This window comes from Empedobacter sp. UBA7611 (assembly GCF_002484365.1).
Lineage (GTDB): Bacteria > Bacteroidota > Bacteroidia > Flavobacteriales > Weeksellaceae > Empedobacter > Empedobacter falsenii_B.
Genome location: NZ_DLJR01000061.1, coordinates 1 through 46798, shown reverse-complemented (window position 1 = coordinate 46798; position 46798 = coordinate 1). Strand labels below are relative to the sequence as shown.

Here is a 46798-nt window from a genome sequence, read left to right as displayed (position 1 = left end):
CACACTTTAAGAGACAGTCCTATTTATTAAAAATACTACTGTTTATACAGCTTTAGATTATTATTTCGAACATATTATGGTTATTATTATTTTACTTTTAGACTTGGAGATAAATAAAAAATAGATTTAAAAATTTCCTTTAATTTATAAACTACTTCTTTTTCATACTTTTTGGGAACCATGATGCAATCATGTATTGTTATTACAGTAATCTTCTTAAATTTTTTCTTAATAGTAGGAACAACTTTGTATAACATTATATGTGCTTCTAAATGAAATAAAAAGTGTGCTAGCATTTTATTGCAATCTACTAGTGGTTGATAACCAAAATTTGAAATCCAAAATTGATTCTCCTTCATTTTATATACAAGATAATAGAAATTAGGAAAAAAGTTCTTGATGTGATTCTCAATTAATGGTTTTGATTTGTTTTTACAAAAAAAATAGCTTAAAATATCTTTCTTATTTAAATTAGAATCTCCAATAACTAATTCATAAAATCTATTTTCAATGATTGAAATAAGAATCTTAGAAGCTTCTGATATGAACTTTTCCTTTGATTCTCCTTCAAGAGATTCTAAAGCAATTTTAAATAACTTTCTATAATTAATTAAGTCATCATTTAAATTATTTATTTCATAATTTTCATCTAATTTTAAAAAACACATTATTAATAAGTACGGAATACAAGAGGAAATGTCAATTTCTGCAAAATCTTCATCGTTATGATTTCTCAACAAGATTCTGTGAATACTTCTCATATTAGTTATATTATGATGAAGCCGACCATCAGTGTTTTTGTTAAAACTCATCCATTTCTTTCCATTGTAAAAATCAAAGAGATTTACAAGTGAGATATATTCATTTATTATATTATTATTCGAAACTTTGGAGTCCAGATTATCTAGTTTAACAATAATTTTTTCAAGACTTTCATTAGTATATTTCTCTAAGTAATATAAATAAAAATCATTTGGTAATTTTTCTAGAAGATTTTCAAAAGTGAGAATATCATTATTATCTATGCATGAAATAATATTGGTAATCTTTGTTGTTGCTTCTAATATTAAATTAGATATAAGAAATTTTACTTCTCCTTTAGAAAAGGCAGCTTCTTTATCATAGCTCATATTTAAGAACAATTTATTTTTGAATATGGATTCATTTAAATCATTATGAATATTAAGAAATGTTAATACTTCTAACGGTTTGAATTTAGATGAAATATAATTTTTTTCTTCAATTGGATTAAATGAATAATAATAATCCTCTGTTTTATTAGTTGAATAGAATAGATTAATCAACTTGTCATTATTTCTATCTAATTTATTTATTAGATCGTCAATTATTTCGAAGTTAATCTCTAAATCAATATTCAATTGTTTATTGTATATGTCCCAAAAAACATCTATTATTGATTTATAATGATTTTCATTTAATAGGATATTATACATTTCAAAAATTAAATATCTGATTTCATCAAAATTTTCATATTCTTTCTGTTTAAGATATATACAATCATATTTTAACCTTTCTTCTAATTCTGAATTGTTAAAGTAATTCATTGAAAATGAATATATAGATGGATCTTCCAATCTATAAATTTTAAGCATATTTGCCATAATTTATTTTTTTTAATTTACACTTAATGTGTGTTTTATAATTTGTCACTTTTACAAAAAATAGTGATAAGCTTTTAAACTAATAAAGAGATGTAACACAAGCTTTATATATTTTTGTAATACCTTTAGTTTTACTTTTTAAGCATAGATCTGCTGTCCATAAATCGAAATGATTTGGATAATTTTTATTCTAAAAAAATGGATTAAAATGTTTTTAACACCTATGATGAGGTATTAGTTTAGCTTGTTATTGAGAAGTTTATTCTCAATTTCTGATCGCAAATAATATCTTTTATTACCTAATCCGTATTGTGCAATCAAGCCTTTGTTTGTCCAACGATGAAGTGTACTTAGGTCAATTTTTAATATTCTAGCTGTTTCTTCTCTTGTAAGAAATTCAATTTCCATTTTAAGAATTTCTTTTTGTTGGTTAATAGTTTTTTCGATTATTGTTTTAATCTGAATAATAAGATTATCTGCATCTACATTGTAGAGTGTCAATGTGTTTTTCATACATGTTGTATTTTGTTGATGCAAAGATTTTACAAAATAAATTGAGGAAATAGTAAATCTATTTCCTCATTATTTCCTTTTTGTTAATTGGCTAGTTATCAGTGTTTTTTAAGAAAGTACCAATTTTCTCTTTATTGCGTTTTTCTTTCAGTTCATTAGATTTAGTATTTTTAAGTTTTAATATATAATTATTAAACCATTCATTTTCTTCATCTGAAAGTTTAATATTTTTATTATTATCAACTGTTTTATAACTTGATCCTATTAAATCAGCAAATAAATCATTAATTTGAAAATCTTTTAAATTAAACTCTTTGATTTTTTCTAATGCTTTTGATATATCATTTTTACCTATATATTCCAAGAATGTACTTTCGTATTGGTGACCAGTAATTGCTATTAATAATGAAGTAGGAAAGTTAGGATGTCCATAAAAATTACTAGCAAATGATCTTCTACATATATATATGGCTTGATGCTGCTTTATATAAAGGTATTAGTTTTACATAATTTCTTTTATCATCGACATCATATTCTTTAGCAGAAACCATCCTGTTAATTTCGGCATTCTTAAGTAGCTTTTTTAGATTTACATTAAATATTGTAGAATTAGAGCTAGAATTAGAGCTAGAATTAGAGCTAAATAACGGAGGAAAACCATTATGTTTATCAATAATATTTTTAACAATAGGATGTACTGGTATAGCGACTCTTTTTTTAGTTTTTATTTGAGTAATTTCGATTATCTCATATTCAATACCACTATTATCTTTATAGTTTCGAATACAATTTTTATCGAACCTCATAAAATCGCTGATTCGTTGCCCAGTAAAAGCCCCTATTAGTAACCAATTTCTTGTATTTTCAAGTGTTTTATCATTTAACTCTAAATTATTTAACTTGTCTAATTCATCAAAATTAAGAAAAATGACATCACCTTCTTTATGCTTTTTGATTGTAAAATGAATCTGAGGATTTGTTTCATAGCCGTTATTTCTGGCATCGTAAATAATTGTTTTAAGATTTTTGATTACTCTCCTAATGGTTGATTTCATTAATTTTTTGTAATTGAAAAGAAATGCTTCAAAATTTTGAAAGAAATCTTTATTGCAATCAATAATATCTAGCTCTTTTTCGAAATCAAATTGATATTGTTCTATTACACTTTCTAGGTACCTATACTTTTGTTTTGTTGATTCTATAATGCTTGAGTCATTAGATCTTAATATGTTGTAATTTTTTATGTACGGTAATAATTTACTTTTATTTTCTTCTTCAATTCTTTTTTGAATCTCTCTTTCCTTTTTAATTAAATCACTTGAAGTTGGCAAACCATGAAAACGTAAAATTTCATCTTCAACTAAAGATGGTGTAATGTTGTCTGTATTCGACAAATTTTCAAAAACAATATTTTCAATTGTATTTAAAAGAGTGTTACAATGATTTATTGACTTTATAAAATCTGCATCATTTCTTAATGATATTCTGTCCTTCCTTGAGTAAAGCCTTTTTTCGTCTTTGTTCCAATATTCAATTGGGATGAAAATTTTAGATGCTTTTTGAAAATCGTTCTGTCTGGTTACAGAAACACGAATAATTAATTGTACACTGTCCTTACTGCCTTTAACCACAAATCTTACTTTAGCCATACTTATTATTTTTTTTGATTACGAATGTATGTGTAAGAAGTCGAGTCCGATATTAGTCCGACCATATTGCTATTTTATGTAACTCGAAACAATTTAATGCAATTCTAAAAATCTCTTGAAACATTGATTTTTATTGCATTGTAAAGATTTTTAACGGAATTATGGTATTTAAGCTATTGAATAATATTGCATACTTAGAATCCGCTAGGAACCTCAAGATTAATTGATTATCAATAAGTTAAAAGACGTTTATGCATATGTTTTGCATAACGTCTTTTTTTATGCTTCAATTTTATTTTCATAATTTATTATATTTGATGAATAGTAATATGAATCATATTTGGATTGATGTTTAGGAACAATAATTGGCTCATAGCTCTTTTTATGATCTCGTGGAACATCTATCGTAGATTCTCCATATTAGCTTTTAAACGTTTTGAAGTTGTACCATTACGTGCATTTGGATTATCACTTTTCTCATTTTTTGGAATAACCTAAATGTACTTGAAGTTAGCCTTGCAGCATGGCTTCTGATAAATCAGAATGCAATTCTTTTATTTTAAAGAAAAGTCTTGATGATTTTGATATAGGGGAGTATATCTAACAACAATTATTTAATAATTAAAATACAGAATATTCAAAACTCATATTGAATAAAGAAAGACATTTTTTAATCCTCCATTTTTATATAACCTTCGCCATAATTATCAAAAAATAATTTACGATAAGTAGAACCTATTGCAATGGCAACATCATCGATGTACAATGTGTTATAATCAAAAGAAGTGATATGATTTTTGTTGACAATATAGGATTTGCTCACTCTGTAAAAGCTTGTGTTTGGAAGCTTTGTATGCATTGTTTTTAGATTCATCGCGGTTATCAACTTTTGCTTGTCCGTATAAATGATGACATAATCTTTCAAAGCCTCGATATGCGTAATATCCTCAAAATATAACTTATGAAATCTTCGATCTGCCTTGATAAACATAAACTGCTCTGAATTAGATTCAATTGTTGATTTTATGGTGTTATCTGATAATAATTGATGCAATAATTCTGCTTTTGAAATCCCTTTTTTTAGCCGTTCTTGCGAAATAGGTTTCAATAAATAATCTATCGCATCCAGCTCGTAGCCATCAATCGCAAACTGAGGATAAGCTGTCGTAAAAATAAATAATGTATTCGCAGGCAATTGTTTTGCGAGTTCGAGACCATTTATGCTTGGCATTTCAATATCCAAAAAAACTAAATCGACGTGATTGTTTTTAGTGAAATCAAGTGCTTTGGTTGCGTTACCAAAACTCCCAATGATCTCAATAGATTCAAAACCATTTAGTTCCTCCGATAATTCCTCGCGAGCAAGAGGTTCATCATCAATTATAATACATTTCATAAAGGCAGATTTAAAGTGACAACAAATTCTTTTTCTTTCTTATTTAGCTTCAATTCGTAGTTATCACCATATAAAAGTTCTAATCTTCTTTTGATATTCGTAAGCCCGATTCCTTTATTTTTTGTATCAGAAATTTTAAAATCTGGACAGATAGAATTGCTACATTCAAAATGCAACATAAGATTTGTTATGCTAAAATTAATATTGATATAAGACGCATTATCATTAACATCGACACTATGTTTAACTGCATTTTCGATAAAAACGGTAAATAAGTTTGAAGGAATTAAACGTCGGTTAAGTGATTCCGAATTAATTGTATTGTTGATTTTTACTGTGAAATCGTCCCGTCTTTTTTGCTCTAATTCCAAATAATTGGTAAGAAATAAAATCTCTTGACACAAATTGTTTTTATTGTTTCGATTTTCATACAATTGAAAACGCAGAAATTCTGACAACTTCACAACTGTATTCACAGCTTCTTCGGGATTTTTTCTGATTAGAGCTTTTACACTATTCAAATTATTAAATAAAAAATGAGGATTAATTTGGTTTTTTAATTCCGCTAATTCCATTTTACGCGTTAGTTTTTCTAGTTCGATAATCTTCTCTTTATCAATAATCCAATTCTGCGCTAATCTTGTTGTTGTTGTAATCATGATAAAACTAATCGAAGTAAAAATTCCATAGATTGGCTGTAGCATAAAGAATTCACCTTTTGGAGTATTTAAATGTAGGATATATCGATTGGTTAAAAGTACAATACTTAGGGTTACAATAACTAAACAGATTAAAAGTGAGAAATAGGTCAGGTATTTTCTGTCCAAAAATTTAGGAACCAAATAATAGGTGTTGATGTAAAACATGATGACAAAAAAAGTGTACACGCTAACAAACCAATAAATACGGTCTTCTTTGGGAAATCTGATGTAAAATCCTGAGCAATACAAGAAAATGAAGAAAAATAGTAGAAATATGATTTGCCTAACCAATTTCAATTTCTTGTTCAATAAAAAAGCTATAATTTTCTCCTCCATTTCGATTTATTTAGAGATAGTAATTACTCAAAATATTTAGATTACTAAATTACTTCTTTATAAAAGACATTATATTTTTTTATACAAAATGATTCTGTTTTTATACAAAAACCCGCAATCCTTCGGTTTTGTATAAAATATGCATTGGTTCGTATAAATTTGAATTTGGGACTAATTTTTTGCTTTTATTTACGTCGAAAAATTAGTAATATGTCGCAAGCAAAAGTGTTAGAATTATATAATCTTATAGACGAAACTTCGTTATCTGAAGAACAACTTGAATGTAAAATTATTCAAATAGTTGATCTTATTCGATTTATAGAAATTTACAATGATTCAATTCTGATCAAAGATTTTTTGAAATACAATTGTAGTATTATTTCACATGAAAATAAATCAATCGGAATTGTATTTTGTGAGCAACTCGAAGAAATTGAATCACTTATAGCCACACAAAAACTTTTGATGATAAAGGATAAAGAATTTCTGAATGAATTATGGATTGTTTTTGTTAAAGATTATCAACAATCAATTAATATTGAAAGTATTAGCAATAATCGTAAACTCAAACTTTTTGACAAGATTTTTAATTTCAATTTTTATAAACAAACAATTTTACAAGCCAAATAATAGCCATGAAATTAATTAATACGTCAACAATACTATTTTGTATTCTAATAAACGTTTCAAATGTATATGCGCAAGACAATAAGGAAATAAAAGAACAAGATAGCATTTCCAAAAAAGCTTATATGTATTTGACGCAACAATTTTCTGTTCCAAGACCATTGAATGTAGAATACACTTATGCCACGCCAACAAAATTTACTTCGAAAACGGATGGGAACAAAACTGATGGTAATCGAATTAATCATTATTCACAACTGAATATCAGTACAAATATCAATATTTTGAAAAAAAAGAATTGGATTCTTAGTACGACTCTTGGTTATAAGAATACCAATATGGATATAGAATTTGCTGAACCAACGTTTCAAGAAACAAAAAATGTAGATATTAATGCACATTATCTCTATGAATCCTTGAATTTGGCTTATAGTACAAAACTTTTTAACAAGCCTACTTTTCTAAGTTCTAGTCTTATTTTTGATGGTAGCGACAAATATTTTGGTCGAGTAAAAGGACTTGTAACAGGAAATATTTTATTAAAATCTACAGATCGAACTAAAATATTAGTAGGATTAGGATTGAACATTGATGAAGGTACTAAAACACCTGTAATTCCAATGTTTACCTTACAACATAGATTTAATAATGACTTTTTTGCAGATATTATTTTACCAAAACAAATTCTTTTCAGAATGCATCCTTTCAAAAATTCTCGATTATCAATAGGAACTGAATTGGAAGCTAACACATTTTATTTATATCACTTGAATCCAACTAATTTATCTGAAAAATACGAATACAGACAAGTCGATTTAAATAATGGATTGAAGTACGAATATTTATTAAAACACAATTTTATTATCACCGCTAAAACAGGAGTAAAAACGCTAATTACAAATGGTTTATTTAATAAAAAAGACACGTTTGATGACAAGATTTTCTCTTCGACACAAGATCCTTCGTTTTATTTTAATCTAGGACTTTCTTATAATCCTTTTGTAAAAAAGCGAAAATAAATCAGTTATTGTCTCCCCAAAAAAAGCCTTACAATAAGTATCGAAAGGCTTTTTAAATCTATCAACTATTAACTACTTGGGTAGTTATTACCTTTTGCAATATTGTGAAATAAGACGATTTCCTTTAAGATAAATACAGGGATTTGTTCGTCAAGAATTCAAAAATTTTAAGATGGTTAAAGCGACTACTATAATTAAAATAGAAACAATAACGATGTCTTTATAATTGATTGTTTTCGAACCAAATCCAACTTTCTTTGATTTACTTATCTTTTTAGATTGCATCAGAAGGATTTTTTAGTTAATACAAATATAGATTATAAATTTAATTGAATAACTTATTTGTAATTAAATAATTGTAAAAATTACAATGTAATTATAAGGTAAATTATAACAAACAAAAAACCTCAAGCGATTCACTTGAGGTTTTTTGTTATTTTTCTGCTTCTATAGTATTATTTAAGCTATTCTTTTGATTTTTTTGACGCTCTTTTTCTTCGTCAGATAATTTATCTTCAAGATTTATTTTCACATCATTCAGCATTTCTTTGAATTTTTCAGGTTGCATCATATAATATTTGTAACTCTCAGAAAATTGATGAAACTTGATATCATAACTTTTCATAATATCTACCGCATCTTTTGCTAAATCGATACTTTGATCTTGGTTTTGAGTAGGGAACATTTGTAAACCTTGTTGACTAATGTATAAATCTGTAAGAATATCAATCATTTCAGATTGATTGATGAGATCTTTTGGTTTGTCGTAATTTTTTGGTGCACAACTAAAAATACTCAAAAAAATCAGTGATAGAAAGATCAAGTTTTTCATAATTTACCAAATATTTTTCTTAATCGTAACGAAATTACACCAAAAACGGCTTCTCCAATAATATCAGAACTAATTTTTGATTCGCCTAAAGTTCTGTCCGTAAAAATAATCGGAACTTCTTTTAGCTTAAACTTCTTAATCCACGTTTTATACTTCATTTCAATCTGAAAACCATAACCTTTGAATTGTATTTTATCCAAATCCAAAGATTTCAACACGTTTGCTCTATAACCAACAAACCCTGCTGTGGCATCATGAACAGGTAGTCGAGTGATGATGCTCACATATTTCGATGCAAAATAAGACAATAAAACTCTATTCATTGGCCAATTCACAACATTTACACCATTAGAATAGCGAGAACCAATTGCTAAGTCGGCACCATCTGCTAATGCTTGGTATAAGCGAGGTAAATCATTTGGATTATGTGAAAAATCTGCATCCATTTCGAAAATATATTCGTAATTATTTGCCAAAGCCCACTTAAATCCATGTACATAAGCGCGTCCTAAACCATCTTTTGTGGTACGAATTTCTAAATGCAAACGTCCATTAAATTCAGGAATCAAGCGTTTTACAATATCATTCGTTCCATCTGGAGAACTGTCGTCAACAATAAGCACATCAAATGCTCCGTCAGCAGCCAAAGCTGCACGAATAATGGCTTCTATGTTTTCTTTTTCGTTGTAGGTCGGGATAATAACTAATTTGTCCGACATAAATATTATTTTGTGGGCATAAAGATAGTTATAAGATTGTTAGTCTTTTGTATTTTTGAAAAAATTATGAAAACAAACGATTTAATCTCGATAGGAAAAAATACACTTGGCAATGATACTGTTCTTATTGCTTTGACGGTGTGTTTGTTATTGGTTTGTGCAGCAAAATACTTGTTTGCGAAAAATTTCAAAACGCTTGATAATAAAACCGAATACATGAGTTTTACGGATGATAATACGACATTATTTAGTTTTATTGTCAATGGTGTGACGGTTTTGTTGATAAGTTTGTTGTTGGTTTCGTATTTTGATATCACGTATAATCATATTCCAAATTTTAAGTTTTATTATCTTTCACGTGTCGGAATTACCTTTGGTGTAATCAGTTTGATTATGCTTTTTAGGTTGATGATTGAGGTGGTTTTCTATCGTGTTTTCTATGAATCTAGTTCTGTTTCATATTTTATGAAAAGTTCGAGTTTTGTCAATGCAAAAAATGTTTTACTCTTACTTATTATTTGTTTTTTGTTTTTTTACACACAAATTAACAAAGATTACTTGATGGTGATTGGCTTTATTTTGTTGTTTTTGAATAGAATATTCGAAATTTATCATATATACGCAAAACAAATAAGTGACAATAAATCAGTTTGGTATTATAATATTTTGTACCTTTGCACCCTAGAAATTTTACCTATAATGGTATTAGCAAAACTATTAATTGTAGGTAAAGTAATCTAAAATTACTATGAAAGTTAAATCAATATTAGTATCTCAACCTAAGCCTCAGGCAGAAAACTCGCCATACTACGAGATTGAAAAAAGAAATAAAATCAAAATTGATTTTAGACCATTTATCCAAGTTGTCGGAATAGACGCTAAAGAAGTAAGACAACAAAAAATTGACTTTAGCAAAGTGACTGCTGTAATTTTTACAAGTAGAAACGCTATTGATCATTTTTTCCGTTTAGCAGAAGAAATGCGCTTTACTGTCCCTGATTCTATGAAATATTTTTGCGAATCAGAAGCAATTGCATTCTATTTACAGAAATACATTGTTTACAGAAAACGTAAAATTTATATTGGAGAAAAAGTTTTTGCGGATATGGTGCCTTTATTTAAAAAGCACAAAGACGAAAACTTTTTATTACCAGCATCTGATGTTTTAAAACCAAATGTTCCTACTTTACTAGATAGTTTAGGATTAACTTGGCAAAAAGCAACTTTGTTTAGAACTGTTTCGAGTGATTTATCTGATTTGTCTGATGTAAAATACGATATTTTAGTATTTTTTACACCTTCAGGAATCAAATCATTATTCGAAAATTTCCCAGATTTCGTGCAAGAAAATACAAGAATTGCCGTTTTCGGAAAATCGACAGTAGATCAAGCAAAAGAGATGGGATTACGTGTAGACATTGAGGTGCCAACACCACAAACGCCTTCAATGACAATGGCGTTAGATAAATACGTGAAAGAAGCAAATAAATCAAAATAATATTCGCTTTACCCTTCTCTCTAATTAAAAAATATGTAAATTAAAGAGATGGAAAAAAGATGGGAAATAAAAGAACAGCCCAATACTGAAGTTGTTAAGGATTTAAGAGAATCGCTTAACATATCTGAGGTGCTTGCTATTTTATTAGTCCAACGTGGAATTACGAATTTTGCTCAAGCCAAATCGTATTTTAATCCATCCTTAGACGAATTGCATGATCCTTTTTTGATGAAAGGAATGTCTGATGCGGTTTCACGTATCAAAAATGCAATTGATGATGAAGAAAATATCTTAATATTTGGAGACTACGATGTAGATGGAACGACAGCTGTAACTTTGTTTTACGAATTTCTGACTTCTATCTACTCGAAAGTCTTTTTTTATATTCCAGACCGAAATAACGAAGGTTATGGAATCTCTCAACAAAGTATAGAATTCGCTGTACAAAACAATATTTCACTTGTAATTGCTTTAGATTGTGGAATAAAAGCGCACGAAGAAATAAAATATGCCCAATCAAAAGGCATCGATTATATTATTTGTGATCACCATTTACCAGATCGTTCTGTGCCAAAAGCGTACGCGGTTTTAGATCCGAAACAAAAAGGTTGTCGTTATCCTTACAAAGATTTGAGCGGTTGTGGTGTTGGGTTTAAATTGGTGCAAGCTTATACAGAGAAATTCAATCTTCCGAAAGAAAATCTTTTACCACTTTTAGACTTAGTTGCTGTAAGTATTGCGGCTGATATTGTTCCGATTACAGGAGAAAATCGTGTGCTGGCTTATGCCGGCTTGAAACGATTAAATTCAGAACCTCGTTTGGCTTTTCAGCAATTAATTCCGACCAATATTAAAAATAATGTCAATATTTCGAATGTTGTTTTTTCTATTGCGCCAAAAATTAATGCTGCAGGTCGTATAAAACATGGTTCGGAAGCGGTTCGTTTTATGTTGAGTACCGATGAAGAGGATTGCCGTAAATATTTGAATGATATTAATTCATTAAATAACGAGCGCAAAACTTTGGATCTTGATATGACGCATGATGCACTCTTTCAATTGGATCAAATCAATACCAAAGAAAAATATTCTACAATTGTTTACGATGCGTCTTGGAATAAAGGTGTAATCGGAATTGTTGCTTCTCGTTTGGTCGATTTGTATTATAAACCAACTATTGTTTGCACGAAGAATAATGAAGGTGAAATTGTAGGTTCAGCCCGTTCTATTCAGGAGTTTGACATACATTCGGCAATCGAAAAAAACAAAGATTTGTTAACACAGTTTGGTGGACATATGGCTGCAGCTGGTTTAGCAATGAAAGAAGAAAATTTTGAAGAATTCAAGATTAGATTTGATCAAACAGTGAAAGAAATGTCGAATGGAAAACATTTTACGCCATCAATTTTGATCGATAAAGAGATTTCTTTTAACGATATGACACGTTCTTTCTTGGAATCGGTGATGCGAATGGCACCTTTTGGGCCAGATAATATGAATCCTGTTTTTATTTCGAAGGATTTATTGGCAACCGATTTCCGATTAGTTGGTAAAGAACACGCGCGTTTGTACGTACATCAGCGAGATACACGTATTACGTTTCCTGCAATTGGTTTCAAATTAGGGAAATTTGGACCAAAATTAGAGAAGGGACAATCGTTTGATATGGTTTACACAATCGGAATGAATTATTGGCAAGGAAAAGGAACTTGGCAATTGAATATCAAAGATATTCGCTTCAACGGTTAATGATTTCCTTCTACAACCAAGACCATTTCACCTTTCAAATTTCTTTTTTCGGCTATTTCGGCTAATTCAGTTAATGTACCGCGTAAAGTTTCTTCAAATTTTTTCGAGATTTCGCGTGATAAACTTGCTTTGCGTTCAGTTCCAAAAGCTTCGGCTAAATCTTTTAAAGTACGTCCAATTTTATGTGGAGATTCGTAGAAAATCATCGTTTTCTTTTCTTCTACTAATGAATCTAATTTCGATTTTCGACCTTTTTTCACAGGTAAAAATCCAACAAAAGTAAATTCATTATTTGGTAATCCAGAAACAACTAATGCAGGAACAAAAGCGGTTGCACCTGGTAAACATTCGATTACGATATTATTTGCTACACATTCTTTTGCTAATAAATAACCTGGATCAGAAATACCTGGAGTTCCGGCATCAGTAATAATCGAAATGATTTGACCATCTTTTAGCTGACGAATAATATCTTCAGTTGCTTGATGCTCATTGTGCATATGGTAGCTACGCATTGGAGTAGAAATTTCGAAATGTTTCAGTAAAATACCACTATTTCGCGTGTCTTCTGCCAAAATCACATCCGATTCTTTTAGCACATCAACCGCTCTAAATGTCATATCTCCCAAATTTCCGATTGGCGTCGGAACCAAATATAATTTTCCACTCATGCGACAAAGTTACAAAGTAATTTCAAAAGAAAAAGCCAGCAAATTAGCTGGCTTCCTATATTATTTCAAAATATCTGCTAAATCTGCAATATCTTCAGCCGAAACTTTGTCCAAAATTTTGTCTAAATCTGTTCTAGGAATATCTAATTTCGAATCGATAACCAATACATTTCGTAAACCGTTAATTCCAAAAATCATTTTCTTAACTCGTCCGCCATCTTCTTGTAATGAAATGTTCAAACGGCTGTCTTTCGCTTTGAATTTGACTAAGTTCTCATATTTTTCACCACGCATAGATGACTGCAAATCATTCATGATTCTTTTTTGCTTTCCTTGTCCAGCATCTGAAACAACAAAAACTTTAGCCGATTTTAAATAATTAAATAAATCTGTTCCACCAGCTTTTCCAGCTAATTTCAACGCAAAAGAAGGTAAAGGAATTACAGTAGATTGATTATCATATTTTTTGTAGAATTCTTGCATGTTGCTTGTTGTACCGCAAGATTGCAATGTTAACAATACTGCTATAAAAGATAAACCGATTATTTTTTTCATTGTTCTTGTGTTTATAAATTAGAAAAAGCTATTACAACTCTCGTACCGAAAATTATTAATTTTTAGGATTGTTGAATTTTTAGGTAGGAAAAAATCATTTCTAAAATCGATGAATCATCTAAACCAATCATTTGTTCTAATTCGGTAATCGAAGCGTGTTCGATAAATTCGTCTGGATAACCGTTGATTGTAATATTTCCTTTGTAATGTATTGAATTCAGAAACTCTAAAATTCCACTTCCGAAACCACCTTTTTTTATTCCATCTTCAAAAGTTAGAATGGTAGAATATTTTAATGAAATAGCTTTTAAGCGAGATTCATCCAAAGGCTTGATAAATGGAAAATCAATCAAAGCAACTTTATCTTGAAGATGATTTTGGATGATAATTTCTTCGATTCGAGAACTAATCAATCCAGTTGAAAGAATTGCTAATTGACTTCCTTCAAAAATAATTTCAGATTGACCGATTTCTATTTTTTTGACTTTAGAATTGCTTGTTTGGATATTATTTTTTGGATAACGAATAGCAAATGGTTGAGTTGTAAACTGCGCTGTGTACAATAGATTTTTGAAATCTTTTTCGTTTCGAGGCGAAGACACAATCATATTCGGAATTTCGCGCAAATACGCAATATCAAAATAACCATGATGTGTCGCGCCATCTGTACCAACGAATCCTGCACGATCAATACAAAATACAACAGGTAGATTCTGTAACGCTACATCGTGAATGACTTGATCGTATGCACGTTGTAAAAATGTCGAATAAATCATACAATACGGAATGGTATTTTTCGTCGCCAGACCAGCTGCAAACGTTACCGCATGTTGTTCTGCAATTCCGACATCAAAAACTCGTTTTGGGAAATCTTGATGACATTTCACCAAATTACTTCCTGTTAACATAGCAGGCGTTATCGCAACGATTTGTGAGTTATTTTCAAGTAATTGATGCATGGTTTCACCAAAAACATCTTGATACGATTTTTCTTTTTTCTTTGATTTTATTTCACCCGTTTCTTTATCGAACAAACCAGGAGCATGCCATTTTACTTGATCGATTTCGGCTTGTTCGTAACCTTTTCCTTTTGTTGTTTTGATGTGTAAAACTTTTGGACCTCTGATTGAATCAGCTTTATTGAAAGCATTCAGTAATTCATCAAAGTTGTGCCCATCAATTGTTCCGATGAAATTTAAACCAAAATTGGTAAAGATATTTTCGGATTGATTTTCTAATGATTTAAAATGTTTTTTCAAACCACCAACCGAAGGATCAATTCCGATATCATTATCATTCAAAATCACTAAAACATCCAAATCTGTCGATCCAAGGTGATTCAATGCTTCTAAACTCATTCCAGAAGTAATTGATGCGTCACCAATAATTGCAATATGTTTTCTATTGATTTGATTGATTTTATCTGCTGTTGCCATCCCAACAATTGCTGAAATAGATGTAGAAGAATGTCCCGTTCCAAATGTATCAAACTCACTTTCTGTACGCGTTGGAAAACCAGAAATACCATCTTTCTGACGAAGAGAATCGAAAATTTGTTGACGACCAGTCAAAATTTTATGTGGATAACATTGATGACCTACATCCCAAATCAACAAATCTTTAGGTGTATTGTAGTGATAATGTAATGCAATCGTTAATTCAATCACACCCAAACTAGCACCTAAATGTCCTGGTTTTACACTCAAAGTATCCAAAATAAACTCGCGCATCTCGTGAGCTAAAGCAGTTAATTGAGACGCTTCAAAAGTCCTAAGTTCCTTAGGATGATTGATTTTTGAAAGTAGATTATCCATTATTCTTTTACAAAATTACATTTTTCTGAGGAATTTTCCGTACCTTTGCATGTTACAAAATTTAATGTAACATGTTCCAAATAGGAAAAACCCTTGTATCTGAAGAACTACTAAATGAAGATTTTGTTTGTAATCTTAACAAATGTAAAGGGATTTGTTGTGTAGAAGGTGACGCAGGAGCGCCTTTGAATGATGACGAACTAATTGTATTAGACGATATTTATGAAGATGTAAAACCTTATTTGCGTCCAGAAGGAATTGCGGTGATTGAGCAAGAAGGTAAGTACACAATGGATACTGACGGCGATTGGGTAACTCCATTAGTCAATAATCGTGAATGTGCCTATTTAGTTTTCGAAGAAAATGGTTTTTCAAAATGCGGTATTGAAAAAGCATACGAAGATGGAAAGGTCGATTACAAAAAACCAATTTCTTGTCATTTATATCCAGTTCGTGTTAAGGAATATTCAAATTTCACTTCTGTGAACTATGATGTATGGGATATCTGCTCAGATGCTTGTACCTTAGGAAAAGAATTGAAAGTGAATGTTGCAACATTTGCAAAAGATTCGTTGGTCCGAAAATTTGGACAAGAATGGTACGATGAATTAATGGCCATTCAACAAGAATTAAACAACCAAAAAAAGTAAAAAAAAAATTATTATGTCAATAACAAGAGCAAGAAGATCTACTGACGCTATTGAAAGATTATATATCTCTATGCGTCATTTATTTCATAGAGGAGTGTACCGTCCATCTGGTGCACCTGGAAAAATATTAAGAAATTTATTATTCGAAATTAATCCTGAAATCTACGGGTCAATGACAGATCCAAACAAAGTAGAATTAAGTGGGTTGATGTACGTTTTAGATCGTTTACCAGAAGGAATTGTAGAAACGCCATATGTGTCTTTTACATCTGACGAAGGTTATGATCGTTCTATTTTTACACCAATTATTCCTGCAAAACGTCGTCGTTTTTGCTATAGAATTGATGATGACCAGATGAATATCGAAATTTCTCGCGGTCGTTCTGACATTTATGATGTGTTAACGCACTTAACATTTTTATATAACGAAGCGGATAAAATCAGAAATAGAGCATTTAGTAACGAAACACTTTCTAAAAGTAGAGCGTGGGAATTTATCGAAAATGTTGCATTTAATGAAGTTGAAATTTCTCGAAAAGAACGCGAAGTTGCTTTGATGCATTTATCGACGATTTTAGGAAGAACATTTGAAGAAACACAAGAAATTCATCATTATTTCAGTAAAGCAGACGACAAAGATTATTTTTTCCGTGTAGTTTATTGGATGGGATATACTAGCCAACAAGATCGTATCGGAACAAAGAAACGTGAAATTACATTTACGTCAACTTTACGTGAATCGATTGGTCATCATATGATTGGAGAAAAATGGGCGAATGAAATCAAACGTGTATTATTCGAAAATAATCTTCAAGATAAAAACATTCACATCATTTCTGCTAATATGCATAGTGTGTCTAACATGTTGTATGCCTATGATGGATTAAAAAGAAAATACAAAAATGATGGTGTAGAAATTTACGAAGATTTGAGTGCGGCAAACAACAAAATGTTGCGCGATTCGTTAAATGAATACACTCAACAAAATGGTTTAGTTTACATCAAAGATCAATCAGGAACAAATATCGATGTTCAAATTATTGATTTATCTAAAGTAAACATTGCAAATTCAGCATTTTCTTATGCAAAAGATAAGAACAATGAGGTGATTATTGTGATGGATTATGCCTTTGGTGAGCAAGCATTTGAGGCGATGGATGAGTTGTTGAAACCATACAAAGTAGGAGATGTAAAATTCAAAATGAATGTAAAATCTGTTGCGATTATGGGTAAAGCTGGTATTCTTGAAGGAATAAAAGGTGATATAATGATTGCTACAGCGCATGTTTTCGAAGGAACAACAGATAATTATGTTTTTGATAACGAATTAACCGCTGCAGATTTCGAAGGACAAGGTTTAGGTGTTTATGAAGGACCAATGATTTCGGTTTTAGGAACATCATTACAAAATAAAGACGTTTTAGAGTATTTCAAAAATTCGTCTTTCCAAGCGATTGGATTAGAAATGGAAGGTGCGCATTATCAAAAAGCGATTCAGGTTGCGTCAAAAATTAGACATCACATCGATAAAGATGTTAAAGTAATGTATGCTTATTACGCTTCTGATAATCCGTTAGAAACAGGAAGTACATTGGCTTCTGGAGGTTTAGGATTAACAGGTGTAAAACCAACTTATCTAATCACACAAAAGATATTAGAAAAAATTATTAAATAAATTCAATGAAGAATTTTTCCATTTTAGGCTACGGTCATATTGGACGTGTACATCAACAAGCGATAGAAGAAACGGAAAATGCGCAATTAATTTCGGTGATTGATTTCAATTTACCAGAAGATTTACCTTTCAAAGGTTATTCAACACTTGAAAGTTTTCTGAACGAAGATCAAGAAACTGATGTTGTTGTGATTGCTACGCCAAATGGTTTGCACCGCGAACATGCGATTCGTTGTTTAAAAGCGGGAAAAAATGTTTTGATTGAAAAACCAATTGCATTAACTGTAGAAGATATTACTGAAATACTGAAAGTTGCTGACGAAAAGAAACTTAGAGTTTTTACGTCGATGCAGCTTCGTTTTTCTCCAGTTGTGCAATATGTAAAGAATTTGATAGATAATAATTCATTAGGGAAAATTTTCATGGTGAATATTAATTGCTATTGGAATCGTAACAAGAATTATTACAAGTTGCGTGAATGGCACGGAAACCAAGAAATGGATGGAGGTGTTTTATTTACTCAATTTTCGCATTTTGTTGATATCATGAATTTTTGGTTTGATGAGGTAATTTGTACAAATTCAAAAAGTTTCAATTTTACGCATCAAGAAGTGACAGAATTTGATGATTCGGGTTGTGTTGATTTTACTGCCGATGGAGCAATCGGACATATGATTTATACAACGTCAGTTTTCAATAAAAATTTCGAAAGTAATATCACGCTTATTGCTGAAAAAGGAACAATAAAGATTGGAGATCAATATCTTAATCAAATGATTTATTCTGATTTAAAAAATGTGTGTTGTTCAAACAAAATTTCTACTGAACAAAAGAATTTTCATCCTAACGCCATTGCCGAAATTTCTGACGCGTTAATCCGTCATAATGAATCTTTGTTAGATGGAAAATATGCTGTAAATTTAGTCAAGTTTATTTCGGATGCGAATCATTTGGCAACAGAAAATAAGCAAGAACTTAAAATAGAAAACTATGAAATTTCACACTCGTAAATGGGTAAAACCAGAAGATCTTAACCCAAACAAAACACTTTTTGGAGGAAAGCTTTTGGCTTGGATTGATGAAGAAGCGGCGTTGTATAGCATTGTGCAATTAGAAAATTCGCATGTTGTGACCAAATATATGTCGGAAATCAACTTTATGGCTTCGGCTCGTGAAGGTGATATTGTAGAAATTGGAATTGAAGTGGTGAAATTTGGAACAACTTCATTGGTTTTACAATGCGAAGTACGTAACAAAATGACGCATGAAACCATTATTACAGTCGATCGAATTACGATGGTAAATTTAGATGCAGAAGGAAAACCAAAACCACACGGGAAAACACAAATAGAATATGTGGTGGATCGTTTAGCTGGAAAAGGTTAAAAAATTATATCAATAAAAAAGTCGAAACATTGTTTCGACTTTTTTATTTTATTCTGTAATAAACAACGATTTTAATTCGTGTGCATCAGCAGGATTCATTCTGCCAGCCAAAATCAAACTTAATTGTTTACGACGCAAAGCAGCTTCATAACGCTCGATTTCTTGTTCAGATTCTGGAATTAATTCAGGGACTTGAACAGGTTTATTATCATTATCAACGGCTACAAATGTATAAATACCGCTATTTGTTTGGTTATAAACACAATTTTCGTAATCGTAAACATAGACATCAACATACACTTCCATCGATGATTTGAATGCGCGAGTTACTTTAGATTCTAACTTCACTGTACTTCCCATCGGAATCGGAATGTTAAACGCAACGTGATTGACACTTGCTGTTACAACCAAAAAACTTCCACCATGCATTTTCGCAGAAATAGAAGAAATTCTGTCCATAGAAGCCAATAATTCGCCTCCGAACATGTTTCCTAAGTTGTTGGTTTCATTCGGTAAAACCAAGTTTGTCATTACTGCTAACGACTCTTTTGCTGTTTTTGCTTTCGCCATAAACTTTTGTTTGTTGGGTGCAAATTTCAACAAAATATTCGAGTTTTGAAACAGTTATTATCGTTGTGTTAAGTATTTGTAATTGAGTTTTTTATTAAATCAATAAAATTTTATAGTTAAAAAATGTTAATATAGATTATTGTATTATTTCAAGTCTTACATTTGAACAGAATTATGAAAATGTTTATCACATACTTGCTGTCTGCTTTATTTCTGCTATTTTTTGCGGAAACTAAAGTGTTTGCGGGTACTCAACATTTTCAAGGAAATTTAACTTCGCAGACAGTTGTTAACGATAATACACATATTTATCACGCAAGTAAAATTGTTGAAACTAAATTTTCTAAAACTTCAAATTCAAATCAATTTCAAGAATTTAATCCAAGTATCGAAACGATTGATGATGATTTTCAGACATCAAACAAAATCGATTTAGAAACTTGTATCAAACTATTAAGTGTTGTTCTGGTTTTAAACTTTATAATTCAAGGTTTAAGAAAGAAACACATCTTCTACAATAAAACCATCAAATTTTCGAGTTGTAAGTACATTTTGTTACGTACAATCAGAATTTGATTGATTTCTTAAATTTTTAAAATACACCAAAAATTAGTGTTCAGTCCATGAATAGCTGAATGTTAGCCAATTTTTGTATGTAATATTTTTTGGTAAAACTACTTCTGCCAAGAAATCCATTTAATCAAATTTTACATTTAATAGTTAGAAGAATTATGAAAAGAGTCGCATTATTTGTTGCTCTGAGTACTGTATTGTTGACAACAAGTTGTTCATCAAAAAAACAGGAAAAAGAAGAAGTGAAAGATTATCCAATCACAACTCCAATCAAAATGGATACGATTGTGGATAAGGATTATGTTGCCCAAATTCAGTCGGTACGAAACATCGAAATTCGTGCGCAAGAAAAAGGTTATTTACAAAAAGTTTTTGTGGATGAAGGTCAACATGTACAAGCTGGTCAATTGTTGTTTCGCATTATGCCTTCGATGTATCAAGCCGAATATTTAAAATCGAAAGCTGAGGTAAAAGAGGCGCAAATTGAGTTGCAAAATTCAGCAACTTTGGCTGATAATAATGTCGTTTCTAAGAACGAAAAAGCTATTGCGCAAGCACGATTAGAAAAATCGAAAGCAGAAATGCAATTGGCTCAATTACATTTATCATTTACAGATATTCGTGCGCCATTTTCTGGTGTTATTGATAGAATTCCTATGAAGTTGGGAAGCTTGATTGACGAAGGAATGTTATTAACAAATTTGTCTGATAACTCATCAATGTTTGCTTATTTCAACGTTTCTGAGCCAGAATATTTAGATTATCAAACAAATAGTCAAGATAGAGCGAGTAAACAAGTTTCGTTGATTATGGCAAATAATAAACCTTTACCAGAAAAAGGTTTGGTAGAAACGATAGAAGGAGAGTTTAACAACGAAACAGGAAATATTGCGTTTCGTGCACGTTTTGCAAATCCAAATCATTTGTTGAGAAATGGTGAAACGGGGAAAGTAAAAATGACGGTTCCGTTACATGATGCTTTATTAATTCCACAAAAAGCAACTTACGAAATTCAAGATAAAACCTATGTTTTTGTAGTCGATAAAAATGGTGTTGTGAAATCAAGAAATATCACGATTGGTTTAGAAATGCCTGATGTTTATGTGGTAGAAAGCGGACTTTCGGAGAAAGATAATATTTTGTTAGAGGGTGTTCAGAAAGTGAAAGATGATGATAAAATCAAAACGAAATTTATTGCACCTAGAAAAGTTCTTTCATCGTTAAAATTAAAATCAAACTAATCTAAAAAAATCAAAGTTATGTTTGATAAATTTATTCGAAGACCCGTTCTTTCGATTGTCATTTCGTTGATTATAGTTTTTTTAGGAATTCTATCATTAGTCAAATTACCTGTAACGCAATTCCCATCAATTTCGCCTCCAAAGGTGAATATTACAGCGGAATATCCCGGTGCGAATAACGAATTATTGATCAAGTCGGTTGTAATTCCATTAGAACGTGCGCTAAATGGTGTTCCAGGAATGAAATATATTACATCTGATGCTGGGAATGACGGTGAAGCGTCTATTCAAGTGATATTTGATTTAGGAACTGATCCCAATATTGCAGCTGTAAATGTGCAAAACCGTGTTTCTTCGGTTGTCAATAAACTTCCGCCTTTAGTAGTTCGCGAAGGAGTGAAAATTACACGCGAAGAATCAAACATGTTGATGTACATTAACTTGTACAGTAACGATCCAAAAGCTGACCAACAATTTTTATATAATTATGCAGATATCAATATTTTATCTGAGTTGAAACGTATTAATGGAGTTGGAGATGCAGATATTTTAGGAAACCGAGAATATGCAATGCGTGTTTGGTTAAAACCAGATAGAATGCAAGCCTATAATATTTCTGCGGATGATGTGATGAAAGCGTTGGATGAACAAAGTATTGAAGCTTCGCCAGGGAAAACAGGGGAAAGTTCTGGAAAACGTTCAGAAGCTTTTGAATATGTATTAAAATATTCAGGTCGATATAACACAAAAGAACAATATGGAAACATCATTTTAAGAGCAAATCCTGATGGAGAAATCTTACGTTTAAAAGATGTTGCTGATATAGAATTCGGAAGTTCGATGTATGATATTTACTCAACATTGAACGGAAAACCTTCTGCCGCAATTGTGATAAAACAATCGTACGGAAGTAATGCGAGTGAAGTGATTAAAAATATCAAAGCATTAATGGCTGATCTTAAAGAGAATAATTTACCAAAAGGAATGGATTACGAGATTTCATATGACGTTTCGAAATTCTTAGATGCTTCAATGGAAAAAGTGGTACATACACTTTTTGAAGCTTTCGTTTTAGTTGGGATTGTTGTGTTTTTATTCTTAGGTGACTGGCGTTCTACATTGATTCCTGCGTTGGCGGTTCCTGTTTCTTTGGTCGGAACTTTTGCGTTAATGAGTTTCTTTGGAATTACATTAAACTTGATTTCATTATTTGCCTTAGTTATGGCGATTGGAGTTGTCGTCGATGATGCGATTGTGGTGATAGAGGCTGTCCACGCCAAGATGGAAGAGAAAAATCTCTCGCCTTTACGAGCGACGGAAGAAGCGATGCGCGAAATTAGTGGAGCAATTATAGCAATCACATTTGTAATGGCAGCTGTTTTTATTCCAGTTGCGTTTATGTCTGGTCCAGTTGGAATTTTTTATCGTCAATTTTCGATTACGATGGCAACATCAATTATTTTATCAGGAATTGTTGCCTTAACGCTTACACCAGCTTTGTGTGCAATGATTTTGAAAAATAATCATAATCAACCAAGAAAGAAAACGATGCTAAATAAATTTTTGTTGAAGTTTAATAATTTGTTCAACAAAGGTTCTTTTAAATACGAAAAAGTTTTAACCAAAACAGTTAACAAACGAACTGTTACATTCGGAATTTTACTTGCATTTTGCGCTGGAGTTTTCTTTTTGAATAATAGTTTGCCTTCTGGATTTATTCCAAACGAAGACCAAGGAATGTTTTATGCAATTATTCAAACACCTCCAGGTTCTACGTTAGAAAGAACGAATGAAGTTTCTCAAAAATTACAAAAAATAGCGGAAGGAATTGATGGCGTTTCATCAGTTTCATCTTTGGCTGGTTATGAGATTTTGACAGAAGGTACAGGAGCAAACTCTGGAACTTGTTTAATTAACTTGAAAAGTTGGGACGAACGTTCTAAGTCTGCGGAAGAAATCATCAAAGAATTAGAAGAAAAAGCTGGAAATATTAATGGTGCGAATATCGAATATTTTCAACCACCATCTGTTCCTGGATATGGAGCTGCAGGAGGTTTCGAGTTGAGATTATTGGATAAAGCGGGTAGTGGAGATTATCATAAAATGGAAGAAGTGAGCCGTGATTTTGTAAAAGAATTAACTCGTCGTCCAGAATTGAGCTCTGTATTCACATTTTATAGTGCTTCCTTTCCTCAATATGTCTTGAAAATTGATAATGATATTGCCGAACAAAAAGGAGTTTCGATCGAAAATGCGATGGATAATTTATCAACATTAGTTGGTTCTAATTACGAAACAAGTTTCATCAAATTTGACCGACCTTATAAAGTGATGGTACAAGCTTCGCCAGAATATCGTGCGCTACCGGAAGATTTATTGAAATTGTATGTGAAAAATGATCAAGGTGAAATGGTTCCATATTCAGCTTTCATGAAAATTGAAAAAGTATATGGTTTATCAGAAATTACGCGTCACAATATGTATAATGCAGCAGAAATTAGTGGTACGCCAGCTTCTGGTTATAGTAGTGGACAAGCGATTGCAGCGATTAATGAAGTAGCTAAGAATACTTTGCCTCGTGGTTTTGGAATTGATTGGGCAGGAATATCGAAAGATGAGGTTTCTCGTGGAAATGAAGCGGTCATAATTTTTGTCATCTGTTTAATTTTCGTTTACATGATTTTAGCAGCACAATACGAAAGTTTTATTTTGCCTTTACCAGTTATTATTTCATTACCAACAGGGATTTTCGGAGCATTTTTCTTCTTGAAATTATTAGGATTAGAGAATAACATTTATGCACAAGTTGCAATGGTGATGTTGATTGGACTTCTCGGTAAAAATGCGGTGTTGATTATTGAGTTTGCAGTACAAAAACATAACGAAGGTTTATCAATTGTAAAATCAGCGATTGAAGGTGCGGGTGTTCGTTTCCGTCCAATTTTGATGACATCATTTGCGTTTATTGCAGGTCTTATTCCGTTGGTTATTGCTTCTGGTCCGGGAGCAGTAGGAAATAGAACAATTGGTACTGCTGCTGCAGGCGGAATGTTGTTCGGAACTATTTTCGGGTTGTTTATTGTGCCTGGTTTGTATGTTGCGTTTGGCGCTTTGGCGGATAAAATGCAATTGGTGAAATACGAAGATGAAAATCCTTTAACAGAAGAAATCACGGAAGATGAATAAAAATAGTTTAAAAAATATAATTGCAATAAGTCTTTTTGGAACAATGATTTGGAGCTGTAAAGCTCCTGCGGTAAGCAAAGAGATAGAAAATCATCAAGCACCAAAAATTCCAGAAGCTTATCAGAATGTTCAAAATGATAATACACCAAGTTCTGGGTTAACGCCTTGGAAACAATTTTTTACTGATCCAAATTTGGTCGTTTTGATTGAAGAAGCGTTAAAAAATAACCAAGAATTGATGATTACACTTCAAGAAATTGAGATTTCTAAAAATGAAGTGTTGTACAAAAACGGAAAATTATCGCCAACTGTTTCAGCAAATGCAGGAATTGGAGTTGAGAAAGTTGGTCGTTATACAAGTCAAGGTGCTGGTGATGCTTCGACTGAGATAAAACCCGGGAAAGAAATGCCTGATCCTTTGATGGATTATGCGATTGGATTGAGCGCTGATTGGGAAGTTGATATTTGGAAAAAATTACGTAATTCGAAAGATGCTTCGATTGCGCGATATTTATCAACGGTAGAAGGAAAGAATTTTGTTTTGACAAATTTGATTTCTGAAATCGCTTCGTCTTATTATGAATTATTGTCTTTAGATAGTCAATTGGAGTTAATTCATCGAAATATTGAGTTACAGAAAGAATCACTTCGTGTAGTTAAAATTCAAAAGGAAGCAGCGCGTGAAACTGAATTAGCGGTGAAGAAATTTGAAGCAGAATTATTAAAATCAGAAAGCGAAGAGTTTAATATTAAACAAGATATTACAGAAACTGAGAATAGAATTAATGCATTATTGGGAAGATATCCGCAAACGATAAAACGTGATGGTTCTTCATTTATGGATTTGATTCCGCAAACAATGCATGCAGGAATTCCGTCTGAATTATTATCGAATCGTCCTGATATCAAGCAAGCAGAACTAGAATTGAAAGCTTCTGCATTGGATGTAAAAGTGGCTCGTGCAGAGTTTTATCCGTCACTTAATATTTCTGCGGCTTTAGGATTAAATGCTTTCAAACCTTCTTATTTGGTAAAAATGCCAGAGTCAATTCTATACTCATTGGCAGGAGAATTAGCTGCGCCTTTAATTAATAAAAGTGCGATAAAAGCGGAGTTTAATACAGCAAATGCTCATCAAATACAAGCGTTGTACGAATATGATAAAACAATTTTAAATGCTTATTTAGAAGTGTCAAATCAAATGTCGAAGATTAATAATTTAGAACAAAGTTATTCTTACAAAGACAAACAAGCGAAAGCACTTGTAGAATCTATTGATATTGCGAATCAATTGTTCAAAAATAATCGTGCAGATTATTTGGAAGTGTTAACAACTCAACGTGATTTATTGGATGCAAAAATGGAATTAATCGAAACAAAAGAAAAACAATTAAGTACAGTTGTCGCTATTTACAAAAGTTTAGGCGGAGGCTGGAAGTAGTTTTCATATTCATTCTAACAAAGAAATAAGCTGCCTTTTGGGCAGCTTATTTCGATTTATATTGTATTGAAATGATAAATTAATTTTCAGTTCTAACCCAAGTTCCAGGAGACTTTTTATTCACATCATTCATATATTTTTGTGCTTCTTCTATGTTATTAAAACTGTTATATGTAACATAATAATAGCGACCTTTTACATAAGAAATTCCAGCATCTTTGTAACCTTGTTTTTTCAATTCTCCAACCAAACGATCAGCATCTTCTTGACGTTTTAGCGAAGCCGCAATTACTTGATATTTTTTATTGCTAGATTTTGCAGTTGTTTTAGTTGTAATTTCTTTTTTGTCCTCAACTTTCTTTTCAGCTGTTTTAGGAGCTTCAACTTTCGTTAATTTTTTTGTTTCTGTTTTTACAACTTCTTTTGTCGAAGGTTTTTCCTTTACAATTGCCGTAATCTCCTTTTCAGTCTCATTCAGTTTTGTTTCCTTTACAACTGTAATTTCAACTTTTTTAGGCGTTTCAATTGTATCTGTTTTCGTTACGGTTTCAGCAATTTGATATTCAACCAAAGAAGGTTCAGCAATGGTTTGTGGCATATTATACACATCGTATTGCACTGTAGGTTTTTCAGTTTTGGTTGCGTCATCTTTACCAATCATTGGTAAAACCAAACCGCTCCATTGCTCCGTTACGAATTCTTGCACGGGTTGCGGTGTATTAAAATATAGGAAGCCACCAACAATAATGGGAATTAATGAGGCTGCGGCTAAAAATTTTGACATGTGTTTGTTAGAGGTTTTAGTTTTAGACGAATCTAAAATGTAATTGGCTTGTAAATTTGAAAGACCGTAAGCGGCGATGAAATAATTTTGAGCATTTTCTGGTTTGAAGTCAATTTTTCCAGCGTCATTAAATTGTAATGATCCGATATTTTGTAAGGTTAAAACTTTTCCATTTTTCAAATGTTCTTGCCAAAAATAAACTTGTTCATTCAAAAATGTTTGCGCATTTTCAAAAGACATTGGCTCATCTTCTACAATTTTATTAACCAAAACACCATCACTTTTTGTTAAAGTTGTATTGAAAGAAAGCTCTTTTCTTGGTGGAATAAATGTGTTTGTTTGCTCGTCAAACGCCACATTAGCAGTGTTTGAGATAAACGCACCAAAGTTTGGAACGATTACACAATCGTGCTGAAATAATAATTGACTAATATGCTCTTCTAACCTCATACTACGAAATTAACATTTTTTTTAGATTTAGCAAAAAATAAATACTTAAAATTATTCTTAGTTGGTTTAATATTAATAATTTAACAAAATGCAAACCGATTTACCATATATTTTAGCACTTTCTTTCCAGAAAGGAATTGGCGATATCACGGCTCGAAAAATTATTCAATTTTTTGGTTCGGCAGCGGCTGCTTGGAATTGTAAACCAAAAGATTTGATGCAAATTTCGGGAATTGGACAGCAAATAAGCAAAGATTTTGGGAATAAAAAATGGTTAGATTTAGCTTTTAACGAAATAGAATATTGTAAAAATAATCAAATCAATATTTTAACTTTTTATGATGAAGCTTATCCACAATTCTTAAAAGAATGTATTGATGCACCTTTAGTGATTTTTTGCAAAGGAAATTTAGAATTTAATCATCTCAGTAATAAAAAGATTTCGATTGTTGGAACACGAAAAATGACCAATTATGGACGAAATTTTATTACTGAATTAATTGAAGGTTTAGCTGATTTTGATGTTACAATTGTGAGTGGATTGGCGTATGGTTGCGATATTGAAGCACATTCAAATGCGCTTAAAAATAATGTTGTAACATGGTCGGTAATGGGAACAAATTTTGAACGAATTTATCCTGTTGCTCACAAAAAAATTGCGATTGAAATTTTACAAAAAGGAGGTTGGATTACGGAGCAACCAAGTTTTAAAATTGCTTCACCTGAAGCTTTTTTACAACGAAATCGGATTATTGCAGGTTTGTCGGATATTACAATTGTGGTAGAGTCTGCTTTTAAAGGAGGAAGTTTGGTGACTGCAAAATTTGCAAATGAATATAATCGCGAAGTATTTGCTTTACCAGGGAAATCAACCGATGTGTTGAGTATTGGGTGTAATTATTTGATAAAATCTCATCAAGCTTATTTGGTCGAAAATTCGAAAGATATTATTGATTATTTTAACTTCAATTCGAAGAAGAAACCAAAACAAATAGATTTGTTTATTGAGTTTTCTGATGATGAAAATTTAATTGTAAATTATCTCAAAACCAATGGAAAACAACATATTGATAAAATGTCTTTTGACTTAAATTTGAAATCCTACGAATTGATGCCAACCTTATTAGATTTGGAATTGAAGCAAATAATTTCTACTCTTCCAGGCAAATTTTATGATTTATTGTAACAAGCAATACAATTTTTAGCAAGTTATTTTGTTATAAATTACAGTATTTTTGTGCATTATGAAGACAAAATTGTTCATTTTCATCACCATGATTTTCACAAGTTTAAACGCTCAAAATGATAAAGTGCGTTGGACTGATCTTTTTTCTTACAATAATGTGAAATTGTTGGAAGAAGTAAATGGTGTGATTTATTGTGGAACTGAAAACGGAATTTTCTTGTTCAATCCTCAAAATCCAACAAGTGATTGGATTAAACTAAATAAAACCAATTTTTTGAACAATGTTGGGGTTTCTGCAATGGCTTATGATATAGATTCGGATTCGTTTTTAGTTGGGTATGAAAATGGAGGTTTAGATTTATTGAAATCTGGAGAATCGACAATGGTTTTGGATATCAAATGGAATGGTTTTTCGGGTGATAAAAAAGTCAATCATATTTTTATAAATGATGGAATTGCGTTTATTTCTGGAGCTTTTGGAATTGTTTCTTTCGACTTAAAAGAGGAAGAATTTAAAGAAACAACACGTACAAATACAGCTGTTGTAAATGATGCAACAATTAACGGAACAACTCTTTATATTGCAACAGATAAAGGAATCTATTCGAGCGAATTATCGGATAAGAATTTGAATAATCCAGATTTTACAAATAGAAAAATTTGGAAAGAAGAAATTGTTGGTCAAAATGTTACAAATATAGAATTATTTGAAAATGAGATTTATTATTCGGTAAACAATGAATTAAAATCATTAAATGGCTCTTCAGTGGGTTCTTATAATACAATTCTTAATTTAAAATCATCTAATGGACAATTAATTGTTACTCAAAACAATCAAGTTTCTGATTTGAGTGGTGTACATTATTCTAAAAATGATCAAGATGGAAATGTTATAAACTTCAACACAGGAATTTTTATTAACAATATTTATTTTGGAGGATCTGTAAATCATGGAATTATTAATTTATCTAATCATAAAGAATTTTATCCCGATGGACCTTTCAATAATAAAGCTTGGTCTGTATCAACAGCTAAAAGTAAAGTCTGGATTGCACCAGGAGGAATGGGAGATGTTTATAATACTCCAGCTGAAAATGTAGATGGTTTTTCATATTACGATAGTAAAAATTGGAAACATTTTTCTTTCTCAAAAATTAAAGCAAAAGATATAGTACAAGTAGAAGTGAATCCATTAGATGATAATAAATTTGTAGTAGGATCTTATAATTATTATGATAGAGATGTAGATGGACGACGAGATGTGTTAGAGTTTAATTTAGCAGATAACGATGAGCCAAAAATAATTTTACAAAAAAATGATTTTTCTAGTTCAAGAATAGCAGGTCTTAATTACGATCTTTTAGGAAATCTATATGTTGCAGCTTCTTTTCCTGTAGATAAAGCGGCAGGTGCTGGATATCCTGATTCAAAATTTAATTATTATGCAAGAAGAAAGAATGGAAATACTTCTTGGGAAATTATTGGATCTGAAAAAAATATAGCTTCTACTGCTGTAAAACCTATAGCAGGTAGCCAATATACTTTTTTTCCTAATGCACGTTATGGTGGAATCTCTGTTGTGGATAACTCAAATTTTAAAGAGATTGTAAATATAAAAGTTGCAAATGGAGACTTACCAAGTGATGATGTACATACAGTTTCACTTGATAAAAGTGGAAATCTTTGGATCGGAACAGGGCAAGGTTTAGTGGTTTTGTACGGAGCTGATAATGCTGTAAGTTCTAATAATATAATTGCCGAGCCTGTTGTTATTATTCAAGATGGAATTCCGGAAGCGTTGTTAACTGATGTTGGGATTTACGCTATAAAAGTAGATAACGCAAATAATAAATGGATTGCAACAAATGGGGCAGGAGTTTATTATGTTTCGGATAGTGGAGAAACGACGAAATTACATTTTACGTCTAAAAATTCACCTTTACCTTCGGATGTTGTGTACGATGTTTCGATTGATGAATCGACAGGAAAAGTATATTTTGCAACAGAAAAAGGTGTGGTTTCGTATAATGGAGATGTGTCGACAGAAGCGAATAATTTTAACAATGCAATTGCGTATCCAAATCCTTATCGACCAGAATATAAAGGGAATGTTACGATAAAAAATCTTCCAAATCGTGCGTTGGTTAAGATTACAGATATTGTTGGAAATTTACTTTTTGAGAAAAAAGCCGAAGGAGGAATTGTAGAATGGAATACAAATAATGCAAAAGGAAAGCCAGTAGCTTCTGGAATTTACTTAGTTTTGATGACAAATGCAGATGGTACAGAAACCAAAACATTGAAAATTGCAGTTGTCCGTTAATGAAAATTTTAGAAACCAAAGCCATTGTACTTTCAAGCTTAAAATATGGTGACACGAGTTTAATTATTCGTTGTTATACACAAGATTTTGGCTTAAAATCATTTATAGCAAAAGGAGTTTTCTCCAAAAAAAAGCGAAATACTTCGTTGTATTTTCCGCTAGCAGAAATAGATTTGAGCTTTCAACCGAAATCAAATGAGCAACAATTGGTTTTCTTAAAATCAGTGCAAACGTCGTATTATTACGAATCGTTGCATTTTCATCCCATCAAATCGGCGATTGTTTTTTTCTTAGCTGAAATCTTAAATTTAGTGTTGAAAGAAGAAGCTGATAATCCTGAATTATACTTTTACATCGAACATTCGCTAAAAGAATTTGATCAAAAGAAAGACGATTTTGCAGATTTTCATTTGATTTTTTTGATTCAATTATCTCATTTTCTTGGTTTTTATCCAAATTTAGAAACTGACGGAAATCTATTTGATTTAGAAAATGGATTTTTTACCAATTCAAATTCATCCATCAATATGTTGAAAGCAGATGAAACTGTTTTGTTCAAAAAATTGTTAGAATTACACTTTTCTGAAGATTCTAAAAATACATTCAATCAATCACAACGTTCTCTCTTACTCGAGATTCTAGTGAAGTATTATCAAATTCATACCAATAATTTCAAGAAGCCAAAATCATTACAAGTCTTACACGAATTGTTTAGTTAATGGGAAGAAAGAATAAAAAATCAAAAAAGAAAGATATAGCAAAAAATACTACAAAAAAAGAGTTTGTTTCTACCAAGACATCAAATTTTATTTCAATTGTATTATTAGTTATTGCATTTGTCCTCTATAAGAAAGATGAATTAATATTATTTAATGTAGGATGGTGGTCTTATATTGTATTATTTATATTTTCACTGATTTTCGTTTTTTTAATATTAAATATACCAATATTTAAACGTAAATTAGTAGAAACGGGATATTGGAAAGATATTGTTTTAATTTCCATTTATTACTCGATTTTTCTCTCAATATCTTTTTATTATGGATCGAAACATATTGTTAATGATTTAGCAAAAGATCAAATAATTACAGAAAATTGTGAATTTTTAGAAGTTAAAAAACGAAGACATAGAAGAGGTGGAGATTATTATAAGCTGAAAGTTAATTTTAAAGGAAATAAAGAAACAATAGATTTAGATAAAAACTTATATCAACAGCTTGAAAAAGTTAGTTTGACAAAAAATCATGCAATTATAAAAGTTAGACCTTCTATTTTTGATATTTATATAGTGGAGAATGTTCTTATTGAATCCAAAATTCTCCTGAAATAAATTCTAACAAATCTTTAAAACAAAGAATAAATAAAACTCCATATATTTGCTATAGTTAAAAGCATTTACAATGAAATTCAATACAAAAGCTATACATGGAGGTCAACAACATGACCCTTCTACAGGAGCCGTAATGACTCCAATTTACCAAACATCAACATTCGCGCAAAGATCACCAGGAGATTACAAAGGATACGAATATTCTCGTGGTGCAAATCCAACAAGAACTGCTTTAGAAAATGCATTAGCATCTATCGAAGGTGGAGTTGCAGGTTTTGCATTTGGTTCTGGTTTGGCAGCAATCGATGGTGTATTAAAATTATTTAAACCAGGTGATGAAATCATCGCGATGGACGATTTATATGGAGGTTCTTACCGTTTGTTTACACGTGTTTATGAAAAATTCGGATTGAAATTCCATTTTGTAGACATGACAAATGTTGAGGCTGTTGTTGCTTTAATTAATGATAATACAAAAATGGTTTGGGTTGAAACACCTACAAATCCATTGATGAAAGTGGTTGATATCAAAGCGGTAAATGATGCTGCAAAAGCAAAAAAATCTGATATTTTAGTCGCTGTTGATAATACATTTGCGTCGCCATATTTACAACGACCAATTGAGTTGGGAGCAGATATTGTGATGCATTCAGCAACAAAATATTTAGGAGGTCACTCAGATTTAGTTGCTGGAGCAATTGTGGTAAACTCTGAACAATTGGCAACAGATGTTCACTTCAATTTATTTGCAACAGGAGGAATTTTAGGACCACAAGATTCTTACTTAGTTTTACGTGGAATCAAAACATTGGCTGTTCGTATGGATCGTCATTGTTCAAATGGAATGAAAATCGCACAATTTTTAGAAGCTCATCCTAAAGTTGCGCATACGTATTATCCAGGTTTAGAAAATCATCCACAACACGAAATTGCGAAAAAGCAAATGAAAGATTTCGGAGGAATGGTAACGTTTACGTTGACTTCTGGGAAAAAAGAAGATGCTTTCAAAATTTTAGAAAACTTAAAAGTCTTCACTTTAGCTGAATCATTAGGAGGAGTTGAATCGTTAGCAAATCATCCAGCTACGATGACACACGCATCTATTCCAGCTGAAAAACGTGCTGAAATTGGTATTACAGATGATCTAATTCGTTTGTCTGTTGGTATCGAAGATATAGATGACTTATTAGAAGATTTAGAACAAGTTTTGAACTTGATTTAATCGATAAATGGAAAATAAAAAAACGGAATCTATAAGATTCCGTTTTTTTTATTGAATTGGAGTTAACGCTTCAGAATTTCGGAGTATTGCAATATATTGAAAATAATCAGTTGTTTTTAAATTTTCTTTTGGTGTAAAGTTTTCTCCAAATAATCTTGACTTTATTTGAATTAAATTTTGAGAAGATTTGTATGGTGAATTTTTCGCATTAAGATTAAAAATTGAAATGGAATTAGACTTTGCAAGTTCTTTAAAATCAAGAATACCTTTTATTAACATCATCGGTCCATCAGCATTTACCCAGTTTATTTTTTCATTTTCTGGAGTAGGAAATTGATCATTTTTAGGTAAATACATTTCACTGTCCAATGTATAACTTACGATGCTTGTTACGTTATATTTATTGTCTAAAAGTCTTTCAGCAAAAGGTTTTTCTTTATCATTCATACTTTTTTGAAGTGTATGAAAAAGACCAAATAATCCATAGAATTTTTCATTTTGTAGATGATTCTTTGAAATGATATGATTAAAATTTTCAATCATTGCAGAATCTCTTGAAATTTTGTTGTTAGAATCATCAAAGTTTGTATCAATACCCAAAACAACGATTTTAGATGAATCATTTAATGTTTTATTGTAATCATACAAGTTGTTCCATTTTTTTAGTAACTCTTGACTTGATTGTTGAGGAATTCTTTTTTTAATAGCTAAAACAACTTCTTTTAATAATTTTTCATTTTTAACATCGGAGCTTAGAAATGTGTTTAATTTTTTAGAATTTAAACTGTCCATTTCGGCAATGTAATAGTTGAATCCAAGATTCTTATTCAAATATTTAAACATAAATTCATCTAATTTTTGATTGTCAGCAAAACCATGAATTTCACCTAATAGAATAACATTTGAAGTGTTGAAGTTATTATCAAAAATCTGAGAATCAAAGTTGCTGTCAATTGTTGTTTTATTATTTTTTAGATAGCCAATATTTGTTTCATTTTTAGAAGCTAAGAAAATTTTATTACTAATAAATAAATACAAAAAAATAAGTGTAATTATTGAAATTAGAGCAATAAAGAAGATTTTTAGGATTTTGATAAGTGTTTTCATGTTGTTAATTTTTATCAAAACTATAGTTAGCAAAAGACTTGTATAAATATATGTTTACGAATTGTTGATTTTTTAGGATGAATTGAGAAAATCATTTACTGAAAATTTTTTCTATTTTTATAAAATGAAGTTTCTAATTCTTTTCTTACTTTCTGTGATGAGTTTTGCTCAAAAGTTGGATACGATTAATCTCAATCAAGTTGAGGTAGTGAATTATTCCAATTACAAACAATTTCGTCCAAAGTTTAAACAAGTGGTTCGATTAACGGATAACACAAGTTTCGGACTTAAAATATTTTCGAATTTATTACTTCCAAATGAGAAAGAAATTGAAATTGTCGCAATTGAAATTTTGTTTGAATCAAAAGTGAAAAAGAAAAATTATTGCAACGAATATTATTATTTCAAACCAATGATTCTAAAATCGATTGAGGATAAACAAAGTTTGATTGAAGAAAAATGGTTTGAAGTGGATAAAGATTATCAAGGAAAATATATTTTTCCGATTCATTTAAAACTTAAACCTTCAGAGATGAAAAACTATTTTATTGGATTAGAAACTTCTTATGAAAATCCTTTTTGTCCCGAAGGAAATGGCTATTTTGATTTGATTAATACGAAACAACCAGTTGATTTATATTATGAAATTAATGGTGAAATGATTAAACAAGATATTTTGAAAAATCATTCACTCAACTACAAAATCTACTACAAATAGAAATTTACTTCCACAATAATTTCAATTCAACTTTATATTTTCCAGCGTATGGTTTTGGGTTTGTCGGTTTCTCAGAAATCGAGAATTGATACACACCACGAGCAGGTAATTCGAAAATGGTTTCTTTGCCAAAAGGACCACCTTTTATAGAATCCACAGGTCCTTTGATGTGATTAATTCTGATATTTGCTGTAGAATCTTGCGCAGAAATTTTGATCCAAACTTTTTTAGCAGAATCTGCATTAAAGGTAAATGTATTTGTTTGTCCTGCTATTTTAGTTGGTTCTGCTTTAGCTTTTGCATAACTTACTTCCAGATTTTCGGTTGTGTTATTAGCACTTAACGGAATAATTTTATCTGCGTTAGATACAACTTTTTGTTGAGGTTTTGTCACAACTTTCTTCTGAGGAGAAGCTGTTTTTACCACTTCTTCCTTCATTACATCTTCTGTTGTTGGCTTATCTTTTTTTACCAAATCCTTGTACGCAGAATCAACTCCAATCTTGCTTGGATAAATGGTTGGTGTAGATTTGTCTTCACAACTATAAAGCGTAATCAATGTAATAAAAGCGATAAAAGTCCATTTCATAACAGAAAAATTCTGTTGTAAAAGTAACTATTTTAACTGCAATTTCAAGGTATATTTTCCTTCAAATGGATCGCCTTGCATCAAACTTTCGCCAATTCGAATTTGATACAAACCTTTTTCGTTTAAATCGTAATTGATTTCTTGTCTAAAAGGACCATCTTTTTCATTATTTGGAGAGATAAGTTGATTAATTCTAATGTTTCCTAGTTTATCTTGAGGAATTATTTGAATAAAAACAGATGAAGAAGAATCATTTCTAAAACTAAATGTTTGTTCTTCTTTTGCTACTTTTTCAATTTCAAATTTACCTTTTCCTTGTATTAATTTCAATTCAGAATTATTCATAATCTTTGGAGAAGCAAAAGCAATTTCCTGAATAGAAGAATCTTTTTTAATTTCTTTTTGTACAGAACCTCCAATTATAAGTGATTTATTTCTTGTAATACAATAAATAAGAATAGCACCAATAGCTATTGTGAGTATTATAATAGGATTATATTTTTTCATTGTTGTAAATTTGTATTTAATTAATTACAAATTCTGAACCAAAATATGTTGTTCTACGAAAGTATTGGAGTTGGGAAACCTATAGTTTTCTTACATGGTTTTTTGGAAAATCATAAAATATGGAATCGTTTACAGAATGATTTATTTCATCACAATCAAATTATTACAATTGATTTACCTGGACATGGAAATTCTGAAAATTTTCAAGAGGTGAATACGATGGAAGAAATGGCAGAAAAAGTGATTGAAGTTCTGGATGAATTAAATCTTGAAAAAGTAGCTTTTGTAGGACATTCGATGGGAGGATATGTGACGTGTGCGTTGGCTGATCTTTTTCCTGAACGAGTAGAAAATATTGTTTTGATTAACTCCTCGACTTTACCAGATGATGAAGCGAAGAAAAATCAACGTTTGAAAGCGTGTGAAACTGCTCGTAAAAATTTCAATGCGTTGGTGAGTTTTAGTATGCCTACTTTATTTGCAGCGCATCATCGAGATCAATTCAAAGATGAGTTGAAATTTGTAAAAGAAATTGCTTTAAAAACTCCAATTGAAGGGGTTTGTGCAGCTTTGAAAGGAATGCGAGAGCGTCCATATCGTTCGTCGATTTTGTATGATTTCAAAGGTGGAATTTATATTATTGTTGGAATGAATGATGAAACAGTTAATCCTGAATTATTTTTAACTTTAATTCCAAATTTACCTAATATTCATTTGTACAAATTTGATGGCGGACACATGGCTTTTATAGAAAATTATGACGAAGTTTTATCGATTTTGAAATCAATTTAACGCTTGCGTTGAAAAAAATCTTTCATCAATAGACCACATTCATCTTCCATAATTCCCGAAACAATTTCAGTTTTTGGATGTAACTCGCCAATTTTTGCTTTAAAACCACGTTTTTCATCCGAAGCACCATAAACCACTTTCGAGATTTGGCTCCAATACAACGCTCCGCCGCACATCACACAAGGTTCTAAGGTTACATACAATGTGCAATCTTGTAAGTATTTTCCACCCAAATAATTTGCTGCAGACGTAATGGCTTGCATTTCAGCATGCGCGGTAACATCAGTCAACGTTTCGGTTAAATTATGTGCTTTCGCGATAATTTTGTTGTTACAAACAATCACAGCTCCAACTGGAATTTCGTCTCGCTCGAAAGCTGTAATCGCTTCGTTAAAGGCTATTCGCATAAAATATTCGTCTGTAAAAAGATTTTCCATTTCTATAAAATTTAAGGCAAAAATAATCATTTCCAAATTGGATATTCGATACATTTGTACAAATTGATGCCTCTTTTATGAATCAATCAAAATATATCATTGCAGCCATTGTAACCTACTTTATGTGGGGATTTTTCAGTTTCGGATTGAAACCAATCGCAGGTTATCCACCTTTGGATATTCTATTTTTTAGATTGTACGTTTCGGTTTTCTTTTTAGTGGTAATTAATCTTGGATTTCGACGCAATAAGATGAAAGCTGATTTTGATTTATTCAAATCATTTGATAAAAAGAAACAGAAAAAATTAGGAAGTTTAATTGTTGGCGGATCGTTGATTTTGATGACAAATTGGTTGATGTTTATTATTGTCATGAATCATATTAGTGTGCAAGCAGCATCGCTTTCGTACTTGGTTTGCCCGATTATTACTACCGTTTTGGCTTTCATTATTCTGAAAGAACATTTGACCAAAATAAAATGGATTGCAGTTGGTATTAGTCTTTTAGCATGTTTGGTTATTTCTATAGGTCATCTTATAGACTTGGTTTATAGTTTGATTGTAGCTTGTACATTTGCACTCTATATCATTATTCAGAGAAGTTTGAATGTTTTTGATAGTTTCAATTTGTTGATGACACAATTATTAATTGTAGCCATTCTGATGTTACCATTGGTTTTCATCTTTTCAGGACCAATTCCGACCGAAACAATTTTCTATCAATGTATCATGATGATTGTGATTTTGTTCACTATCATTCCAATGTTCTTAAATAATTTTGCTTTAAAAGGAATTGACTCTTCAACCGTTGGAATTTTAATTTATTTGAATCCAATTATGAATTTTGTTTTAGCAATTTTCTATTACAAAGAAGCCGTTTCTCCAATGCAAATGATCGGTTATAGTTTGATTTTACTAGCGATTGTAGTGTTTAATTCACAAACAATTTTCAAAATGAAAAACATAAAAAAATCTGAAGTTTAAAGTTCAGATTTTTTATGTTGATTTTTCAGGAAATATTATTTGATGTAAACAGAATTTGGTGAAACTCCAGTTGTAATTGCTGGATTTTTAAGACCTCCTTGTGCATTCTGAATTAATAATCGTCCATTAGAATTGTAATCTTTTGCGTCTAAAACATAAAAAGTATCACCTTTTACATAAAAACCATATACATTATCAGCTCCTGTTATGTAATCTGCTTTTGTAGGCAAAACTGTCGCATTTGTAGCCATAGAATAAACAGAATTATTAACGATGTAATACAATTTACTATTCTCTGCAACTAAGAAATTTGGATGTTGTCCATCAGGAAAATTCATTTCTAATTTGTCTTCTGAAGTTAAATTATAACGAACCAATTTTCCTTTTGTAGTATTATTTCCGTAAGAAACACCTTGAGAAAGTACTAATAGATTTCCGTTTTGAATTGTTAAATCCGTCGGAACATCACCAACATTTATACTTTTTTTATCATTTGTTTTAAGGTCAATAATTGTAACTGTTTTACCTGTTCCCCAGCCACCTTTTTGTGCAACATAAAGTTTGTTATTGTCAAGAATCATTTTTTCTGGACCTTCGTCAACCTTATATTTTTCTACGAAAGTTAAATCACTGATTTTGTATTTTGCAATAAAATCGTCTGTCGTAACATTAGGATCTCCCCAGTTTGAGATATACAAAAATTGATCATCAGAAACGATATAACGAGGGTTGCTCATATTATCTGATGATGGAATTGTACTAATTTTTTTGAAAGTTGTGTTGTCTACAACTTCTACTTTATTAGAAACATTAAGAACAATATAAGCTTTGTTTCCTTTGAAATACATGCTTTGTCCTACAGAACCCAATTGCGCACCTGCGTTCGCAGTCTTGAAAATTTCTTGAATAGGATTTGTTGTACTTACATCTTTTGTTGGATCAAAATAAGTGATTTCTGCGTTAGCTGAATTGAAACCTCCTTCATTCAAAATAAAAACTCCTTTCGAGTAGTTTCCTTTTTCAGGATCATTGTTTGGTCCATCATCGTCATTTGAACAAGATTGTAAAAATACTCCTGCCAAGGCTATAAGTGCGATTGATTTAAATTTAGTCATAGTTTTTTAAAATTTTATTTGTATTTGTATGTTATAATTTGTGCCTGGTTGCCAACGATTTTCTTGCGTTTGATATTCTTGGTTAAACACATTATTCACTCTCATAGAAACGCTATAAAGTGGTGAAATCGTATAGTTTAAACCTAAATTCGCTAGCCAAAAACCATCAAGTGTTCTTTCTTCTTCCGAATCGGTAAAAACTTTACTTGTATAAATATTTTGTACAAAAGCAGATAACCGTTTGTAAGTGTATTGTGCGCTCGCCGTCCATTTATGGTTTGGGGAATACATCAATTCCTTATTTTTAAATTTATCTTTTGTTTTGATGTATGCATAAGTTGTATTGAAACTAAACGCATTCCATTTGTAATTTCCAATCATTTCAAAACCATAGGTTTCTGCTTTGTTGATGTTCACAGGAACCCAATAAGAACTGTTTTGCGAGCTCGGAATCCATTGAATCATATCACTCAACTTATTATAAAAAATATTGGTTTGAATGTTTAAATTTTTGCTGATAAAATCATTTCCTAATTCAAATTGATAAGCTGATTCTGATTTCAAATCTGGATTTCCGCCAGTTTTCCAAAATAAATCATTGTACGTTGGATTTCTGAAATTTTTCGAAACATTTCCTCTCAATTGATATGAATGTATTGGACGATAATTAAAACCTAACGAATAAATAAATGGATTTTGGTACGTGTCCGAAAAATCTTGGCGAATACTCGCTTCGTATTCCAAAACATCTGATAATTTATGCTTCGCGATTAAGGCAAAATTGATAGAGTTTTGATCACTTTTGGTCAAATTATTTCCACTTCCTTGATTATAATTAGCTTCAGATAAAAGTGAAAGCTCGAAATTATTGGTCAATTGATGATTCAGATAATATTTTAAAATATAATTATCAACTTGTAAATCGTCCGAATGAGATTTGTGAATATTGTTGAAATAACTGCTTTCTTCTCGGATATAAGCTAATTTTAACTGCGATTGCCACTTTTCATTTGGATTGAAATTCCATTCTGTCATCAAACGATAATCCTGATTTTCGTACCCAGAAGGCGTTGAACCAATATCAACCAAAGGAAATTCTCGCTTTCCAAAATTGAACATTGAATAAAGTTTCAATTCATTTTTAGGATCGAATTTATAACCAAAATTTCCATTCATCGTATTGAAATAATATTTCCCGTTCAAATTTTTCTTCATGTGATTCGGAATTTTATAATCATTATCAGATTGATTTCGTTCGTAATCGATTGAAGAACTAAATTTTTCTGTACTATATTTCAATTGATATTTTCCCGACCATGTATCGTAACTTCCGTATCCTAAATTTATTTTTTGCTGTAAACCTTTGTCATACTCAAATTTATTCAACAAATGAATTGTACCGCCGATAGAACCTGTTCCATACGCAATACTTCCGCCTCCTGGTTTCACTAAAATTCCGTCAAACGAATTACTTGCAAATAAATTAAAATCCGTTTGTCCTGTTGTTTGCGAATTGACATTTATTCCGTTCCAAATTACCGCTGTATGCGAAGCTAAAGTTCCACGAAACGAAGGCGAAGAAACCATTCCTCGTCCATTTTCTTTAAAATAAATTGGCGTTTGCGCTTGTAAAACTTGCGTCAGTTGATTAGGATTTTGCTCTAAAATACTATCATTAAGTTTGATAATACTTTGAGATTTGTAATGATTTTTAAGAAAAGCATCGTTCAAAATCAAAGGTTTCAAATTGATGGTATCCGTCTGTGCAAAAGCAATTCCAGCGATAAGATTAAAACAAAGAAAAAGTTTTTTCATATTAAAATCTGTTTTTCCTCCGAAAACATTTTCTATTAATTTGTTAGCAATGGCAGGTTTCCTGACTTATTCTTTTACAAAAAGTATGTTAGAATTTACAGTTGCGGGGACAGTTTTGGAATTGAACCAAATTCCCTTTTAACTCACTCGTTGAGCACCATTTTATGCAAATGTAAAGAAAAGCAATTGATTTTATAAAAAGTAGATTGTTAAATCGTTAACCTTAAATTAAGATCAGATTTATTTTATTTGTACAGTATTCAAAATCATTATATCTAGTGATTTTTAAGAATGATGGACAAATTAAATTTGTAACCAACAAAAACAATTATTATTTAAACTTTAAAAACGATGGAAAACAATCAGCCGTACAAATCAGAGAAAAAAATCATTGCTGGAATTTTAGGAATTTTAGTAGGATATTTAGGAATTCATAAATTCTATTTAGGATATACAAAAGAAGGAGTTATTCAAATTATTGCCACTTTTGTAACATTTGGATTTGCTGGACTTATTGGATTTATTGAAAGGATTATTTATTTGACTAAATCTGACGAAGAGTTTGATAAAACATATGTAGAAGGTCACAAAGGCTGGTTCTAAAATAGAGATTACATTCTTTTTTAAATATTTTTTCGATCCCAAAATAACTTTAGATTATTTTGGGATTTTTTTATTGAATGAATTCGTTTTAAATAATTCGCAAGTTTTTTATTACATTTGCTTTAGGAAAAAATATAATAAAGAACGAAATCGCATAAAATGGCTATAAAAACATTTAGAGAAGTAATCGCAGAGGCAATGAGTGAAGAAATGCGTCGCGATGAATCTATATTTTTAATTGGAGAAGAAGTAGCAGAATACAACGGAGCGTACAAAGCTTCGAAAGGAATGTTAGACGAATTTGGAGCAGAACGTGTAATTGATGCGCCAATCGCAGAGGCTGGTTTTTCTGGAATCGCAATTGGATCTACAATGACGGGATGTCGTCCAATTGTAGAATACATGACATTCAACTTCTCATTAGTGTCTATTGACCAAATTATCAATAACGCTGCAAAAATTTATCAAATGTCAGGAGGACAATTCAACTGTCCAATTGTATTTAGAGGACCTACTGCTTCTGCAGGACAGTTAGGAGCAACTCACTCACAAGCTTTTGAAAACTGGTATGCAAATGTACCTGGCCTTAAAGTAATTGTTCCTTCAAATCCTTATGACGCAAAAGGTTTATTAAAATCTGCAATTCGTGATAACGATCCAGTTATTTTCATGGAATCTGAACAGATGTATGGGGATAAAATGGAAATGCCAGATGAAGAATACACAATCGAAATTGGTAAAGCAGAAATCAAACGTGAAGGTACAGATGTAACATTAGTTTCTTTCGGGAAAATTATTAAGCAAGCTTACATCGCTGCTGATGAATTAGCAAAAGAAGGAATCAGTGTAGAAGTAATCGATTTACGTACAGTTCGCCCATTAGATTATGATACAATCTTCAAATCTGTGAAGAAAACAAATCGTTTGGTTGTTTTAGAAGAAGCTTGGCCTTTTGCTTCTGTTGCTTCAGAAATTACTTATATGGTTCAACAAAAAGCTTTCGACTATTTAGATGCGCCAATCAAACGTATTACAACGAAAGATACATCAGCACCTTACGCTCCAAACTTATATGAAACTTGGATTCCAAATGCAAAAGATGTAATTGAAGCTGTAAAATCAGTTATGTATAAATAATATAAGATTTATCAACTATATTTGTAAAGTCTAGCACATATTTTGCTAGGCTTTATTTTTTTAAACAAATCTTATTGATGAAAAGTTATATAACAGCTGTTTTTTTAGTTGTTTTGACGTCTTTGCACGCTCAAGTAAAAATTCAGGGAAAAGTGATCGATTCTGAAACATTGAAACCGATTCCTTATGCAGATATTCGTTTACCGGAGTTAAAAGTTAGTGCTACATCCAACTCAGATGGAACTTTTTATATCGAATCTAGTTCGAATACAAATAAAATTGTCGTATCAAAAAATGGATACGAAACTTCTGATTATGTAATCGAAAATAAAATTGATTATAATTTTATTGCTCAATTATTTTTAGCAGAAGACAATACTTCAGAAGAAGATGATGGAACGGTAGATTTACAAACCGCTGTTGTTTCGGCAAAGAAAAAACGTCTTAAAAAGAAAGAAAATCCAGCTTATGCTATTTTACGTGAAGTATGGAAGCGTAAAAAGAAAAATGGGCTAAAATTAGCTCCTCATTATCAGTACGACGAATACGAAAAGTTGCAATTTGATATTAGTAATATCGATTCAACTTTTATGAAACGTAAGATTTTTAAAGGAATGGAGTTTGTTTTCGAGAAAGTAGATACTTCTTCTATTAATGGAAAAACATATTTACCAGCTTTCTTGAATGAGTCAATTTACAATGTTGCGGGAATTAATAAACCTTCAACAAAAGAGCGTCGCGAATTAATTGCAAATAAGACATCAGGTTTCGAGAAAAATGAAGTGGTAGCTTCTACGGTAAAAAATCTTTTTCGTGATATTGATATTTATGATAATCGTATCAATATTTTAGACATCAAATTTGTGAGTCCAATTGCGACAGATGGTTTCGCGGTTTATGATTACGAATTGAAAGATACTGTTGATGTAGATGGAATAGAATCTTATCGAATCAAATATTATCCGCGTCGTGAAGGAGAGTTGACATTTAAAGGAGAATTATATATTTCGAAAGATGCTTATGCGGTGAAAGAGGTTGTGATGGAAACAACGAAAGAAATGAACGTGAATTTTGTGCGTAATATTTTCATGAATTTGGAATATGATATTCCAAATGATTCTATTTTCTACCCAAAGAAAGAATACGCGATGTTGGATATGTCGTTGTTGAGTAAAAAGGAAAGTGCAAAAGGAATTTTTGCGCATAAAACGGTGAATTATTACAATTACGATTTCGATACAATACATCCCGAAGCTTTTTATTACGAAAAATTAGATCCAGCAAAAGCTGCGCTTAACGAAAAAGATAATCAGTTTTGGGCAGAAAATCGTCCTGAAGCTTTAACGAAAGATCAAGAAGGGATTTACGAAACATTAGAGCAATTAAATAAAGTACCAAAATTCAATAATATTGTGAAAGCAATCGAGATTTTTGGTTCTGGATATTACAATGTCGGAAATGCTATTGATATCGGGAATTTATATTCATCTTTTGGATACAATCAAATCGAAGGTTTCCGTTTGAGAGCTGGAGCTCGTACATATTTTTCGCAAAATGATATGTGGCGTGCGCAAGGTTTCTTGGCATATGGTTTTGGAGATGATAAATTCAAATATGGAGCAGATTTTCGTTACATGTTCAATAAATATAATCGTTTTCAAGTCGGTATCGGAACAAAACGTGATGTAGAACAATTGGCTGCAACGTTAACGGCTTCTGACGGAATTATGACGCGTAGTTTTGCTTCGTCATCAATCATCAATCAAGGAGATAATACATTTTTGAGTAATAATAATTTGACAAATGTGTATGCGTCGATCGAACCTTGGAAAAATGTAACATTTCGTGTTGATGGAAATTATCAATTAATTAAACCAGCTGATGCAGAACATTTCTCGATTGGTTATGAAAAAAATGGTCAGATAAAAGAAACTTTAACAAACTCAAGTGTAAGTGTTTCGGTAATTGCTCGTCCAGGTGCAAAATATTCTCAATATGGAATTGATCGTTACGAAATGACAACACTTGCTCCAACGTTGATGTTGCGTTATACAAAAGGATTGAAAGGTGTAATTAATTCAGATTTTGAATATGATAAATTACAATTTTTATATACACAACCAATTTTGATTGGATCTTTTGGTAAATCATTGGTAACTGCAGAAGCTGGAAAAACATTTCAAGGTGTTCCTTTATCATTAATGAGTGCATTACCTGGTAATGAGAGTTACGGACAAGTTTATGGTACATTTTCGCAATTAGATTATTATGAATTTGTAACAGACGAATATGTAACGATGAATTGGGAACATCATTTTAACGGTTGGATTTTGAACAAAGTTCCGTTAATCAAAAAATTAAAATTAAGAGAAGTTGGATTCTTGAGAGCGGCTTACGGAGACATTTCTGAGAAAAGTAAAGCTATTAATCGTTCGACAATAGAATATTTTGCACCAAATCAACAAATCTACTACGAATACGGGTTTGGGATCGAAAACATTGGTTTTGGAAACATTAGACCAATACGTGTTGATTTTAATTGGCGCGGAAATTATAATAATTTGCCAGATGTTCGTAAATTTGGCATCACAATCGGTTTAGATTGGAATTTTTAGAAAATACATAATAAAAAAAAGAATATTACAATGACTTTTGATGCAATCATTGAAATCCCAAGAGGATCTCGCAATAAATATGAAATGGATCACGAAACAGGAAGAATCCGTTTTGATCGTGTTTTATACTCTCCAATGTTCTACCCAGCTGATTACGGTTTCGTAGAAAATACATTAGGATTAGACGGAGATCCAATTGACGTATTAGTTTTCTTAACAGAACCTACTGTTCCTGGATGTGTAATCGAAGTAAAAACAATCGGTGTTCTTAAAATGTCTGATGACAAAGGACAAGATGAAAAATTAATTTGTGTACCAGTTGCTGATCCAACATGGAACCAATTAGAAAACATCACTGATATGAATCCTCATACATTGAAAGAAGTTGAGCACTTTTTCAGAGTTTATAAAGACTTAGAAAATAAAACAACAACAATTGAAGGGTACGGTGATAAAGCAGAAGCAGAACAATTATTGCAAGATGCAAGAGAGCGTTTCGTACCAGCTCACTAAGAAATAATTTATAATTTCATATAAATAGTCCTCATTTTTTGAGGACTATTTTTTTTGAAATCGTTTTAACACTATTCTCTTTGTATATTAATTTTTAGTTATTAATTTCAACTCGTAGTGCATTTAGGTAATATTAATTTTTAAGTTGT

Annotated in this window: 44 protein-coding genes and 1 riboswitch; of the genes, 25 read left to right on the top strand and 19 right to left on the bottom strand. The window is 31.0% G+C overall.

Annotated elements, in window-relative coordinates; genetic code table 11:
* Positions 1 to 86: 86 nt before the first annotated feature.
* The 6 genes from B3R94_RS10450 to B3R94_RS10420 form a co-directional block, all read right to left on the bottom strand.
* Positions 87 to 1622: a hypothetical protein gene (locus tag B3R94_RS10450; protein ID WP_291100680.1), complete on the bottom strand. Its 1536-nt coding sequence runs from the start codon at positions 1620 to 1622 to the stop codon at positions 87 to 89.
* Between the two features lie 234 nt (positions 1623 to 1856).
* Positions 1857 to 2135, bottom strand: coding sequence for a helix-turn-helix domain-containing protein (locus B3R94_RS10445; RefSeq protein ID WP_291100677.1), 279 nt, complete (start codon positions 2133 to 2135; stop codon positions 1857 to 1859).
* A 91-nt stretch (positions 2136 to 2226) separates the two neighbouring features.
* Entirely contained in the window at positions 2227 to 2499 is a 273-nt protein-coding gene (locus B3R94_RS10440; protein WP_291100673.1) for a hypothetical protein, read from the bottom strand.
* A 91-nt stretch (positions 2500 to 2590) separates the two neighbouring features.
* On the bottom strand, positions 2591 to 3784 hold the full coding sequence (locus B3R94_RS10435) for a phage integrase SAM-like domain-containing protein (RefSeq protein ID WP_291100670.1): 1194 nt from the start codon (positions 3782 to 3784) through the stop codon (positions 2591 to 2593).
* Between the two features lie 670 nt (positions 3785 to 4454).
* Entirely contained in the window at positions 4455 to 5180 is a 726-nt protein-coding gene (locus B3R94_RS10425) for a LytR/AlgR family response regulator transcription factor (RefSeq protein WP_038334991.1), read from the bottom strand.
* A complete protein-coding gene (locus tag B3R94_RS10420) occupies positions 5177 to 5884 on the bottom strand; it encodes a sensor histidine kinase (RefSeq protein ID WP_052217770.1) in 708 nt (235 codons plus the stop codon). The genes B3R94_RS10425 and B3R94_RS10420 overlap by 4 nt, the downstream gene beginning before the upstream one ends.
* A 543-nt stretch (positions 5885 to 6427) precedes the next feature.
* Between B3R94_RS10420 and B3R94_RS10415 the strand changes: the two genes are divergently transcribed.
* Entirely contained in the window at positions 6428 to 6847 is a 420-nt protein-coding gene (locus tag B3R94_RS10415) for a hypothetical protein (RefSeq protein ID WP_291100665.1), read from the top strand.
* A gap of 5 nt (positions 6848 to 6852) precedes the next feature.
* Complete coding sequence (locus tag B3R94_RS10410; RefSeq protein WP_291100662.1) at positions 6853 to 7863, top strand: hypothetical protein; 1011 nt, start codon at positions 6853 to 6855, stop codon at positions 7861 to 7863.
* 433 nt (positions 7864 to 8296) lie between these two features.
* Here the strand turns inward: B3R94_RS10410 and B3R94_RS10405 are convergent, their stop codons facing one another.
* The gene (locus tag B3R94_RS10405; protein WP_291100659.1) at positions 8297 to 8695 is read right to left on the bottom strand and encodes a DUF4296 domain-containing protein; all 399 of its coding nucleotides are present in this window, start codon (positions 8693 to 8695) and stop codon (positions 8297 to 8299) included.
* Positions 8692 to 9414 (bottom strand): polyprenol monophosphomannose synthase, encoded by a 723-nt coding sequence (locus B3R94_RS10400; protein ID WP_291100656.1) that lies wholly within the window; start codon positions 9412 to 9414, stop codon positions 8692 to 8694. Before B3R94_RS10400 ends, B3R94_RS10405 begins: the two co-directional genes overlap by 4 nt.
* 66 nt (positions 9415 to 9480) lie before the next feature.
* Here B3R94_RS10400 and B3R94_RS10395 point away from each other — a divergent pair, with 66 nt between their 5' ends.
* From B3R94_RS10395 to recJ, 3 genes are read left to right on the top strand one after another with little or no spacing between them, the layout of a single operon-like run.
* On the top strand, positions 9481 to 10155 hold the full coding sequence (locus B3R94_RS10395) for a DUF4271 domain-containing protein (protein ID WP_038336743.1): 675 nt from the start codon (positions 9481 to 9483) through the stop codon (positions 10153 to 10155).
* Between the two features lie 7 nt (positions 10156 to 10162).
* Positions 10163 to 10912 carry a uroporphyrinogen-III synthase gene (locus tag B3R94_RS10390; RefSeq protein ID WP_019974792.1) on the top strand — a complete coding sequence of 250 codons (750 nt, stop codon included), beginning with the start codon at positions 10163 to 10165 and terminating at the stop codon, positions 10910 to 10912.
* A gap of 48 nt (positions 10913 to 10960) precedes the next feature.
* Positions 10961 to 12661, top strand: coding sequence for a single-stranded-DNA-specific exonuclease RecJ (recJ, locus tag B3R94_RS10385; protein ID WP_291100653.1), 1701 nt, complete (start codon positions 10961 to 10963; stop codon positions 12659 to 12661).
* On the opposite strand, the gene rsmI is transcribed toward recJ, so the two are convergent.
* From rsmI to B3R94_RS10370, 3 genes are all read right to left on the bottom strand, one after another.
* A complete protein-coding gene (gene rsmI, locus B3R94_RS10380; RefSeq protein ID WP_291073859.1) occupies positions 12658 to 13332 on the bottom strand; it encodes a 16S rRNA (cytidine(1402)-2'-O)-methyltransferase in 675 nt (224 codons plus the stop codon). The two genes, recJ and rsmI, sit on opposite strands and share 4 nt — an antisense overlap.
* Positions 13333 to 13392: 60 nt before the next feature.
* Positions 13393 to 13887, bottom strand: a complete 495-nt coding sequence (locus B3R94_RS10375; protein WP_038336746.1) for a DUF4252 domain-containing protein — start codon at positions 13885 to 13887, stop codon at positions 13393 to 13395.
* A 62-nt stretch (positions 13888 to 13949) separates the two neighbouring features.
* Positions 13950 to 15701, bottom strand: coding sequence for a 1-deoxy-D-xylulose-5-phosphate synthase (locus tag B3R94_RS10370; protein ID WP_038336748.1), 1752 nt, complete (start codon positions 15699 to 15701; stop codon positions 13950 to 13952).
* Positions 15702 to 15772: 71 nt separating this feature from the next.
* Here B3R94_RS10370 and B3R94_RS10365 point away from each other — a divergent pair, with 71 nt between their 5' ends.
* Genes B3R94_RS10365 through B3R94_RS10350 form a run of 4 tightly spaced genes read left to right on the top strand, consistent with a single transcriptional unit; the run spans position 15773 to position 19412 of the window.
* On the top strand, positions 15773 to 16351 hold the full coding sequence (locus tag B3R94_RS10365; protein WP_280037310.1) for a DUF3109 family protein: 579 nt from the start codon (positions 15773 to 15775) through the stop codon (positions 16349 to 16351).
* 13 nt (positions 16352 to 16364) lie between these two features.
* Positions 16365 to 18026 carry a DUF6909 family protein gene (locus B3R94_RS10360; RefSeq protein WP_125349979.1) on the top strand — a complete coding sequence of 554 codons (1662 nt, stop codon included), beginning with the start codon at positions 16365 to 16367 and terminating at the stop codon, positions 18024 to 18026.
* Between the two features lie 5 nt (positions 18027 to 18031).
* The gene (locus B3R94_RS10355; protein WP_219034045.1) at positions 18032 to 19036 is read left to right on the top strand and encodes a Gfo/Idh/MocA family protein; all 1005 of its coding nucleotides are present in this window, start codon (positions 18032 to 18034) and stop codon (positions 19034 to 19036) included.
* Positions 19017 to 19412 carry an acyl-CoA thioesterase gene (locus tag B3R94_RS10350; RefSeq protein ID WP_038336752.1) on the top strand — a complete coding sequence of 132 codons (396 nt, stop codon included), beginning with the start codon at positions 19017 to 19019 and terminating at the stop codon, positions 19410 to 19412. The genes B3R94_RS10355 and B3R94_RS10350 overlap by 20 nt, the downstream gene beginning before the upstream one ends.
* A gap of 48 nt (positions 19413 to 19460) precedes the next feature.
* On the opposite strand, the gene B3R94_RS10345 is transcribed toward B3R94_RS10350, so the two are convergent.
* Positions 19461 to 19982, bottom strand: a complete 522-nt coding sequence (locus tag B3R94_RS10345) for an acyl-CoA thioesterase (protein WP_219034046.1) — start codon at positions 19980 to 19982, stop codon at positions 19461 to 19463.
* A 180-nt stretch (positions 19983 to 20162) separates the two neighbouring features.
* Between B3R94_RS10345 and B3R94_RS10340 the strand changes: the two genes are divergently transcribed.
* From B3R94_RS10340 to B3R94_RS10325, 4 genes are all read left to right on the top strand, one after another.
* Positions 20163 to 20558 (top strand): hypothetical protein, encoded by a 396-nt coding sequence (locus B3R94_RS10340; RefSeq protein WP_180905720.1) that lies wholly within the window; start codon positions 20163 to 20165, stop codon positions 20556 to 20558.
* Positions 20559 to 20713: 155 nt separating this feature from the next.
* Positions 20714 to 21796 (top strand): efflux RND transporter periplasmic adaptor subunit, encoded by a 1083-nt coding sequence (locus tag B3R94_RS10335; protein ID WP_114998167.1) that lies wholly within the window; start codon positions 20714 to 20716, stop codon positions 21794 to 21796.
* 18 nt (positions 21797 to 21814) lie between these two features.
* On the top strand, positions 21815 to 24982 hold the full coding sequence (locus B3R94_RS10330; protein ID WP_125349975.1) for an efflux RND transporter permease subunit: 3168 nt from the start codon (positions 21815 to 21817) through the stop codon (positions 24980 to 24982).
* Positions 24975 to 26423, top strand: a complete 1449-nt coding sequence (locus B3R94_RS10325; protein WP_291100648.1) for a TolC family protein — start codon at positions 24975 to 24977, stop codon at positions 26421 to 26423. Before B3R94_RS10330 ends, B3R94_RS10325 begins: the two co-directional genes overlap by 8 nt.
* Positions 26424 to 26502: 79 nt before the next feature.
* Here B3R94_RS10325 and B3R94_RS10320 read toward each other — a convergent pair whose 3' ends face one another.
* Complete coding sequence (locus tag B3R94_RS10320) at positions 26503 to 27657, bottom strand: SPOR domain-containing protein (protein ID WP_286473815.1); 1155 nt, start codon at positions 27655 to 27657, stop codon at positions 26503 to 26505.
* Positions 27658 to 27745: 88 nt separating this feature from the next.
* On the opposite strand from B3R94_RS10320, the gene dprA reads away from it, so the two are divergent.
* The 5 genes from dprA (at position 27746) to B3R94_RS10295 (ending at position 33718) form a co-directional block, all read left to right on the top strand.
* A complete protein-coding gene (gene dprA / locus B3R94_RS10315) occupies positions 27746 to 28843 on the top strand; it encodes a DNA-processing protein DprA (RefSeq protein ID WP_219034050.1) in 1098 nt (365 codons plus the stop codon).
* A gap of 58 nt (positions 28844 to 28901) precedes the next feature.
* Positions 28902 to 31166 (top strand): two-component regulator propeller domain-containing protein, encoded by a 2265-nt coding sequence (locus B3R94_RS10310; protein ID WP_291100645.1) that lies wholly within the window; start codon positions 28902 to 28904, stop codon positions 31164 to 31166.
* On the top strand, positions 31166 to 31885 hold the full coding sequence (gene recO, locus B3R94_RS10305) for a DNA repair protein RecO (protein ID WP_291090692.1): 720 nt from the start codon (positions 31166 to 31168) through the stop codon (positions 31883 to 31885). The genes B3R94_RS10310 and recO overlap by 1 nt, the downstream gene beginning before the upstream one ends.
* The gene (locus B3R94_RS10300) at positions 31885 to 32496 is read left to right on the top strand and encodes a hypothetical protein (RefSeq protein ID WP_291100642.1); all 612 of its coding nucleotides are present in this window, start codon (positions 31885 to 31887) and stop codon (positions 32494 to 32496) included. Before recO ends, B3R94_RS10300 begins: the two co-directional genes overlap by 1 nt.
* Before the next feature lie 70 nt (positions 32497 to 32566).
* Positions 32567 to 33718 (top strand): cystathionine gamma-synthase, encoded by a 1152-nt coding sequence (locus tag B3R94_RS10295; protein ID WP_125349970.1) that lies wholly within the window; start codon positions 32567 to 32569, stop codon positions 33716 to 33718.
* Between the two features lie 48 nt (positions 33719 to 33766).
* Here the strand turns inward: B3R94_RS10295 and B3R94_RS10290 are convergent, their stop codons facing one another.
* Entirely contained in the window at positions 33767 to 34825 is a 1059-nt protein-coding gene (locus tag B3R94_RS10290; RefSeq protein WP_219034053.1) for a hypothetical protein, read from the bottom strand.
* Positions 34826 to 34949: 124 nt separating this feature from the next.
* Between B3R94_RS10290 and B3R94_RS10285 the strand changes: the two genes are divergently transcribed.
* Positions 34950 to 35543 carry a hypothetical protein gene (locus tag B3R94_RS10285; RefSeq protein ID WP_291100638.1) on the top strand — a complete coding sequence of 198 codons (594 nt, stop codon included), beginning with the start codon at positions 34950 to 34952 and terminating at the stop codon, positions 35541 to 35543.
* A 4-nt stretch (positions 35544 to 35547) separates the two neighbouring features.
* Here B3R94_RS10285 and B3R94_RS10280 read toward each other — a convergent pair whose 3' ends face one another.
* Together B3R94_RS10280 and B3R94_RS10275 are read right to left on the bottom strand one after the other, a co-directional pair.
* The gene (locus B3R94_RS10280) at positions 35548 to 36132 is read right to left on the bottom strand and encodes a hypothetical protein (RefSeq protein ID WP_280049934.1); all 585 of its coding nucleotides are present in this window, start codon (positions 36130 to 36132) and stop codon (positions 35548 to 35550) included.
* A 27-nt stretch (positions 36133 to 36159) separates the two neighbouring features.
* Entirely contained in the window at positions 36160 to 36639 is a 480-nt protein-coding gene (locus B3R94_RS10275) for a hypothetical protein (protein WP_291100634.1), read from the bottom strand.
* A 45-nt stretch (positions 36640 to 36684) separates the two neighbouring features.
* On the opposite strand from B3R94_RS10275, the gene B3R94_RS10270 reads away from it, so the two are divergent.
* The gene (locus tag B3R94_RS10270; protein WP_291100631.1) at positions 36685 to 37431 is read left to right on the top strand and encodes an alpha/beta fold hydrolase; all 747 of its coding nucleotides are present in this window, start codon (positions 36685 to 36687) and stop codon (positions 37429 to 37431) included.
* Here the strand turns inward: B3R94_RS10270 and B3R94_RS10265 are convergent.
* A complete protein-coding gene (locus B3R94_RS10265) occupies positions 37428 to 37868 on the bottom strand; it encodes a nucleoside deaminase (RefSeq protein WP_125349964.1) in 441 nt (146 codons plus the stop codon). The two genes, B3R94_RS10270 and B3R94_RS10265, sit on opposite strands and share 4 nt — an antisense overlap.
* Before the next feature lie 77 nt (positions 37869 to 37945).
* Here B3R94_RS10265 and B3R94_RS10260 point away from each other — a divergent pair, with 77 nt between their 5' ends.
* The gene (locus B3R94_RS10260) at positions 37946 to 38851 is read left to right on the top strand and encodes an EamA family transporter (RefSeq protein ID WP_291100628.1); all 906 of its coding nucleotides are present in this window, start codon (positions 37946 to 37948) and stop codon (positions 38849 to 38851) included.
* 35 nt (positions 38852 to 38886) lie between these two features.
* Here B3R94_RS10260 and B3R94_RS10255 read toward each other — a convergent pair whose 3' ends face one another.
* Both B3R94_RS10255 and B3R94_RS10250 read right to left on the bottom strand, forming a co-directional pair.
* Complete coding sequence (locus B3R94_RS10255) at positions 38887 to 39966, bottom strand: DUF5074 domain-containing protein (protein ID WP_291100625.1); 1080 nt, start codon at positions 39964 to 39966, stop codon at positions 38887 to 38889.
* Positions 39967 to 39972: 6 nt separating this feature from the next.
* Complete coding sequence (locus B3R94_RS10250; RefSeq protein ID WP_291100623.1) at positions 39973 to 41781, bottom strand: TonB-dependent receptor plug domain-containing protein; 1809 nt, start codon at positions 41779 to 41781, stop codon at positions 39973 to 39975.
* A 34-nt stretch (positions 41782 to 41815) separates the two neighbouring features.
* Positions 41816 to 41958, bottom strand: a riboswitch (cobalamin riboswitch).
* A 174-nt stretch (positions 41959 to 42132) separates the two neighbouring features.
* Here B3R94_RS10250 and B3R94_RS10245 point away from each other — a divergent pair.
* From B3R94_RS10245 to B3R94_RS10230, 4 genes are all read left to right on the top strand, one after another.
* Positions 42133 to 42384: a TM2 domain-containing protein gene (locus tag B3R94_RS10245; RefSeq protein ID WP_038336776.1), complete on the top strand. Its 252-nt coding sequence runs from the start codon at positions 42133 to 42135 to the stop codon at positions 42382 to 42384.
* Between the two features lie 159 nt (positions 42385 to 42543).
* Positions 42544 to 43521: a pyruvate dehydrogenase complex E1 component subunit beta gene (locus B3R94_RS10240; protein ID WP_280049928.1), complete on the top strand. Its 978-nt coding sequence runs from the start codon at positions 42544 to 42546 to the stop codon at positions 43519 to 43521.
* 77 nt (positions 43522 to 43598) lie between these two features.
* Positions 43599 to 46136: a DUF5686 family protein gene (locus B3R94_RS10235; protein WP_291100618.1), complete on the top strand. Its 2538-nt coding sequence runs from the start codon at positions 43599 to 43601 to the stop codon at positions 46134 to 46136.
* Between the two features lie 30 nt (positions 46137 to 46166).
* Complete coding sequence (locus B3R94_RS10230; RefSeq protein ID WP_038336778.1) at positions 46167 to 46649, top strand: inorganic diphosphatase; 483 nt, start codon at positions 46167 to 46169, stop codon at positions 46647 to 46649.
* The last annotated feature ends 149 nt before the right edge of the window (positions 46650 to 46798 follow it).

Coding starts and splice junctions, on each gene's coding strand:
- B3R94_RS10450 (WP_291100680.1), bottom strand. CDS start 1,622: ATGGCAAATATGCTTAAAATTTATAGATTGGAAGATCCATCTATATAT.
- B3R94_RS10445 (WP_291100677.1), bottom strand. CDS start 2,135: ATGAAAAACACATTGACACTCTACAATGTAGATGCAGATAATCTTATT.
- B3R94_RS10435 (WP_291100670.1), bottom strand. CDS start 3,784: ATGGCTAAAGTAAGATTTGTGGTTAAAGGCAGTAAGGACAGTGTACAA.
- B3R94_RS10425 (WP_038334991.1), bottom strand. CDS start 5,180: ATGAAATGTATTATAATTGATGATGAACCTCTTGCTCGCGAGGAATTA.
- B3R94_RS10420 (WP_052217770.1), bottom strand. CDS start 5,884: ATGCTACAGCCAATCTATGGAATTTTTACTTCGATTAGTTTTATCATG.
- B3R94_RS10415 (WP_291100665.1), top strand. CDS start 6,428: ATGTCGCAAGCAAAAGTGTTAGAATTATATAATCTTATAGACGAAACT.
- B3R94_RS10410 (WP_291100662.1), top strand. CDS start 6,853: ATGAAATTAATTAATACGTCAACAATACTATTTTGTATTCTAATAAAC.
- B3R94_RS10405 (WP_291100659.1), bottom strand. CDS start 8,695: ATGAAAAACTTGATCTTTCTATCACTGATTTTTTTGAGTATTTTTAGT.
- B3R94_RS10400 (WP_291100656.1), bottom strand. CDS start 9,414: ATGTCGGACAAATTAGTTATTATCCCGACCTACAACGAAAAAGAAAAC.
- B3R94_RS10395 (WP_038336743.1), top strand. CDS start 9,481: ATGAAAACAAACGATTTAATCTCGATAGGAAAAAATACACTTGGCAAT.
- B3R94_RS10390 (WP_019974792.1), top strand. CDS start 10,163: ATGAAAGTTAAATCAATATTAGTATCTCAACCTAAGCCTCAGGCAGAA.
- recJ (WP_291100653.1), top strand. CDS start 10,961: ATGGAAAAAAGATGGGAAATAAAAGAACAGCCCAATACTGAAGTTGTT.
- rsmI (WP_291073859.1), bottom strand. CDS start 13,332: ATGAGTGGAAAATTATATTTGGTTCCGACGCCAATCGGAAATTTGGGA.
- B3R94_RS10375 (WP_038336746.1), bottom strand. CDS start 13,887: ATGAAAAAAATAATCGGTTTATCTTTTATAGCAGTATTGTTAACATTG.
- B3R94_RS10370 (WP_038336748.1), bottom strand. CDS start 15,701: ATGGATAATCTACTTTCAAAAATCAATCATCCTAAGGAACTTAGGACT.
- B3R94_RS10365 (WP_280037310.1), top strand. CDS start 15,773: ATGTTCCAAATAGGAAAAACCCTTGTATCTGAAGAACTACTAAATGAA.
- B3R94_RS10360 (WP_125349979.1), top strand. CDS start 16,365: ATGTCAATAACAAGAGCAAGAAGATCTACTGACGCTATTGAAAGATTA.
- B3R94_RS10355 (WP_219034045.1), top strand. CDS start 18,032: ATGAAGAATTTTTCCATTTTAGGCTACGGTCATATTGGACGTGTACAT.
- B3R94_RS10350 (WP_038336752.1), top strand. CDS start 19,017: ATGAAATTTCACACTCGTAAATGGGTAAAACCAGAAGATCTTAACCCA.
- B3R94_RS10345 (WP_219034046.1), bottom strand. CDS start 19,982: ATGGCGAAAGCAAAAACAGCAAAAGAGTCGTTAGCAGTAATGACAAAC.
- B3R94_RS10340 (WP_180905720.1), top strand. CDS start 20,163: ATGTTTATCACATACTTGCTGTCTGCTTTATTTCTGCTATTTTTTGCG.
- B3R94_RS10335 (WP_114998167.1), top strand. CDS start 20,714: ATGAAAAGAGTCGCATTATTTGTTGCTCTGAGTACTGTATTGTTGACA.
- B3R94_RS10330 (WP_125349975.1), top strand. CDS start 21,815: ATGTTTGATAAATTTATTCGAAGACCCGTTCTTTCGATTGTCATTTCG.
- B3R94_RS10325 (WP_291100648.1), top strand. CDS start 24,975: ATGAATAAAAATAGTTTAAAAAATATAATTGCAATAAGTCTTTTTGGA.
- B3R94_RS10320 (WP_286473815.1), bottom strand. CDS start 27,657: ATGAGGTTAGAAGAGCATATTAGTCAATTATTATTTCAGCACGATTGT.
- dprA (WP_219034050.1), top strand. CDS start 27,746: ATGCAAACCGATTTACCATATATTTTAGCACTTTCTTTCCAGAAAGGA.
- B3R94_RS10310 (WP_291100645.1), top strand. CDS start 28,902: ATGAAGACAAAATTGTTCATTTTCATCACCATGATTTTCACAAGTTTA.
- recO (WP_291090692.1), top strand. CDS start 31,166: ATGAAAATTTTAGAAACCAAAGCCATTGTACTTTCAAGCTTAAAATAT.
- B3R94_RS10300 (WP_291100642.1), top strand. CDS start 31,885: ATGGGAAGAAAGAATAAAAAATCAAAAAAGAAAGATATAGCAAAAAAT.
- B3R94_RS10295 (WP_125349970.1), top strand. CDS start 32,567: ATGAAATTCAATACAAAAGCTATACATGGAGGTCAACAACATGACCCT.
- B3R94_RS10290 (WP_219034053.1), bottom strand. CDS start 34,825: ATGAAAACACTTATCAAAATCCTAAAAATCTTCTTTATTGCTCTAATT.
- B3R94_RS10285 (WP_291100638.1), top strand. CDS start 34,950: ATGAAGTTTCTAATTCTTTTCTTACTTTCTGTGATGAGTTTTGCTCAA.
- B3R94_RS10280 (WP_280049934.1), bottom strand. CDS start 36,132: ATGAAATGGACTTTTATCGCTTTTATTACATTGATTACGCTTTATAGT.
- B3R94_RS10275 (WP_291100634.1), bottom strand. CDS start 36,639: ATGAAAAAATATAATCCTATTATAATACTCACAATAGCTATTGGTGCT.
- B3R94_RS10270 (WP_291100631.1), top strand. CDS start 36,685: ATGTTGTTCTACGAAAGTATTGGAGTTGGGAAACCTATAGTTTTCTTA.
- B3R94_RS10265 (WP_125349964.1), bottom strand. CDS start 37,868: ATGGAAAATCTTTTTACAGACGAATATTTTATGCGAATAGCCTTTAAC.
- B3R94_RS10260 (WP_291100628.1), top strand. CDS start 37,946: ATGAATCAATCAAAATATATCATTGCAGCCATTGTAACCTACTTTATG.
- B3R94_RS10255 (WP_291100625.1), bottom strand. CDS start 39,966: ATGACTAAATTTAAATCAATCGCACTTATAGCCTTGGCAGGAGTATTT.
- B3R94_RS10250 (WP_291100623.1), bottom strand. CDS start 41,781: ATGAAAAAACTTTTTCTTTGTTTTAATCTTATCGCTGGAATTGCTTTT.
- B3R94_RS10245 (WP_038336776.1), top strand. CDS start 42,133: ATGGAAAACAATCAGCCGTACAAATCAGAGAAAAAAATCATTGCTGGA.
- B3R94_RS10240 (WP_280049928.1), top strand. CDS start 42,544: ATGGCTATAAAAACATTTAGAGAAGTAATCGCAGAGGCAATGAGTGAA.
- B3R94_RS10235 (WP_291100618.1), top strand. CDS start 43,599: ATGAAAAGTTATATAACAGCTGTTTTTTTAGTTGTTTTGACGTCTTTG.
- B3R94_RS10230 (WP_038336778.1), top strand. CDS start 46,167: ATGACTTTTGATGCAATCATTGAAATCCCAAGAGGATCTCGCAATAAA.